The organism is Catenulispora sp. MAP12-49 (assembly GCF_041262705.1).
Taxonomy (GTDB): Bacteria; Actinomycetota; Actinomycetes; order Streptomycetales; family Catenulisporaceae; genus Catenulispora.
The window spans coordinates 1-56,187 of the sequence record NZ_JBGCCP010000007.1 but is presented as its reverse complement, the minus strand read 5'-3'; the positions used below and the strand labels follow the sequence as shown (position 1 = coordinate 56,187).

Here is a 56,187-nt window from a genome sequence, read left to right as displayed (position 1 = left end):
GATGTTGTCGCCGCCGTCGGTGAGGAACACGTCGCGGCCGGTGAACGCCATGATGGTGAGCGCGAAGCAGATCGAGGTGACGCGGGTGCGCCAGCCCAGCGCGAACAGCAGGCAGACCAGGATCGCGACGGTGTACCAGAACTCGAACCAGGTCTTGCCGCCGTGGCCGAGGAACGTGTACCACCAGCGGTCGACCGCGAACCAGTCCAGGCCGGGGTCGTTGGCGAACTGCTGGTTCAGCGCCGGCGTCCAGGGCGCGTTCGGGCCCCAGAGCGCGTCGTGCTTCGGGTACTCGTGCAGCAGGAAGATCAGGTAGAGCGAGCCGTATCCCATGCGCAGGACCGCGGTGCCGTAGAGCGCGATGGCGTGCGTCGTGAGGAACGTGAAGGCGTTGCGGGCCCTGGCGCCGATCCAGGTCAGCGGCTGGTGCCGGAACTGCGTGGGCCCGGCGGCGGCCACCGCGACGGCCATCTCGGCGGTGTCGAGGACGGTTCCGGTCGCGTCGACGGTGTCGTCGGCGGTGTTGTTCAGGTCCGGGGCGGTGTCGTTCAGGTCCGGCGCGGTGTTGTTCAGATCCGGGGCGGTGTCGTCCAGGTCCGGGCCGGTGTTGTTCAGGTCCGAGGCGGTGTCGTCCAGGTCCGAGGTCACGGCGCCACGCTCCCGTTCGGGCATCCGTAGGAGACCGCGTCGGGGGAGACCTGGCGCCACGGGATGATGTGCACCGACGGCGTCATCACCAGGTTCGGCGTCGCGGCCGGCGCGATGTCGGTGGTGGTCACCCGGAACTCGATGTTCATTATCTTGCCCGGGGGTACGCCGTCCTTGGCGCTGCGCGGGTCGATCCGCTGGAGTGCGATGTTCACCAGGTACTGCCGCATCATGTCGCCGCGGTCGGAGGTGGGGACGTCGGAGCCGTCGTGGGTCGCGGCGTAGCCGTCGGTCCAGGCCCGGCGCAGTTCGTTCTGCTCGGTGTGGCCCGGGAACGGGTTGTGCGCGATGGTGTCGTAGTCCATCTGCGAGAGGTTGTACCAGGGTGTGACGCTGCTGTAGCAGTCGGTGGAGACCCTGGCCTCGACGGTGAAGTTCTGCGACATCGGGTTCGGCGCGAACAGCCGCCAGTTCTGCTCGAACCACGGGTAGACCCATTTGGCGATGGGGGTGGCGAACTTCGTGCTGACCGTGTTCGTCGGCGAGTTCGTCAGGAACGTGATGCTCAGGTGGTAGAGCGCGAGCAGCGAGATGCCGAGGGTCGCGACGCCCAGGAGTGTCCGGGACCACCATGGCCGGGGTGTCTGACGGGGAGTCTGTCGAGGAGGGGTCGGCACGGGCGCGGGGGGTTCCTCGATCGGCTCGGACACGCAGCAAACCTAACGGATCGCCGGACGCTCGGTAACACCGTTTTCGCAAGTCGTGACGCCGGTGACCTAATGCGACTCCTGAGAAACCCCTGGAGCAGTCCTTACCCCTCGAGGCGCTCGGTGGCGCACACTTCGGTGAGCGGAAGTACCCGGTAGGGCACCGGGTTCGCCATCGCGATCACCGTCGAGGTCCGCTGGATCCCCTCGAAGGAGACCAGCTTGTCGATCACCCGCTGCATGTCCGCGTTCGACCGCGCGACGATGCGGCAGAGCATGTCGCCGATGCCGGTGATCGTGTGCATCTCCAACAGTTCCGGGATCGCCGCCAGGTGCTCGCGGACCTGCTGCCCGCGCCCCTGCCGGATCTCCAGCGTCGCGAACGCGGTCACCGTGTAGCCCAGCGCCGCCGGGTCGATCACCGGTCCGAAGCCGCGCACCACGCCCCGGGCCTGCAACCGGTCCAGGCGCGCCTGCACGGTCCCGCGCGCCACGCCGAGCCGCCGCGACGCCTCCAGGATGCCGATCCGCGGCTCCTCGGTCAGCAGGGCGAGCAGCCGGGCGTCGAGGCTGTCGATCGGCGCCGTGGACGGCGGCGGTTCAGTCATGGACATATCGGTTGCTTCCCTTTCATGTCGGGTATTGCCTGATGTGTCGCTGGTCACACTGTACAGAAGTGGTGCTGATGAGCCCTCTTGGCTGAGCAGATTGTATAGCTCTCAGAGCTCCCGTTGCGCACTTTGATCTGCGGATCGAAGCTTGGACCATGACCGAAACCGCTGCTGCCAGCACCGCCTCCGCCACCGCCGCCAAGGACCCGTTCCCGGTCAAGGGGATGGACGCCGTCGTGTTCGCCGTCGGCAACGCCAAGCAGGCCGCCCACTATTACTCCACCGCCTTCGGCATGAAGGTGGTCGCCTATTCCGGCCCCGAGACCGGCCGCACCGACCGCGTGTCGTACGTGCTGGAGTCCGGCAGCGCGCGCTTCGTGCTGAAGGGCTCGGTCCGTCCGGGCACCGACATCGCGCGGCACGTCGCCGAGCACGGCGACGGCGTCACGGACCTCGCGATCGCCGTCCCGGACGTCTACGCGGCCTACGAGTACGCGGTCGCGCACGGCGCCACCGGGCTGGAGAAGCCGCACGAGATCGAGGACGAGCACGGCGTCCTGGTCCGGGCCGCGATCGCCGCCTACGGCGACACCCGCCACTCGCTGGTGGACCGCTCGCGCTACACCGGCGTCTACGCCCCCGGCTACGTCGAGCGCGCGCCGCTGGTCGAGCCGAACGCCCGCATCTTCCAGGCGATCGACCACTGCGTGGGCAACGTCGAGCTGGGCAAGATGGACGAATGGGTGGAGTTCTACCACAAGGTCATGGGCTTCACGAACATGGCCGAGTTCGTCGGCGACGACATCGCCACCGACTACTCGGCGCTGATGTCGAAGGTCGTCGCCGACGGCACCCGCAAGGTGAAGTTCCCGCTGAACGAGCCGGCGATCGCGAAGAAGAAGTCGCAGATCGACGAGTACCTGGAGTTCTACGGCGGCCCCGGCGTGCAGCACATCGCGCTGAACACCGGCGACATCCTGGCCACCGTGGACGCGATGCGCGCCGCCGGCGTGGAGTTCCTGGACACCCCGGACTCCTACTACGAGGACGGGGAGCTGCGGGCCCGCATCGGCACCGTCCGCGTCCCGGTCGAGGAGCTGCAGAAGCGCAAGATCCTCGTCGACCGCGACGAGGAGGGCTACCTGCTCCAGATCTTCACCAAGCCGGTGCAGGACCGCCCGACCGTGTTCTTCGAGCTGATCGAGCGGCACGGCAGCCAGGGCTTCGGCAAGGGGAACTTCAAGGCCCTGTTCGAGGCCATCGAGCGCGAGCAGGAGCGCCGCGGCAACCTGTGAGCCCCGCCCGGGCGCGCGTCTACTGCAAAGGACGTAGTAGCTGGTCATCGTGCGGGTGTCGGCGATTCCTCAAGCTTGCGTAAGGAATCCCGGCACCCGTACAGGTTTGGGCGGCAGTGTTCTAGGCTCGGTGATCGTGGAGAGTTCACCGCGTCCCGGCTATTACCCCGACCCTTCAGTCCCCGGATACATCCGGTATTGGGACGGTTCGAAGTGGGTCCCGGGGACCAGCAAGCCGATGCCGAAGAAGGCCGGCGGAGGGGACGCGGAAGGGGCCGTCGGGGCCGAGGGCGCGTCCCCGGCACCGCGTCTGGCCAGCACGACGCTCGCCTTCCCGCCGATGGACGACGTGGGTGTCGGCGGCGCCGACATCGACACGCTGTCCGCGGCGTCGGACACCTCAACCGCCTCGCTGTCGAAGACCCCGGCCTTCGCGCCGCCGCGTCCGCTGTCCGAGGTGAGCTTCGACGACGCCAAGCCCACGGCGTCCCCGTTCTCCGCGTCGAGGCGGGAGCCGAGCTTCGACGACGTGATCCCCGAGCCCCCGCGCCAGGCGCCGCCGTCGATGTCGTCTATGCAGTCGATGCCGGGATTCCAGGTGGCGGCCGGCGGATCGACGTCCTCCCCGGCCGCACCACTGGCCAGCGCCTCCGGCATGGGCATCTCCATCACCGGCGGGCCGGGCATGGTGGCCCCGCCGAAGCAGACCCCGGCCCAGATGTCCGCGGCGAACCAGGCACTGCGCATCCGCCTGCTGCGCGCGGACGGCAAGCCCTTCGACGGCCCGGAGATCACCACCGGCCCCAAGCCGGGCGACAAGGTCCCCGGCGCCTCCCGCACCGAGTTCGACAAGCCGCGCGGCTCGAAGCAGAAGCAGGCCCCGAAGGTCGTGGTGAAGGCCGGTCCGATGGCGCGCGTCGGCCACACCCTGGCCGTGCTGCTGATCTCGGCGGTCGGCATCGTGCCGCTGGCGTACCTGCTGCGGCAGTCGGTCCACGACCGCGAGGGCAAGCTCGCCGCGCGGATCACCTCGCCGACGAAGATGAAGGTGCTGGACAGCACCTCCGAGGCCTACCTCGGCGGCATGGCCGCGGTGCTGCTCGTCGTGGCGGTGCTGTACGCGATGCGGCTGAAGCGGCGGCGGGCGCGGTAGCTACGCCGCCGGCACGATCTCAACACCCGCATCGCGCATCTCTGCCAGCGCCGAAGCGGTCGAAGCCTGGGCCACTCCGGCCACCAGGTCCGAGCGCAGCCGGGTCGTGAGGCCCAGCTTCACCGCGTCCAGCGCCGTGGCGCGCACGCAGTAGTCCGTGGCGATCCCGACCACGTCCACCGTGTCCACGCCGCGGGCGCGCAGCCAGTCGCCGAGCGTCGTGTCCGAGCCGTCCAGCATGCCCTCGAACCCGCTGTACGCCGCCTGGAACGCGCCCTTGGAGAAGACCTCGTCGACGTGCGTGCGGTCGAAGTCCGGGTGGAACTCCGCGCCCTCGGTGCCGGCCACGCAGTGCACCGGCCAGCTGGCGACGTAGTCCGGCTCGGCGGCGAAGTGCGCGCCCGGGTCGGTGTGCCAGTCGCGGGTCGCGACCACGTGCTCGAAGCCGCCGCGGTCCGGCGCGGCCAGCAGCGCGGTCACGCCGGCCGCGACGGCCGAGCCGCCGGAGACCGGCAGCGAGCCGCCTTCGCAAAAGTCGTTCTGGACGTCGACGACTATCAGTGCGCGCGTCATGGTCGGCTTCTTTCTTAGGGCTTCGTAGGGCGCTGCTAGCTCGGGTACACCGTAGGGATCGCCGGCTCGCCGCGCGAGAGCTGCGTGGACCACGGCGGCAGCTCGGCCCGTGAGGCCTCGTGGCGCTCCCGGATCTCGGCCAGGTTCGGGCGCGCGATGACCTCGCCCTTGGCCACGTACTGCATCAGCAGGTCGCGGCCCTCGGCGGCCAGCGCCTCGGGCACCGCGCCGGTGCCGACGACCTCCTCCTGCGCCACGCCGTCGGAGCCGATGCGGCGCCAGGCGTACTTGCGGCCGCCGCGGGTGGCCTTCTCCGAGGACTTCTTCGCCACCGGCACCATCGGCGCGTCCGCCTCCACGCTCGCGCCGCGCGCCACCAGCTTGTAGACCAGGCCCGCGGTCGGCGCGCCGGAGCCGGTCACCAGGTTGGTGCCCACGCCGTAGGAGTCCACCGGGGCCGCGGCCAGCGCGGCGATCTGGTACTCGTCCAGGTCCGAGGTGACCACGATCTTGGTGTGCTTGGCGCCGAGCTCGTCCAGCTGCTTGCGCACCCGGTGCGCCATCCACAGCAGGTCGCCGGAGTCCAGGCGGACCGCGCCGAGGTCGGGGCCGGCGACCTCGACCGCGGTCCGCACGGCCTCGGCCACGTCGTAGGTGTCGACCAGCAGTGTCGTGCCCCGGCCCAGCGCCTCGACCTGCACGCTGAACGCGTCGCGCTCGCTGTCGTGCAGCAGGACGAAGGCGTGCGCGGAGGTGCCGGTCGTGGGGACGCCGAAGCGGTAGCGGGCCTCCAGGTTCGAGGACGCCGCGAAGCCGGCCAGGTACGCCGCGCGGGCGGCGGCCACGGCGGCCTGCTCATGGGTGCGCCGCGAGCCCATCTCCAGACAGGGCCGCCCCATCGCGGCCGAGGTCATGCGGGAGGCCGCGGAGGCGATCGCGCTGTCGTGGTTCAGCACCGACAGCACGAGCGTCTCCAGCAGCACCGCCTCGGCGAACGTGGACTCCACGATCAGCAGGGGCGAGCCGGGGAAGTAGCACTCTCCCTCGGCGTAGCCGTGGACGTCGCCGGTGAAGCGGTAGCCGGCCAGCCAGTCCCGGGTGGGCTCGTCCACGACACCGGAGGAGTGCAGGAAGTCGCAGACGGCGGCGTCGAAGCGGAATTCCTCCAGGGCGTCCAGGAGGCGGCCGGTGCCCGCGGTGACGCCGTAGCGGCGGCCGTCGGGCAGCCGGCGGGCGAAGACCTCGAACACCGAGCGTCGGTGGGCGGCCCCGCTGCGCAGGGCGCCCTCCAGCATGGTGAGCTCATAGTGGTCCGTGAGGAGCGCGGTGCTGTTCACGATCTATCAGCGTAGTCTGGTGGGATGAGTGTCGCGCCGGTGGAGGTCGATCCGGAGGCCACGGAGGAGACCCGGGCGGCTCCCGTGCAGGACCCGGTGTGGGTCACCGTGGTCTGGAACGACCCTGTGAACCTGATGAGTTATGTCACCTATGTGTTCATGACCTACTTCGGATACAGCAAGGGCAAGGCCGAGCGGTTGATGCAGGAGGTGCACAACCTCGGCAAGGCGATAGTGTCCAGCGGCGGCCGCGAGCAGATGGAGAAGGACGTGGCCGCGATGCACGGCTACGGCCTGTGGGCGACCGTGCAGCGCCAGGACGGCTGAACGACCAGATCGGGGATCCCCACGTGCTCAAGCCTTTCAAGGCCCACCGGTCCGGGCAGATCGTCGGCGTGTTCACCGACGGCCAGGCCGGCGTGCTGCGGTTCCTGCTGACCGGCCAGCTCGCGCTGCTGGACGAGGAGGACCCGCTGGGCTCGGAGCCGGACCCGCTGGTCGCCGCCCTGGGCATCGCCGAGGGGCCGGTGAAGACGCCGGACAACCCGGCGCTGGCGCGGCTGTTCCCCGACGCCTACGGCGACGCCGACGAGGCCAGCGAGTTCCGCCGGCTCACCGAGCCGGACCTGCGCGAGGGCAAGCGCGCCATGGCCCGCCAGGTGCTGGAGACGCTCCAGGACTACCAGGGCGGCGACAAGCTGTCCCTGGACGGCGACCAGGCCCGGGCCTGGCTCGGCGCGGTCAACGACATCCGGCTGGTCCTCGCGGTCTGGCTGGAGATCGAGGACGACGACGACAACCCGTTCGAGCGCATCGACGAGAAGGACGACCGCTACGAGATAGTGGTCATGTACCACTGGCTCGGCGCGCTGGTGGAGTGGCTGGTCGAGGCCCTGATGGGCTGATCCGGCGGCCGGGCGTGTCGGCGGACCGGCGTGCCGTCCGCCGTCCCGGATGCCGGACTCCCCGTCTCGAACCGGGGCCGTCCTCCACCGCCCCGAGTGAAACCCGGCGCAGAGCATTGAGTCGTTTCCCGAGGTGTGCCAGCATCCTGGCTCATGACAGAGGCACTCGGTGGGGTCCCGTACACCCCCCGGAGGGTGCGGCCGCTCGGCCTGCTCCAGATCGACGACTGGCGGGTGAAGCTCCACGGGCTGTCCGCCTCGCCCGGGGGCGAGCTCGACGACGCCGCTCAGGAGGGCGCGCGCAAGGCCGCCGGGGAGGCGCTGCCCAAGCCCGGGACCGGCGGCGGGCGCTATGGGGTCGGGTTCGTGATCGCGCACCGGTCGACGAACGCTTATTCATACGTGGTCGGGTGGTGGGCGTACGGCTGTCTGCTGTCCACGGCCGCGTACTCGGCCCGGTTCTCCGAACCCGCGGAGATCGCCCGGTGCCCGGCCCGGCAGGCCGGCTGCGTGTGGGAGCTCGCGGTGATCGACCACGAGCGGCGCGCCTGGACCCGGACCATGCTGGGGGCCGAGGCCGACGGCGATGTCGAGGGATATCTGGGGGCGGTCTTATCGGGGAGGGTCTGATCTCGGTGAAGGATCTGAATCAGTTCTTGTAGCCACTCACTGCGGAAACGGCAGCGGGGCCCCTGGGATCCAGGGGCCCCGCTGCCGTTGTCGTGCCGGACTGGGCCGGTGTAGGCGTCGGTGTAGTCGCCGGTGTCGGTGTGCTTAGTTGGCCGAGCCGGACTTGCGACGGCCGGCGAACACCGCTCCGGCGCCGAGCACCAGGGCCCCGGCGGCGAGGCCCGCGTAGTCGAGGACGTCGGTGCCGGTGTGCGGCAGCCGGCCCATCTCCTCGTGGTGGTGCGGACCGCGGTGGTGGTGGCGGTGCAGGTGCTCTTCGTGGTGATGGTGGTGGTGGCTCGGCGGCGGCGGGGGCGGCGGGAAGTGCGGCGGCGGCGGGCACGGCGGCGGCGGGCAGTAGACCGGCGGCGGCGGGCACGGCGGGGGCGCGCAGTTGACCGGCGGCGGGGGCGGGCCGTTGAAGCAGCCGTTGCCCTCGGTGCCGCTGTTGGCGTAGCCCGCGCCGATGGTGGTGCCGCAGACCTCGATCGGGGCGTTCACGCTGCCCTGCGCGACGTTGCCGGTCACGATCCCGGTCTCGCCGGCGGTGTTCGCGCTCGACACGGTGCCGGTGGCGCCGGTGTTCACGCAGGTGTTGCCGGCGGCGGTGTCGTGGTATCCGCCGACCGCCGCCACGACCCCGCAGACCTCTGTCGGGATGTCGATCGGCAGCTGCGCGACGTTGCCGGCGGCCAGGCCGTTGTTGCCGGAGGCCCGGCCCAGCGCGCCCGCGCCGCCGGCGGTGTCGTTCACGCAGTGGTTGTCCAGCGCGGAGTTGAACACGCCGACGACGCTCACCGAGTCGCCGCAGGCGTTGAGCGGCGCCTCGATCGGCACCTGGACGATGTTGCCGGTGACCGCGCCGGAGGAGTTCGCGGTCGCGGCCTGCGCGCCGGCGCCCAGGGACTGGCCGTACGCGTCCGGGGCGTCCGTCGAGCGGTGCATCGGCTCGTGGCCGTATCCGTGGTCGTATTCGTGACCGTGTTCGTGGACGTGCCCGCCGTTGACGCAGGTGTTCCCGGCCGCGGTGTCGTAGACGCCGACCACGTTCGCGGTGATCCCGCACAGGTTCAGCGGCGCGTCGACCGGCACCTGGACGACGTTCCCGCTCGCCAGCCCCGGCGAGTCGGTCGCGACGGCCCTGGCGGTCGAGGAGGTCGGGGCGCCCTCGTTGGCGCACAGGACGTCCTCGGCCGAGTCGTCGCCGCCGACGGCGGTCACGGTGTCGCCGCAGATGTTCGCCGGCAGCGAGACCGGGACCTGCACGACGTTGTTCGACAGGGCCCCGGGCGAGCCGTGGGCCACGGCGGACGCCGAGCTGGTCGGGCCGCCGGCCGTGCCGGGGCCGTTGACGCAGTGGTTGCCCTCGGCGCTGTCGCCGCCGCCCAGGACGGTCACGACCAGGCCGCAGATGTTGACCGGCGCGTCGACCGGGACCTCGAAGCTGTTGCCGGTCAGCAGACCGGGGCTGCCGAAGTCCACGGACTGCGCCTGCGCGCCGTTGAGCTCGTCGTGGCCGTAGTCGCGCGCCGAGGTCGAGCCCGCGGCCGGCCACATGCCGGGGGCGGCGTGGGCCGGGGCGCCGTCGTGGCGTGCCGGGTGGTGGGGCGCGGCGGCGTGATGGGGGGCCGCGTGGTGTGCTGCCGCAGGGTTGTGCGGGGCCGTCGCGTGGTGCGGTGCGGCGTGGTGCGCTCCGGCGTGGTGCGCTGCCGTGGCGTGGTGCTGGGCTGCGGGGTGGTGCGGCGCGTCCGTGGGATGCGGCGTGCCGTCGTGGTGCGCGGCCGCGTGGTGCGGCGCGGCGGCGGCCTTGTCGGCCCTGTCGGCCTTGTCGGCCTTGTGCCGCCCGGTGTACTGCTTGACCTGCGGGGCGCTGACCGGGATGGCCGCGTGGTGTGAAGAGGCGCCCGTCGGCTGGCTCTTCTTCCCCGCGTGGTCCGGGTTCTCGGGGTGCGTGGACACCGCCGAGAGCGCCGGAGCGGCTCCAGTGATCAGCAGGCCGCCGGTCGCGACCGCTAGCGCGAGTCCGCGCTTGGTCACGTCGTGCATGCCAGTCCTCATTCTTCAGGTGGGGTTCGGGTGAATCGGTATTTCCGGTGACGCTGGGAGATGCGGCGGTAACGCCGACAAAGCCCGTCCACGCGAAAACGCGCGTCGCGGCACCGCGTCACGCCGCCGTGCTCCGTGCGGATGAATAGTCGTTAGGTGCGATCTATGCCGGGGACCTCGGACAACGCCCTGGTCAGAGCATCAGTGCGAGGCGGTTTGTAAGCTCGCGCGGCCGAAGGGGAGAATCGCTGTCCATGACGGCTGATCCGACAATCGATCCGGCACCGCTTTTTGGTCCGATACAGATCCGCGAGCTGGCCCTGAGCACCGCGGTCGAGGCCAAGGCCCCGCTGACGGCCCTCGGCGGCGACTACATGACCTCCCAGGCGGCCCGCACCGCGGCCAAGGATCTGGGGATGAAGGGCTGGCCGTTCTACTTCGGCGGCCGGGTCGGCGTCCTGGGACCGGTGGCCCCGGAAGTGGTGCACGCTGTCGCCGGCTTCTTCCCGGCCGAGCTGGCGGTCCCGAGCTGGACCACGGCCCGCGACCCGAAGCAGAGCCCCCCGCTGGACCGCCAGGTGGACCGCTACCGCGACGTACAGCGCATGTGGGCCGACGAGTACCTGGCGGCCTTCCCGGAGGACGAGGCCCACGAACTGGCCGACATCCTCCGCGAGATCGCCACCACCTCCGAGACCGGCCTGTCCCCGCTGGCCGCGGCCTGGGGCGCGATGCCCGAACCGGCCGCCGCCCGCCACCGCGTGGTCCACTGGTCGATGGTCATGCGCGAGCAGCGCGGCGGCCTGCACATAACGGCCGTCCAGATGGCCGGCCTGGAGCCGCTGGAAGCGATCATCACCGGCCCCCTCGGCGAAGGCGGCGCGAAGTTCTTCCGCTGGCCCCTGCCCTACCCCCACCCGGACGACGCCATGAGCCTGTTCCGCGAGCAGGCGGAGGAGATCACCGACGAACTCGCCTCCCGCGCCTACCGCGGCCTGACCCCCGAGCGCGCCGAGCGCCTGATCACGCTGCTGTCGCGCGCCGCCGGCCTGGCCGCCGGGGGCGGGACGGCGAGACTGGTCGCCGAGCAGGAGGCCAAGGACGCCGCCGAGCCGGCGGCTGTGCAGGCATAGGGCGAGGTCGGCGGCCGGCCGGGCCGGCGGCGGCCAGGGCAGAGCCGGCGGCTGTGCAGGCGTAGGGCGAGGTGGCGGTCGGCCGGGCCGGCGGCGGCTCGGGCCGGCTGCCGGGAGCAGGCTGGCTGCCCGGTCAGGCCGTCGGGCCGGGCCGGTGATCAGCGTCAGGCTGGTTGCGGGTCCGGCGGTCCGGCGGGTTGATGGTCATACCGCCGGTTTTCCGTCAAGGGGCCATGCAGGCGAGGCCACCTGATCGGTGTGGCAGCCCCCGACCTCAGCGCGGGTTCTGCCAGGGCCCGTCCGGGTGCAGCTCCGGCGGCAGCCACAGCTGCGGCTGCACCGTCCGGCACCGCAGCCCGCATCCGGGCTGCCACGGGAACAGCCCGTGGCTGTCCGGCCAGACCAGCTGCACGAACGGCGGAACCGCCCCGCGGTAGAACCCGACCGCGAACCCGAACAGCGTCGGGTACCAGCCCGGGTGCACGCGCTTGGCGACCACCGGCTGGGCGTCCAGGATCCCGTCGATCTCGATGTCGTAGCCGAAGGGCTTGTTGTCGCGGATCAGGCGTCCGGCGCGGTTCACGCGCTGCTGCATGTCCGGCAGCAGCAGGCCGAACAGGGACACCTCGGGGGCGCGGTAGCTGTGCCACAGCCCCACCGAGAAAGCCCATCCGGGGGTGCGGGTGCCGGGCATGATGCCGATCGAGGTCCAGCCGGTGCGCCGCACGTGCGCGGCCGCCTCGCCGAACCAGCCGGGGACCAGGGCGCGGACCGCGTCCTCCTCCTCGTCGGCCAGGCCGTCGTCGTCGGCGAAGTGCTCGTTCTCGGCCGCGGTGAGGGTCTGGGCCGCCGCGTTCTCGCTGTCGCAGATCACGCAGTGGCACGGCGGGATGTCGGCCGTCACGCGACGCCGCTCTTCGTGTTCGCCCGTCGGTTCCGCAGGACCGCCGTGGCCGGGACTCTCCGCCATGATGTTCACGATATGCGATGAGTGCATGAGAGTACCTATCCAGGACGCCCGGAGTTCACCTTTCGGACGAAAGGTTCTCGCACCGTGCTGAGCTGGTCACGCTGGGCTTATGATCTGGGCCCGGCGGCCGCCTCGATCTCGGCGAAACCCGGCCAGAACGCGTCGGCCAGCAGCACCGCCGTCTCGTGCGGTCCGATGCCCGAGCCGTCCCGCAGCCGCCATCGCGCGACCCGCTCGCCGGCGCCGACCAGCGCGTGCGCCATGATCGCCAGCCGGGTCGGGGACGCCGAGGGCAGCCAGTGGCCCAGCACCTCCTCCAGCAGCCGGGTCTGCTGGCCGCGGATCGCCTCGATCGCCTCCTCGGCGGGGCCGGCCACGATCACCGACTCGTTCAACAACACCGCCCAGGCCCGGCCGTGCCGGTCGGCGAAGTCGAAGTACGCCTCCAGCCCGGCCTCCAGCACCGCCCGCGGGCCCTTCGGCTCGGCGGCGGACACGGCGTTGAGCGTCAGGCTGTGCAGATCCGCGCGGATCCGCGCCACGCACGCCAGCAGCAGCCCCTCCTTGGAGGAGAAGTACTCGTACAACATCGGCTTGGACACCCCGACGCGCAGCGACACCTCGTCCATCGACGTGTTCTGGAACCCGCGTTCGGCGAAGACCTCCTCGGCGGCGGCCAGAATCTGCAGCTCGCGCTCGGCGCGGGGCACGCGCTTGCGGCGGGGGGCGTCGTTCATGGTCCCGGACTCTATCGACTTCCGAACCTACTCTCAGTAAGCTACCGGCCGGTAAGTACCGGCGAGCAGGGGCAGGGGAGCATGGCCGATCCGCGATTCCACACCGTCACCGCCTTCGACGGCGCCGAGCTGAACGTCCAGGAGGACGGCGCCCCCGACGCGCCGGTCACCCTCGTGCTGGCGCACGGCTGGACGCTGTCCACCCGCTCCTGGCGGGCCCAGGCCGAGTCCCTCGTGGAGGGTGGGGCCGGGGACGTCCGGATCCTGCGCTACGACCAGCGCGGGCACGGACGCTCGACGCCGGGCGGGGAATGGCTGTCCGGCGTCCCCGCCGCCGACGCCGAGCGCTTCGGCCCGGGACCGTCGGTCGACCAGCTCGGCCGCGACCTGGCCGCCGTCCTGGACCAGCTGGTCCCGGCCGGCCCGGTGGTCCTGGCCGGGCACTCGATGGGCGGCATGACCGTCATGGCGCTGGCCGACCAGCGGCCCGAGCTGTTCCGGCCCGGCGGCCGGGTGGCCGGCGTCCTGCTGACCAACACCTCCAGCGGCGGCCTGTCCCGGCTCACGCTCGGCTTCCCCGAGGTGGTCGCCAAGCCGGTGCGGAACACGATCATCAGCACCCTGCGGAAGATCGCCGCCAGGCCGGGCAAGGCGGACGCGTTCCGGGCGAAGCAGTCCACGACCTCGTTCCTGGCCGTGGCGCAGACCCGCTGGCTGCTGTTCGGGCGCAAGGCGCCGCGCGCGGCGGTCGTGGAGTGCAACGAGATCCTGAAGACCTGCCCGAGCGCCACCCTCGCCGGGTTCTTCCCCGCGCTGATGGTGCACGACAAGCGCGCCGCGCTGAAGAACCTTGCCGGGGCGCGGGTGGAGGTCGTCGCATCCTCGAAGGACAAGCTCACGCCGGTCTCGCACGCGCGCCGGCTCGCCGAGGCCATCCCCGGCGCGCGGCTGACCGTGGCCCCGGGGACCGGGCATATGCTGCCGATGGAGCGCCCGCAGGTGGTGAGCACGCTGCTGGCCCAGCTGGTCGCGGCGGCCCGGGCGCGGGAGGAGAGCGCGGCATGACACGCGTCGCCGAGGAAACGGACCCGATGGAGCTGTCCGAGGCGCTCATCACCGGCGGCCATCCGGCCCGGGAGGTGCCGGCCCGCGCGAAGTACGTGATCGTCGGCTCGGGCTTCGCCGGGCTGTGCATGGCGATCAAGCTCAAGCAGGCCGGGCGCGACGACTTCGTGATCCTGGAGAAGGGCGACGACGTCGGCGGGACCTGGCGGGAGAACAACTATCCGGGCGCCGCATGCGACATCCAGTCGCATCTCTACTCGTTCTCGTTCGAGCTGAACCCCAAGTGGAGCCGGATGTTCGCGCGGCAGCCGGAGATCCTGGACTACCTGCGGCACTGCGTGCGCGAGTACCGGCTTGAGGAGCACCTGTACTTCGGGGTGCGGTTCGACGGCGGGGAGTGGGACGAGGCGGCGAAGGAGTGGCGGGTCAAGCTCGGTGCTCCCGAAAGCGAATCCGGGGCGGGTACTGAGATCCGCGCCTCCTATGTAGCTCTGGGAATGGGACCGCTGCACCGTCCGCTGCTCCCGGACGTGCCCGGCGTCGGCGACTTCGAGGGCCCCGCTTGGCACTCCGCCGAGTGGCGCCACGACGTGGACCTGACCGGCAAGCGCGTGGCCGTGATCGGCACCGGCGCCTCGGCGATCCAGTTCCTGCCGCGGGTCGCGCGCCAAGCGGCCTCGGTGGTGCTGTTCCAGCGCACCCCGGCCTGGATCATGCCCAAGCGCGACCGGCACATCTCCGGCGTGACCAAGGCGCTGTACCGGGGCGTGCCCGGTTTCCAGCGCGCCCATCGCACCCTGATCTACCTGACCGCCGAATCCCGGGCGATGGGCTTCGTGAACCCGAAGCTCATGAAGGCCGCCGAGGGCATAGCCAACGTGCACCGCAAGCGCCAGCTCCGCGACCCCGAGCTCGCGCGCCGCCTCAAGCCCGACTACACGATGGGCTGCAAGCGCGTCCTGATCTCCAACGACTTCTACCCGGCGCTCGCCCGCGACCACGTCGCCCTCGTCGACCAGGGCGTCCGCGAGATCCGCCGGAACGCGGTGGTCGCCGCCGACGGCACCGAGCACGAGGTCGACGCCATCATCTACGGCACCGGCTTCCACGTCACCGACGCCTTCGACACGATCGACATGCGCGGCCCCGCAGGCCGAAGCCTGAAGCAGGACTGGGCCGGGGGCATGGCGGCGTACTACGGCATGACCGTCGCCGGCTTCCCCAACATGTTCATCCTCGTCGGCCCCAACACGGGCCTGGGCCACAACTCGATCGTCTTCATGATCGAAGCCCAGACCGAGTACCTGATGAAGCTCCTGGCCCTGGCCGACGAAAACGGCGCGGCCACCATCGCCCCGACCCCGCAGGCCCAGAACCGCTTCAACGCGGGCGTGCAGCGCGCCCTGGCCACCCAGGTGTGGAGCGCCGGCGGCTGCCAGAGCTGGTACCTCGACGAGCACGGCCGCAACACGACGATCTGGCCGGGCTTCACGTGGCGCTACTGGCTGCGGACGCGGAAGCCGAACGCGGGGGCCTACGAGTTCGGGCGGTGAGCCGCGGCGCCACCGCCAGCCCGGAAGCAGCGCAAGACCGAAAGCCCGCGGGCGGAAAACGCCCGTGCCCGCAAACCCAGAACGCCTCCCGGCCCGGTGCGCGATCCGTACCGACGCGCACCGTGCCAGAAGGCGTTCATCATCTCGAAGCCGCCGCCCGCACCGCCTCTCGGCGGCCCTTCTGCGGCCCCGGGATCAGGCTGCCGCGCGCTCTCCAGTCGTCACCAGCACCGCGAGCACCGTCCGGGACGGGATCGACAGCTTGGCGAAGATGCGCGACAGATGCGCCTCGACGGTCTTGGTGGACAGCCCCAGGGCGCGGGCGATCTGACGGTTGGTGCGTCCGTCCCGGACGAGCCGGGCGATCTCCATCTCGCGTGCCGTGAGGCGGTCGAGCGAGGCGGTGCGCTGGGTACCGACGGTCGTGGTGCTCATTGGTGTTTCCCCCCTGTTGCGATGGATGCTGCTCTGACGGCCCGGTCCAGGCGGCCGACCGGTTCGGGGCCGGTTGCCTGCAAAGGGCGTCGGTGTTCACCGTCCGCGTGGTGCGTGCGGGCGGCGTGGGGCGTGGTCCAGGGGGAGGAGGCCAACGCTGCCGATCTACGGCCGGGACGCGTCAGCGACCCCGGACGACCCCGTGCGCACGGAATCTTCCGGCTTGCTTCTCAGCGCCCGCACGTTGACCCCGACGGTGCGATCGGCCAACTCCGACACAAAGGTCAGAAGGCCAATCCCCCCATCCTGGCCCATGCACTGAACTATAGGGTGACGCTTCGAGGCGCGGTAGGGGTTCTCCCATAACGGCCCGATTTCAGCCTGATGATCAGCTTGATGATCAGCATGGTGAGCTGGCGTAAGCCACCGACGAGCTCGCTCCGGAGGCGCTGGCGACCGCGTCGATGTAAGGCTGTTCGCCCGACCCCGTGCACATACCGTGCACATCCAATTCCGGATCGATGTCGTACGACGTCTTGCCCGACAGCGTGAAGGACTGGCTCTGCGCCCCGGTGGACCCCGGCGAGCCGGACGACGACGTCCCGGCGAACGTCACGGTGACCGTCACCGACCCGGTCCCGCTCGTCGTGACGTGCACGTGCGCGACGTAGGTGAAGCTCCCGGTCGCGTCCGGCGCCAGCGACACGTTCAGGGCCCTGACGCCGCCGCCGGCCGGAGGCTGCTGACGGGTGCTCTGCGGCGGGGGCGGAGGGGCCGCCGAACTGTGCGGTGCGGAAGTGCTCTGCGGAGCCGTGCTCGGCGGCGTGCTCGGCTTCGGCGCCGAACTCGGCGGCGGCTTGGGAGCGCTCGAGGAGGCCGGGGGAGTGTCGGTCGCCGTCGGTGCCGTCACGGCGCCGGGGTTGGCCGAACTCGACGAACCGCTGCTGGACGCGCTCGCGGCCGGACTGCTCGAACTCGTCGAGGGCGTCGTGGTCGCGGCGGTCTTGGTGTTCGAGCTCTTCTGGGTGAGCGCGACGAAGGCCACCACGCACAAGGCCGCCAGCACCACGGCGGCCGCCGCGAACCGCACGATGCGCCCGCGGTCCACCGGCTCGACCGGCTCGGTCATCGGGAACACCGGCGGCGGCCGGTCGTCGCCGGGCTGGAAGTCCTCGAACTCGTCGTGGGAGTCGTCGCCGCCGAACAGCCCGAGCCCGACGCTGGAGCCGCGGCCGGAGCCGGCAGCGGTGCTCGCGCCCGCCGCACCGGCCGATGCCGAAGCCAGAGCGGCCGCCGCGGGGGCGGGAGCCGCGGAGACCGACGGCGGCGGCGTGGCCGGCCGCTCGGGCCGGAACAACGGCCGTGTCTGCTCCTCCGCGCCGGTCGCGAGCGCCGCCGGAGCGGTCGGCGTGGCTGGCGTGGTCGGCATGGCCGGCATGGCCGGCATGGCCCGCGCGGCCGGAGCCGCCGGGGTCTTGGCGGCCGGGGACGTTGCGCCTGGAGTCTTTGCGCCCGGAGTCTTTGCGTCCGGGTTCTTTGCAGCCTGGCTTTGAGCGACCGGGCCCATTGCGGCCGGACTCTTCGCGGCCGGGACCACCGGGGCCAGCGAGATGTGCGTCGCGTCGGCGTCGTCCTCGGCGACCGCCGGACCGGGGTTCGGCGGCGTCCGGGGGACGCGCGGCCCGTCGTCGTCGCCGACCAGGCTGACGATCGGCGCGCGCGGGGTGCGCGGCACATCGGCGCCGCCATCGGCGTCCGCCGGGCCGCTGTTGGGCGGCGTCCGGGGGATCTGCAGGATGTCCGCGCCGACGCCAATGCCGGCGTCCTGCGGGCCCTGGTTCGGCGGCGTCCGGGGCACCCGCGGCGGGGCGGCATCTGAGACTTCTGAGGCGCCGGAGGCCGCTGAGGCGAGATCGTCGAATCCGAGCGGCCTGCTGTCCGCCGGAGGCCGCTGGACATGCGTGGTGTCCGGGTCGTCGATGACCGGGCCCTGATTCGGCGGCGTCCTCGGTACCGGCGGCAGCTCCGGCTCGGCCGGGACACGCGTGTCAGGGGCCGAAGTCGGCGTCGCCCTCGCTATGTGTGTCTCGTCGGCCGACCGGTTCTGCTCGGCCATGTCCATGAAGGCCGCGTCCATGAGAGCCGCACCGGGCCCGCGCAACGGCGTGATCCGCGCAGAGCGCTCTTCGTCGCCGCCCGACGCGCCGCGGGCGTGGCGTGCGGGGGAGTGGGACTCTGTGCCGCTCTCGACGCCCGGAGCCGGGGGCGCCGGGGACTCCGGGTGTTCGGGGCGCTCCAGATTCCCCAGGCTTTCCAGGCTCTCCGGGGCCACCGCGGCCGCTGCGGCCTCCGTCTCGGCCTCCGCCGCCGCGTTCTTACCGCGCCGCAGCTGGGTGACCGACGCGATCCGTGTCACCGGGGCCGTTCCCTCGACCATCTCCAGGGTTCGCAGACGCTGCGCGTCGAGCCGCTTCACCCAGTCCGCGTATCCGTCGGCGGACCACGACGGCCAGGACTGTGCCGACTTGCCTTCCAGCCTCGGCAGCCACCACGAGGCGAAGTACTGCGCGTCCACGGCCAGCTGCTCGACGGCCGGCAGCCACTCCAGATCGCGGCGGCGTCCGCCGCGCGGGGCCTGCGCCAGCTTGGACAGCACCGGCCGCAGCCGCACCGCCAGGTCGCGGGCGTCGCGAGCGGTCTGCGTCGCCTCCTGCGGGTTGGTGGCGGGGAGCCATTCGGTGCCGGCCAGAATGCCGGTCACCAGTGTCCGTGTGCCGCCACGCCCCCGTTCGTCTCCCCTGTCAGGCATGGCTACGAACGTATCCGTTTTGGATGTTCGAGTACAGATACCTGATTAAGAACCTTAAGAAGCTTGCTGCCTCCTACCGGCCTTTCAGAAGTCCTTGATCAGCTTGGCCAGCGCCTCGGCGGTGAGTGCCGGAGTCAGCGCGGTGACGCTGATCCGCTCTATCACCTGCAGGTAGACGTCCACGTCATCGCGTTTGTCCAGGTAGAGCGCGCCGGCCAGGTGCTCCAGGTAGACCACGTCCGGCAGGTCCGGCTCGGCGAAGCGCAGGATGGTGAACGCTCCGGCCTCGGCGGCGTGCGCGCCGGACTGGAAGGGCAGCACCTGCACCGTGACGTTCGGCCGCTCCATCATCTCCAGCAGGTGGGACAACTGCTGGCGCATGATCTCCGGGCTGCCGACCGGGCGGCGCAGCGCGGCCTCGTCGACCACGGCCCACAGCCGCGGCGCGTCCGCGTCGCGCAGCAGCACGTTCTGGCGCTCCAGCCGGACCTGGACCCGGCGTTCGGAGTCGCTGTCGTAGACGCCGCGGCCGGCCATCACCGCGCGCATGTAATCAGCGGTCTGCAGCAGGCCCGGTATGTACTGCACCTCGTAGGTGCGGATCAGCGAGGCCGACTCCTCCAGGCCGATGTAGCCGGCGAACCAGCTCGGCAGGACGTCGTGGTAACCGTGCCACCAGGTGGTCGCGTTCGCGGCCTTGGCCATCGACAGGAACGGTTCGCGGGCGCCGGGATCGGTGACGCCGTAGAGCGTCAGCAGGTCCTCCACGTCGCGCATCTTGAAGCCGACCCGGCCCAGTTCCAGACGGCTGATCTTGGACTCCGACGAGCGGATCTCCCAGCCGGCGGTCTCCCGGGTGATCGCCGCGGCCTCGCGCAGGCGCCGCAGTTGCGAGCCGAGCATGATCCGGCGCACCGTCGCGCCGCCCGAGCGCGGCGGCTCGGACTCGGGATCAGCGGTGTGGGGCCCACTCATTGCTTCCTCGCTCCATCGCCAGGCCCGGAGCCTGCGATTCGCAGGTGCCGGGCGGTGGATCAGCTGCCGATTGTGCCACTCGGGCGTCCGCTTGTGAACACCGCAAGCCTAGGTCGTCCCCGCTGTCGGGGCTCCCGGCAGCGTGCCACAGGACCCTGAATCGATAAGGCGAAGTCTTTGCTCATCCGAGACCCTGCGCGCGCCGTCTACGCTGTAGCATGCACGTGCATCCGCCTTATGCATAGGAAAACGCTGCGATTGCATGTGCCGCCGCCGACACGGACGGCACCTGACGGGAGACCCGATGGTCGCGTCTGGTTACGCCTACTCCCTGCTCCATGCCGACCTGCCGGTCTGCATCGGGTACCAGGCCGTGGGGCGCAGCGTGTCGACGCGGCATTGCGTGCTCCCGGCGCGGGCCGAGTCGGTCTCGGCCGCCCGGCGCTTCGTGCGCGACGTCGCGGAGGACTGGCGCGGACAGCCCGAGAGATTCGCCACACTGCTGGAGAATCTGGGCATCGTGGTCTCCGAACTCGTGACCAACGCTCTCGTGCACGCCTATGAAGCGGTGCTCCCGGGACGGATGCGGGACGAGTCCGACCTGATATCCCTGTGTCTGGTCCACGAGCCCTGCGACACCGGGGCCGGCGAAGCGGGTGTGGAGCGAGTGCTCTTCGCCGTCGCCGATCCCTCGGCCGCCTCGCCGGTGGCACCCACGCCGGCCCGCGCGGCCGACGGCTTATGGGGCCTGGACGAGTCCGGGCGGGGCATGTACCTCGTCGAGGCGCTGGCCGACGACTGGGGCTGGCGCCGTTTCCGTGCGCCCGGGGCGGCCGAGCCGTCCGGGAAAGTCGTGTGGGCGCTGTTCGAGCTCGCCTGCTGAGGCGCGAGCCGTTTTTCGCCCCTGTGGCCCGCTGTCGGGCGTCCATTACTTCAGACGAACATTTCCATCGGCTTTACAACCGCGTAGCTGACTGCTGACCCCCGGTGTCGGGAGGCGTGAGGCAGTAACCGCTTTCCGTGTTCGTACTCACTTTCGGTCCGCCCCTGATCGCGGGCGGTGCCCGGGTCGTTTGGTTGGCGGTCGCAGGGCTCGAATGTATATCGATCTGGTATCGAAGCCACTCCGAACGCATGCCTTGAACCTGCGGGGAGAACCTTTACCCGCTCTTTGAACGTTTCACACTCGAAACCTCTGCGCGTGCGCCAGCACTACCGCTAGCATCCGTTTACTGCCATGCATCAGCGAATGCTGATTCCCGCGCGGATGCACGTGCAGTGGATCAACCCTTCCCACCGTACATGTAAGGGGAAACACGAGATGAGCGAGTTCGAGGCCTACAACGGCATGCCGGCCACCAAGGTCGCCGCCGCTTGGCGCAAGAGCAGCTACTCCAACTCGCAGGGCAACTGCGTGGAGTTCGCGGGCATGGGGGACGGCTCGGTCGCGGTGCGCAACTCCCGCGACCCGCACGGGCCGGCTCTGCTGTACACCCGGGCCGAGATCGAGGCCATGATCAACGGGATCAAGGACGGCGAGTTCGACGACCTGCTCGGCTGAGACCGACGGGAGCTGCGCGATAGGCGCGATAAATAGTGCGACCCGCTTCCGGCAACTGTGGACGGCCCTCTTTGCCTCGCTCGTGGACAGCGCGATGATGCAGGGATGGCTGGCTGGACCGGAAGCGGTGTGGAACCGCGGACGGCCGCCGAGATCGCGGCGGCCGTCCGACAGGGAAAGAGCAGTGTGCGCGGTGCCGTCCAGGAGGCCCTGGACCGCATAGCCGCCGCGGACCCCCGGATCGGGGCGTTCCGCAAAGTCCGGCATGACGCCGCGCTGTCCGAGGCCGACGAGGTGGCCGCGCGCCCCGACTTGGCAGACCTCCCGCTGGCCGGAGTACCGGTCGCGGTGAAGGACAACGTCGCGGTCGCCGACGAGCAGTGCCGGCACGGCACCGCCGCGACCGCGGACCGCCCCCCGGAGCCCGAGGACCATCCCGTGGTGGCCCGGCTCCGAGCCGCCGGCGCGGTCGTGGTCGGCCTCACCCACACCCCCGAGCTGTCGTTGGTCGCGATGACCGACAGCGCCCTGGGCATGGCGCGCAATCCCTGGGACCCGACCCGGACGCCGGGCGGCTCCTCCGGCGGCGCGGCCGCGGCGGTGGCCGCCGGGCTCGTGCCCGTCGCGCACGGCAACGACGGCCTGGGCTCGATCCGCGGCCCGGCGGCGTGCTGCGGCCTGTTCGGCTTCAAGCCGGGACTCGGCACCGTCCCCTCCGGACTCGGCCGCGACTCGTGGTGGGGCCTGGCCGAGAACGGCCCGCTGGCCACCACCGTCGAGGACGCGGCCCTGATGCTGTCGGTGATGGCCGGCGACCCCGCCCTGGCCGCCGCGCCGAACACGCGCCCCTCCGGGCTGAGGATCGCGGTGTCGACGGCGCCGACCTCGCGGGGCTACCGCGTCGACCAGGAGCACAAGGACACCGTCGAAAGCGTGGCCAAGGTGCTGGAGGAGGCCGGGCACACGGTCGTCGAGGCCCGGGGCTACCCGCAGTACCTCGGCTTCGGCGCGGTGCAGACCTGGTACGCGGCCGCCGCCATGGACGCCGGGGAGTACGACCGGAGGGCCCTGGACCGTGCGACGCGGCGGATGGCGTCGGCCGGCCGCACCTTGGCGAAGGCCGGGCTGAACGGGGCCCGGACCCGGCGCAAGTGGCGGGACCGCGATGCCGACCGGTTCCTCGGCGACGCGGACGTCGTCCTGACCCCGACCCTGCTCAGGCCGCCGCCGGAAGCGGTCCGATGGGGCCGGCGCGGGCTGCTGTCCACCTTCGTGGCGAACACCTCCTACGCCGGGCTGTGCCCGCCGTGGAACCTGGCCGGGTGGCCGGCGATGAACGTCCCGGCCGGGACGCACAGCTGCGGGATGCCGATCGGCGTGCAGTTCGCCGCGCGGCGGGGACAGGAGGCCCTGCTGCTCGGGCTCGCGGCGTACCTGGAGGCGGTGCGGCCCTGGCCGCGCACCGCGCCGATGGGAGTCGTGGGCGGCTGAGGCCGCCTCGCGCGCGATCACCGGCGTGACCTGAGCGGTCGTCTGATCCCGATAGACTTGGGCCATCATGGAGCAGCCTGCCGACACCGTTCTTGTCATCGACTTCGGGGCCCAGTACGCGCAGCTCATCGCGCGCCGGGTCCGCGAAGCCCACGTCTACAGCGAGATCGTGCCGCACACCGCGACGGTCGCCGAGATCCTGGCCAAGAAGCCCAAGGCGGTGATCCTCTCCGGCGGGCCGTCCTCGGTCTACGCCGAGGGCGCGCCGAACGTCGGCGCGGAGCTGTTCCGCGCCGGGGTGCCGACTCTGGGCATCTGCTACGGCTTCCAGGCGATGGCGCGCGCCCTGGGCGGCGTGGTCGAGCAGACCGGCGGCCGGGAGTACGGCCGTACCGCGCTGGAGGTCACCGAGATCGACTCCACGCTGTTCGCGGGCTCGCAGGCCGAGCAGCCGGTGTGGATGTCGCACGGCGACGCGGTCGTGGCCGCCCCCGAGGGCTTCCGCGTGACCGGCACCACGGCCAAGACCCCGGTCGCGGCGTTCGAGGACGACGAGAAGCGGCTTTACGGCGTCCAGCACCACCCCGAGGTCATGCACTCGCAGTTCGGGCAGCTGCTGTTGGAGAACTTCCTCTACAAGGGCGCCGGCATCGAGCCGGACTGGACCACCGGCAACATCGTCGAGGAGCAGGTCGCCTCGATCCGCGAGCAGGTCGGCAGCAAGCGCGCGATCTGCGGGCTGTCCGGCGGCGTGGACTCCGCGGTGGCCGCGGCCATCGTGCAGAAGGCCATCGGCGAGCAGCTGACCTGTGTGTTCGTCGACCACGGCCTGCTGCGCAAGGGCGAGGCCGAGCAGGTCGAGAAGGACTTCGTGGCGGCCACCGGTGTTCAGCTGAAGGTGGTCGACGCCGAGGAGCGCTTCCTGTCGGCGCTGGCCGGGGTCTCCGACCCCGAGGAGAAGCGCAAGATCATCGGCCGCGAGTTCATCCGGGTCTTCGAGCAGGCCGAGCGCGAGATCGTCGAGGCCTCGGCGGACGCCGGCGAGCCGGTGCGCTTCCTGGTGCAGGGCACGCTCTACCCGGACGTCGTGGAGTCCGGCGGCGGCACGGGCGCCGCCAACATCAAGAGCCACCACAACGTCGGCGGGCTGCCCGAGGACCTGCAGTTCGAGCTGATCGAGCCGCTGCGCAAGCTGTTCAAGGACGAGGTCCGCCAGGTCGGCCGCGAGCTCGGACTGCCCGAGGCGATCGTCGGCCGCCAGCCGTTCCCGGGCCCGGGCCTGGGCATCCGCATCGTCGGCGAGGTCACCAAGGAGCGCCTGGACCTGCTGCGCGAGGCCGACGCCATCGCCCGCGAGGAGCTGACCGCGGCCGGTCTGGACAACGAGATCTGGCAGTGCCCGGTGGTGCTGCTGGCCGACGTGCGCTCGGTGGGCGTGCAGGGCGACGGCCGGACCTACGGCCACCCGATCGTGCTGCGCCCGGTCTCCAGCGAGGACGCGATGACCGCCGACTGGTCGCGGCTGCCGTACGAGGTGCTGGCGCGGATCTCCACGCGGATCACCAACGAGGTCGCCGAGGTCAACCGGGTGGTGCTGGACGTGACCAGCAAGCCGCCGGGGACGATCGAGTGGGAGTAGGCGCCTGAGCGTGGCGCCGGGGGCCGGGTCTTCGGACCCGGCTCTCGCTTTTGTGCTCCGGTTGTGCGGCGGGCCTACGGAGCCTCGTCGTACTCCAGCGCTTCGCGCAGCTTGCGGTTCACATGCCGCAGCCGCTCGATGGTCCGCTGGGCCTCGCGCAGCTCATAGCGCAGTTTGATGATCTCCTCGATCGCCGCGAGGTCCGCCAGGTCGCTCAGGTCCGCCAGATCGGCCGAGGCGAGCGCGGGCTCGACCTCCTCGGCGTACTCCGGCTCCGGCGGCGCCGGGATCGCCAGCTCGGCCGGCTGCGTGAGCGCGGCCTGCACCTCGGCGGCCCACTGGAGCGCGTCCGGCTCCGGCACCCGGCGGACGAACTCGTGGATCACCGCGCCGACCGGTTCGGGCTCGCCGAGGTGGCTCCTGTGCGCCGGCATCTCCGGCATCTCCTGGAGCTCCGGGGTCTCGGGCATCTGCGGGATCTCGGGCGTCTGCGGGATCTCGGGCAGCTCCGGCTCCGCGGCGAGGTCCGCGGCAGCTTCAGCTTGCGCGGGAACCCGCTCCCGAGCGGAATCCTGCGCGGCGTCCGGCCGTGCCACCAGCTCGCTGGGTTCCTCGGCGTCCAGATCCTCGGCGTCCAGATCCTCGTCCGACTCGCGCATCATCGCGGCCGTCCAGCCCGCGGCCTCGCACGCGGCGTCCCGGAACTCCCGCAGCTGCCGCAGCATCCCCTCGCTCGACGGGAACAACCGCCGGGCCTGCGCCACGTTCGCCACCGCCAGCGGCGCGGCCTGCACCGAGTCGCCCAGCTCCGAATAGGCCTGTGCCAGCTTGATCCGCGCCATCAGCGCGTCGCGCGGCCCCGAGCCGATGCCCTGCTCGGCACGCTCCAGTTTCGCGACCAGGCCGCTGATCCACTCCTGCGGGTCGGCGTAGGGCTCGGCGTATTCCTCGACCGGCTCGTCGATCGGCTCGTCCGCCGGTTCGTCGGCTCCGTCGGCTCCGTCGGCTCCGTCGGCGGCTTGGGAGATGTCGGCGGCGTCGGACGATTCGGCGGCGTCCCGCGTCGGCTCCCCGGCGCTCACCGGCTCCTGGAACTCCTCGGCCTCCCGGCCGATTTCGTACTCTGACATTCCGTCCCCCTGACAACGTCGAAGGGCGCCGACGTGACGTCGGCGCCCCGCGGCTGGCTCGGCACGATACTACGGCCGCACGATCATCGCCACAGGCATCGAGTGGAGCGGGGCGTACTGGATCACCGTGCCCGGCATCGCGGCGTGGATGATCATGCCCCCGCCCACGTATATCCCGACGTGGTGCAGGCTGCCGTAGTAGATCACCAGGTCGCCGACGGCGATGTTGGCCTCGCTCACCTGGGGGAACTCATAGGCCTGCGCCGAGGAGGAGTGCGACATCGACACCCCGGCGGCGCCCCAGGCGGCCATCGTCAGGCCGGAGCAGTCGAAGCTGCTCGGGCCGTCGGCGCCGTAGACGTAGGGCTTGCCCAGCTGCGCCTTGGCGAAGGCGACGGCTATCGCCGCGCGGGCGTTCGGCGCCGGCGGCAGGTTGGCCGGCGTCTTGACGTTCTGCTGGTTGGCCTGGGTCTGCTGCTGGACGTACTGGGTGCGCTGGGTCGGCGTCAGCGAGTCCAGCAGGGCCTGCGCGGCCTTCTCCTTGGCGTCGATGTCGGCCTTGTTCTGGGCCATCTCGTCGCGGGTCTTCTGCAGCTGCTGCAGGTCCGAGGAGGCCTCGGACTTGTCCTGGTCCAGCTGGCGCTTGATCTCCTGCGCGGTCTGCATCGAGGCGGCCGAGCGGGTGGACACCTCGGAGTTCGCGGTGGCCTGCTGCAGGAAGTTGTCCGGGGAGGCCGACAGCATCAGCTGCAGGGAGTCGTCCACGCCGCCGGCGCGATACTGCGCGGCGGCCAGGCTGCCCAGCGAGGACTGCGCGTTGGTCAGCTGCGACTGCTCCGCGGTGATGCGGGCCTGGATCTGGTTGACCTTGTTCTGCAGCGTGGCCAGGTTGGTGGCCGCCTGGTCGTACGCCTCCGAGGCCTGCTCGGCCTGCTGGTGGAGGTTGTTGACCTGGTTCTTGACGTCGTTCAGGCCCGGCGTCGGGTCCGCGTGGGCCAGACCCGGGACCAGAGCGATGGAACCGACCGTGGCGGTCGCCAGCGTCACCGCGGTACGGGGGGCGGTGATCGTCTTCTTGGACGCGCGGTGAGTTGTCACGGTTTTGTGGGACGCCACTAGGGCGACTCTCCTTCTCTCCCTGCCGCCTACCGGGTTAGCTGTCGGGTTCGGGCTGAGAAGCGTGCCCTACAGGCCGCCGCGCGGGGGTACGCAGCGGACCGATTCACCCCTTGGCCCCAGTGGATGCGGGCCGGTGGGACTTGTGGGTCCCCGGTTCCAGATCGGCGCTTCGCCAGCGGGCTGTGTGGGTGCCCGTGGAAACGGCGGGTCGCGCTTCGCCGGATTCGGCGTGAACTCCCGCCACCGTCCAGGTTGGGCGGCGTGGATACGAGTGTCCGGCCGTAACCCTAGCGAGACCCCGAACGACAAAAGGGATCGGCCCAGGACGCTATACCAGGATTTTACTTTCCAGGGCGTTTAGTGGTCCTGATTCAGTCAGAGCTGTCCGGTTTCACGCAGGGGAGATCACGTGGTTCTTCCCGACGTGTTGTCGGCATCATCGACCTGGATCATGGGTTCAACGCGCGAAAGTACTGCAAGAGTGCCTGCTGGTCCGGCGTTTCGCCGACCCCGGCGTTCCGGCCCGGCGAGATCGCCGCGGCGCTGTGCGGCGAATGTCAGTGGCCTGTTTAGACGACAACGGCGGGCAGCCCGTGCTCCGGGTCGCCCGCCGTTCGTCTCCACACCTATGACCTATGCCACACCTGTGCCACACCTATAGTCGGTGTGTTCCGCGTCACGCCGAGGTGGCCAGCGGCCGGGTCGGCCACTCCGGCTCGGCGTACGACTTCTCCCCGCGCCGCTCGCGGAACGCCGCCCGGTCCGCCTCCTGCTCGGCCTTCCAGCGCGCCTGTGCCTCGTGCAGCCGCACCGCGTCCAGCGTCCCCACCGCCGGGTAGCTGGCGCCGATCACCTGCGCCAGGTTCATCGCGGCCAGCGCGTCGGCGGCCGCGTCGTGCGCGCGGGTGATGGTCACGCCGTAGAACTGGCACTGCGCCTCCAGCGTGCGCGCGCCCTTGCGGAACTTGTCCATCTGCCGGTCGATGACCAGCGGGTCGATCACCGGGGCCACCGGGGCGCGCGAGGCCAGCGGGGTCAGGCCGTTGCGGGCCAGCTCGGCCTCCAGCAGCGTCAGGTCGTAGGGGGCGTTGAACACCACCAGCGGCGTGCCCGCGCGCAGCTCGGCGGCCAGCGCGTCGGCGATCTCGTCCAGCGTCCGGCGCGGCGCGGTGCCGTGCTCGCGGGCGTGCGCGGTGGTGATGCCGTGGATCGCGGTGGCCTCGGCGGGGATCTCGACACCGGGGTCGATGAGGAAGGTCTTCTCGGTACCGTCGGAGGTGACGATGGCCGCCGAGACGATGCGCACGGTCCTGGGGTCGCGGCCGGTGGTCTCGGTGTCGAAGCCGGCCAGCCGGCGCCGGTGCCAGCCGTCGTGCGACCCGCGCTGCGGCGGGACGGCGGCCGGGGCCTCGGTCTGTGTTGGCTGACCGGTCTGTGTCGGCTGACCCTGTACCCGGGCCTGAGGCTCCCAGGCCGGGGCGCACTCATGGTGATAGGTCAGCCACGCACCGTCCACGTTGGCGCGCGTACCGGCCTCGGCTTCCACCCGACCCTTGCACGCGGCGCACGTCCCCGCGTACTTGTTGACCAGAGTCACTGTGTTGTTCTCCCTCACCTCGTGTTGCCACCATGGTGGCGCACCGTTCTGACAAAGACCGCCTTCACTCGGGTCCGGCGACGTCAGCGGCTACCCTGGTGGACTACGGCGGTTTTTTAATCCGCCCGATCTGTTGATTTCCGCGCGAAGGATGAATACGACGTGTTCGACACGCTGTCCGATCGTTTGGCCACGACGTTCAAGAACCTGCGCGGCAAGGGTCGGCTCTCGCAGCAGGACATCGACGAGACCCTGCGGGCCATCCGCCAGGCGCTGCTGGAGGCCGACGTCTCGCTGCAGGCCGTGCGGCCCTTCATCGCCGCGGTGCGCGAGCGCGCCGAGGGCGCCGAGGTCTCCAAGGCGCTGAACCCGGCCCAGCAGATCGTCAAGATCGTCAACGAGGAGCTCGTCGAGATCCTGGGCGGCGAGACCCGGCGGCTGCGGTTCGCCAAGAACCCGCCGACCGTGATCATGCTCGCCGGTCTGCAGGGCGCCGGTAAGACCACGCTGGCCGGCAAGCTGGCCCGCTGGCTGAAGTCCGAGGGCCACACCCCGATCCTGGTCGCCGCCGACCTGCAGCGGCCCAACGCGGTCACCCAGCTGCAGGTGGTCGGCGAGCGCGCCGGCGTGCCGGTGTTCGCCCCCGAGCCCGGCAACGGCGTCGGGAACCCGGTCAAGGTCGCCCAGGACTCGATCGAGTTCGCCAAGACCAAGCTGCACGACGTGGTCATCGTCGACACCGCCGGCCGCCTGGGCATCGACGCCGACCTGATGAAGCAGGCCGCCGACATCCGCGACGCGGTCCGGCCCGACGAGGTCCTGTTCGTCGTCGACGCGATGATCGGTCAGGACGCGGTGACCACCGCGCAGGCCTTCATGGACGGCGTCGGGTTCGACGGCGTGGTGCTGACCAAGCTCGACGGCGACGCCCGCGGTGGTGCCGCCCTGTCGGTGCGCCAGGTCACCGGCAAGCCGGTGATGTTCGCCTCCACCGGGGAGAAGCTGGAGGACTTCGACGTCTTCCACCCCGAGCGGATGGCCGGCCGCATCCTCGACATGGGCGACATGATGACCCTGATCGAGCGCGCCGAGCAGGCGTTCGACCAGGCCGAGTCCGAGAAGATGGCCATAAAGCTGGCCCGCAACGAGTTCACGCTCGACGACTTCCTGAAGCAGATGGAGCAGCTCAAGAAGCTCGGCTCCATGACCAAGCTGCTCGGCATGCTGCCCGGCGTCAGCGGGATCAAGGACCAGCTCAACAACATCGACGACAAGGACGTCGACCGCATCGCGGCCATCATCAAGTCGATGACCCCCGGCGAGCGCGACGACGTCAAGATCATCAACGGCTCCCGCCGGCAGCGCATCGCCCGCGGCTCGGGCACCACGGTGCAGGAGGTCAACAACCTCATCGACCGCTTCCTGGAGGCCAGGAAGATGATGTCGCAGATGGCCAAGGGCGGGATGCCCGGCATGCCGGGCCTGCCCGGCGCCGGGGGGCTGGGCGGCACCAAGCGCAAGTCGGCCAAGGCCAAGGCCGCCGACCAGCGGACCAAGTCCAAGGGCCGCTCGCGCTCGGGCAACCCGGCCAAGGCCAAGGCCGAGGAGGCGGCGCGGCAGGCGCGCAAGGACGGCAACGGCTCGATGTTCGGCGACGAGGCCGGCGGCGGTCAGTTCGAGCTGCCGGACGAGTTCAAGAACCTGCTCCCGCCCCAGTAACCGCTTCGCGGTGTCGCCGGCACGCTCGGCGACACCGGCCCGGGGCCGCCCTGGTGCCCCCCCGGTGCCCCCCCGGTGCCTTCCGGTTGCCTTGCCGGTGCCTTCGCGGTGCTGCTCGGCGCCGGGGGCGTCCCAACCAGCCGGAACGTTCTGGCACAATGGAAGCTTGTACCGGTCGCGCATGGCCCTCTCTCCTGCGCTCGCCGAGTCCATCCGGCTGCTGCCGATGCCATGTCCCCACGTGGCGGCGCGGCGGCACCACCCGCAGTCAACCAAGCAGGAGACACCACACCGTGGCAGTCAAGATCAAGCTCAAGCGCATGGGCAAGATCCGGAACCCGCAGTACCGGATCATCGTGGCCGACGCCCGCACCAAGCGCGACGGCCGGGCGATCGAGGAGATCGGGAAGTACCACCCGAAGGAGGACCCCTCGTACATCGAGGTCGTCTCCGAGCGTGCGCAGTACTGGCTGGGCGTCGGCGCGCAGCCGACCGAGGCCGTCGAGGCCATCCTGAAGGTCACCGGCGACTGGCAGCAGTTCAAGGGCCTGGACGCCCCGGCGCCGATGAAGGTCGCGGCCCCCAAGGCCGACCGCAAGGCCGTCTTCGAGGCCGCCGCCAAGGAGGCCGCCGACGAGCCCAAGGCCGGCGCCACCACGCCGAAGAAGAAGGCCGAGAAGAAGGCCGAGGAGACCCCGGCGACCGAGGCTCCGGTGGAGACCCCGGCCCCGGCCGTCGAGGCTGAGATCGCTTCCGAGGGCTGAGCATGCTGGAAGAGGCCCTGGAGCACCTGGTCAAGGGCATCGTCGAGCACCCCGATGAGGTCCGGGTCCGCGAGCGCGACCAGCGCCGCGGAAAGGTCCTGGAAGTCCGGGTGCACCCGGACGACCTGGGCAAGGTCATCGGCCGCGGCGGGCGCACCGCCCGGGCGCTGCGCACCGTGATGGCCGCCCTCGGCGGCCGCTCGCTGCGGGTCGACCTCGTCGAGGCGGCCGGCTACCGGTGAGCACTGACAGTGAGAACGGTTCCGGCCGGCCCGAGGCGCTGCGCCTCGTGGTCGGCCGGATCGGTCGTGCGCACGGCATCCGCGGCCAGGCCACGGTCGAGGTCCGCACCGACGACCCCGAGCTGCGCTTCGCGCCGGGCTCCCGGCTGCTGACCGAGCCGGCCGAGCGCGGCCCGCTCGTGGTGTCCGACATGCGCTTCCACAGCGGCACCCTCCTGCTGTCCTTCGAGGGCGTGGCCGACCGGAACGCCGTCGAGGCGCTGCGCAACACCATCCTGGTCGTCGAGGCCGACCCGCAGGAGTCCCCGCAGGACCCCGACGAGTACTACGACCACCAGCTGCTCGGCCTGGCCGTGGAGCTGGCCGACGGGTCCGTGCTCGGGGAGATCGCCGACCTGCTGCACCTGCCGGGGCAGGACGTGCTGGCGGTCAAGCGGCCGGACGCCCCCGAGGTGCTGATCCCGTTCATCAAGCAGTTCGTCCCCACTGTGGACGTCGCCGGGCGCCGGGTCGTGGTCGATCCGCCGGCCGGGCTGCTGGACCTGGACAGCCTCGAATAACCGCCGTTCGGAGCGGCCTTCTCCCCATGCGCATCGACATCGTCACCATCTTTCCCGAGTACCTGGCGCCGCTGGACGTCTCGCTGATCGGCAAGGCGGCGGCCGCCGGGATCCTCGACGTGCGCGTGCACGAGCTGCGCACCTGGACCCACGACCGACACAACACGGTGGACGACTCGCCGTGCGGCGGCGGCCCGGGCATGGTGATGAAGCCCGAGCCCTGGTCGGAGGCGCTGACCCAGATCGTGCCGCCGGGCGAGGAGGCCGGGGCCCGGCTGATCGTGCCGACGCCGTCGGGCCGGCCGTTCACCCAGCGGGTGGCCGAGGACCTCGCGACCGCCTCGCACCTGGTGTTCGCACCGGCCCGCTATGAGGGCATCGACCGGCGGTTCATCGAGGCCGCCGCGGAGCGGATGCCAGTGGAGGAGCTCTCCATCGGCGACTATGTGCTGGCCGGCGGCGAGGTCGCGGTGCTGGTGATGGTCGAGGCGGTGGGTCGGCTGCTGCCCGGAGTCCTGGGCAATGCCGGGTCCGCTAAGGACGATTCCTTCGGGCACTCCTCCGAGGGCGGTATGGCGGGGCTCCTGGAGGGGCCCGTATATACGAAGCCCGCAAGCTGGGACGACCGTGACGTCCCGCCTGTGCTGCTGTCCGGCAACCACGCGCTGATCGCGCGCTGGCGGCGGGACCAGGCCCTGCGGCGGACCTCGGAGATGCGCCCGGACCTGATCGCGGCCCTGGACCCGGCGGCGCTGGACAAGAAGGACCGGGCCCAGCTGGAGGCTTTGGGCTGGTCGTGGGGGCCGGACGGATTTCGTTTCGACGCCGACGCTGTGTCAGACTAGGCCGGTACTGCTTGAGCAGGTGGCTGCCACCTGTCCGCCGGACGCGCCCTGCCACAGGGGGACCCGCCCACGGCGTGTTCAAGCCGGAATCTGGTTACACCACCCAAGCCGTGGCCGACCTGTGGCGTCCACGAGGAGAGATCATGGACAAGCTGTCCACCATCGACGAGCTGTCGATGCGCATCGACGTCCCGGCGTTCCGTCCCGGTGACACCGTCAACGTGCACGTCAAGGTCGTCGAGGGCAACCGCTCCCGCATCCAGCAGTTCAAGGGCGTCGTCATCCGCCGCCAGGGCTCGGGCGTGCGTGAGACCTTCACCGTCCGCAAGGTCAGCTTCAGCGTCGGCGTGGAGCGCACCTTCCCGCTGCACACCCCGATCATCGAGAAGATCGAGGTCGTGACTCGCGGTGACGTCCGCCGGGCGAAGCTGTACTACCTGCGCGACCTGCGCGGCAAGAAGGCGAAGATCAAGGAGAAGCGCGAGGCGGTCGCGGGCCACTGAGCCCCGGCACCCGCACGGTCTTCAACGGCTCCGGGCCACGTCCTCACGTGAGGACGTGGCCCGGAGCCGTTTACACAATCCTCAGGCAAGTCCTATAACTTGTTCGACTGGGAACGGCTGTTCCTGTCTGTCCAAATGTGCTGACCCGGGTCCCGCGGACTCGACGACGAACAGGCTAGGGTGCGGCCGGTGGCCAAGGGGCAAAGGCGCCGGCTGAAACCGGTGAAGCTGTGGAAGGAACTGCCGATCCTGTTCGGGGTCGCGCTGTTGCTCGCCCTGGTGATCAAGTCCTTCTTCGTCCAGGCCTACTTCATCCCGTCGCAGTCCATGCAGCACACCATCGAACCCGGCGACCGCGTCCTGGTGAACAAGCTGACCCCGTGGTTCGGCTGGACTCCCCAGCGCGGCCAGATCGTGGTGTTCAAGGACCCCGGCGGCTGGCTGGACCCCTCGGAGATCAAGAAGGACAACGCCGTCGTCGGCGGGATCAAGAAGGTCTTCTCCTTCGTCGGCCTGCTGCCCGAGGGCAACGAGCAGGACCTCATCAAGCGCGTGGTCGGGGTGCCCGGCGACGTGGTGCAGTGCAAGGGCGTCGGGCAGCCGGTGACGGTGAACGGCGTGCCGCTGGACGAGCACTCCTATCTCTACCGCGGCGCCGACGGGCAGCTGGACGACCCCTCGCAGACCCCGTTCGGGCCGATCACCGTCCAGCCGCACACGGTGTTCGTGCTCGGCGACCACCGGAGCGACTCCGGGGACTCCCGGGTGCACCTGCAGGAGCCCTCGCAGGGGCTGGTGCCGTATTCGGACATGCAGGGTCACGCTTTCGTGCGGATATGGCCGCTGACTCGCGTCAGCGGCCTGGGCACTCCTTCTACGTTCTCTTTGAAGAACCCTGCGCAGGCCATCGCCATCCAGAATGCGCCCACTGAGTCGCCTCTGCTGTGGGGCTTCACGCTCGGGGTGCCCCTGCGGGCCGGCTGGCTGCGCCGCCGCCGTCGGCGCGGTGGTGCCCTCCTTCCGGCCCCTAAGGGCGTAACCAATCGGCTACGCAGGCGGTTGGGTACGGAGCGGCCGCTTGGCTGAACCGAGGTTTCGAGGGACTGCGAAGGAAACGGCGACATGGACCAGGCGGCAGCGAAGCGGAGCGTGCCTGGCAGGTCAGCGGAAGGGCAGACTGTGACAGTGGACGAGAGCTCCGAGACCGCCGACAACCCGGTCGGCCGCGGCGAGGCCGGGATCCCGCGCCCCGACCAGGCGGCGCACGACCAGGGGGCCGGCTACCCGGCGTCCTCCGGGTACGCGCCGTCGTCGGGCTACGACCAGTCCGGTGCGGCCGGCGGCTACGCGGGTCAGGGCGGGTACCCGGGGCAGAGCGGCTATGCCGGGCAGGGCGGCTACCCCGCGCAGGGCGGCTACGGCGCCGGCGACGGCGGCCAGGGCGGCTACGGCGGCCAGAGTGGTCAGGGCGGTCAAGGCGGCTACGGCGACTACGCCGGGCACAGCGGCCCCGGCGGCGGCTCCGAGGGCCCCAGCGGTCCCGGAGGCTTCGGCGGCCCGGGCGGTCCTTCCAGTCCCGGCGGCTTCGGCGGTTCCGAGGGCTCGGACCCCTATGGCGGCTCCGAGGGCGTCACGCCGTCCCCCGAGGACGAGCAGCCGGCCCCCGAGCCGGCCGCGCCGGCCGGGCCCCGCACGTGGTGGCAGTGGGTCCTGCTGCCGTTCGTGGCGGTGTGGCACTTCGCGTTCCCGAAGAAGCCGCGGCCGTTCATCGTCGAACTGCCGTTCCTGCTGGCCATCGCCCTGGTGCTGGCCTTCATCATCAAGACCTTCCTGGTCCAGGCCTTCGTCATCCCCTCCGGCTCGATGCAGAACACGCTGGAGATCAACGACCGGGTGCTGGTGAACCGGTTCACGAACTGGACGGGCCACGAACCCAACCGCGGCGACGTCGTGGTCTTCCAGGACCCGGGCGGCTGGCTGGACAGCGAGCCGGTGAAGCCGAAGAACGTCTTCAGCAAGGCCCTGACCGCGGTCGGCCTGCTGCCGGAGGACAACGGCGACCTGATCAAGCGGGTCATCGGCGTCGGCGGCGACGACGTCAAGTGCGCCGGCAACGGCGCGCCGGTGACCGTCAACGGCGTCCCGCTGCAGGAGTCGGGCTACCTGTACCCGGGCAACCTGCCGTCGATGGAGCCCTTCGAGGTGCACGTGCCGCAGGGCAAGATCTGGGTCATGGGCGACCACCGCGAGGTGTCGGTCGACTCCCGCGCCCACATCAACGGCCCGACCGGCGGCTTCGTGCCGCTGGGCAACGTGGTCGGCATCGCGGTGCTGAAGGTCTGGCCGCCGTCGCACTTCGGGACGCTGCCGGTGCCCTCGACGTTCAAGAAGAGCTTCCAGGCCCTGGAGGCGCCCGGCGCGGTGCCGGTGGCGGCCTTCGCCATGGCGGTTCCGATCACCGTGGTGCGGCGCCGCCGCAAGCTGAAGAAGCTGGACCTCCTCAACAACTAGAGCTGTAGTTTCACTACTTTTGTAGTGATTTGACCCCATGGGCAATGGCGGTCGCGGCACGGACTTCCCGCTGCGGCCGCCATTGTCGTCCCCGGGGCGCTGTACGTTATAGACGATGACCACTACGCCCACACTCTCGCTGCCGCGCGGCGTAGCCATCCGCTCCGATGCGGGGATCTACGGCTACGAGCGCGCTCTGGCGCGTGCCGGGTTCGCTCAGGTCGCCGGCGCGGACGAGGCCGGCCGGGGCGCCTGTGCCGGCCCGCTGGTGGCCGGGGCCGTGATCCTGCGCCCCGGGACCGGAGGCCGCATCCCCGGCCTGTCCGACTCCAAGCTGCTCACCGAGAAGGCCCGGGACCGGGTCCGCGTGGAGATCGAGAAGCGCGCGCTGTCCTATGCGTGGGTCGCCATACCGGCCGCGGAGGTGGACCGCCTGGGCCTGCACCAGGCGAACATCGAGGCCCTACGGCGCGCCGTGGCCCGCCTGGACACCGCCCCGTCCTATGTGCTCTCCGACGGATTCCGCGTCGACGGACTCCCCTGCCCCAGCCTGGCCATGTGGAAGGGGGACCAGGTGGCCGCCTGCGTGGCCGCCGCCTCGGTGCTGGCCAAGACTGTGCGGGACGCCATGATGACCGAGTTGGCCCAGAGCTATCCGGCGTATGGTTTCGAGGTCCACAAGGGCTACTCCACGCCCGCCCACCAGGCAGCATTGACGGAGCGCGGGCCCTGTCCGGAGCACCGGTTCACATATGCCAACGTGGCGAACGTTTCCCCGCGTTGTGGGTGACAATGACTGTGATTGAAGACCGACCAAGGGGAGCGTGGGCATGAGCGCTGAGGACCTCGAGAAGTACGAGACCGAGATGGAGCTCCAGCTCTATCGCGAGTACCGCGACGTGGTCGGCCTGTTCAAGTACGTGGTCGAGACCGAGCGCCGCTTCTACCTGACCAACCAGGTCGACCTGGCCGTGCGCTCCGCCGACGGCGAGGTGTACTTCGAGGTGACCATGGCCGACGCCTGGGTGTGGGACATGTACCGGCCGGCCCGCTTCGTGAAGAACGTGAAGGTGGTCACCTTCAAGGACGTGAACGTCGAGGAACTGGCCAAGAGCGACCTGGAAGTCCCGACCGACTGACAAGCCTCCAGGGCCGCACATCCAATTGAATAAGCAACAAGAACGCCCGTCACGCGGCCCCGATAGGCCACACGAGTGACGGGCGTCCCTTTTTCCCCGCACTTATCCACAGCCCCCCGACCCCGCACTGGCCCCCCACCCCCACCCCGGGCGACCCTCGATCACGAGCGGCCCGACAGCGGGCCGGCCAACGACCGGGAGGAGCGCAGCCGTGGCCGGGACAACCCCATTCCTGGAGGTCGAGCACTACCAGACGGACTTCCCGTCACCAACCGACCACAGCACCCTGTCACCGGGCCAACTCGGCCGGGAAGGCGAGGACATCGCCGCCGCCTACCTCTCCGCCTGCGGCTACCGAGTCCTGGACCGCAACTGGCGCTGGCGAGGCCCCGACGTCCGCGGCGAACTCGACATCATCGCCCTGGCCTCCGACCTCCTGATCACCATCGAGGTCAAAGCCCGCCGCGCCGGCACCGGCGGCCGCCCCTTCGACGCCGTCACCGACGCCAAACGAGCCCGCCTGTGGAAACTGACGAACCGCTGGCTGGCCGAACACCGCCTCGACCCCGCCGTCCGCCACCACCTCCCCCGAGGCGTCCGCGGCATCCGCCTGGACGTCATCGGCCTCCTCTTCCCCGCCGACGGCCGCACCGAGCCCCTCATCGACCACCTGCAGGGGGTGTGAGATGCGCGCCCCCGGCCTCGCCGACCTGCCCCTCGCCGCTTGCGTCGGCATCACTGGCACCGGCACTGCCGCTGCCACCGCGACCGCCGCTGGCCTTACCAACTTGCCCCTTGCCGCCTGTGCCGGCCCCGCAGACCTGGCCACCGCCAGCGTCGCAGCCGCCAACCTGCCCCTTGCCGCCTGCACCGACACCGCCAACATGGCCACCGCCAGCGCGATCGCCGCCGGTGTCCACCTCGCGGTGCCGCCGCTCGCCTGCCCCAGCACCGCCGCCGCTTCGTGCGAGACCGGCACCACCCCGGCCCTCGCCTCCGCCACCAGCACCGCGATCGGCACCGGAATCGCCATCGCCATCGCCGCGTCGACCGCCGGCGGCACCACCGCCACCGCCTCTACCGCCACCGGCCTCGCGATCGCCGCCTGCATCGCCGCCCCGGCCCCGCCGACATGCCTGTCCGCCACCTCCGACCAGCACCGGGTCGCCCAAGCCTTCATCTCCGCCGCGATCCGCCTGGCGCCCGCCCTGCCCCAGCCCGCTTACCGCGGCCGCCACCGCCGCACTATCGCCGCCTGCCCCGGCGCCCGCCTCCAGGCGGTCCGGCCATGAGCGTCGCGCGCACCCACGCGGTGGCCCTCAACGGCACCCAGGGCATCGTCGTCGAGGTCGAGGTGAACGTCACCCGCGGCTCCACCAAGACCCAGATCCTCGGCCTGCGCGACACGGTCCTGTCCGAAACCCGCGACCGGGCCCGCGCCGCCACCTACAACTCCGGGCACCGCTGGCCCGACGGCAACGTCGTGGTCGGCCTGTCCCCGGCCTGGGTCCGCAAGCAGGGCTCGGCCTTCGACCTGGCCGTCGCGGCCGCCGCCCTGGCCACCGAGAGCACCTACAGCCATCTGGCCATCAAAGACGCCATGTTCCTGGCCGAGCTCTGCCTCGACGGGCGCCTGCGTCCGGTCCGCGGCGTCCTGCCCGCCGCGCTCGCAGCCCGGGACCACGGCCTGACCAGCGTCTTCGTCGCCGAGCCCAACGCGCTGGAGGCCTCCCAGATATCCGGCCTCGAAGTCCACGGCATGCGCTCCCTGGCCCAGGTCGTCGCGTTCCTCCAGGGCACCGAGATCCCGGACGCCGAACCCCTGCCGCTGGACACCGGCCCGCGCACCGGCCCCCTGCGCCCGCAGCAACCCCTGCCCGACATGGCCGACGTCCTGGGCCAGTACGACGCCCGCCGCGCCCTCGAAGTCACCGCGGCCGGCGGCCACCACCTGCTCCTGGCCGGTGCTCCGGGAGCCGGCAAGACCCTGCTGGCCGAACGCCTGCCCTCGATCCTGCCCCCGCTGGCCGAGGCCGAGGCCCTGGAGGTGTCCTCGCTCCACTCGATCTCCGGCACGCTGCCCTATGACAAGCCCCTGATCACCGACCCGCCCTACCAGAGTGTCCACCACACCTGCACCGTCGCCGGCATGGTCGGCGGAGGCAGCGGCCGCATCACCCCCGGCGCCATCAGCCGGGCCCACCGCGGCGTCCTGTTCGCCGACGAGATCGCCGAAATGCAGCGCGCCGTCCTGGAGGCCCTGCGCGAACCCCTGGAAGCCGGCGAGATCGTGATCGCCCGCGCCTCCGGCACCGTCGTCTTCCCCGCCCGATTCCTGCTGGTCGCGGCCATGAACCCGTGCCCCTGCGGCCGCGCCGGCACCGCGGGCGGCCAGTGCACCTGCACCCCCGAAGCCCGCCGCCGCTACACCCAGAAGCTCTCCGGCCCGTTCCTCGACCGCATCGACCTGCGCCTGGCCATCCACCCCGTCGGACGCGCCGAACTGTTCGGCGCCCTCCCCGGCGAATCCAGCTCGGACGTCCGCGACCGCGTCCTCGAAGCCCGCGACCGGGCCATCCACCGCTTCGCCGACCGCTCCTGGACCACCAACGCCCAAATCCCCGGCAGCGCCCTACGCGCCGACTACGCCCCGGCCCCCGCGAGCCTCACCGAGATCGAAGCCCGCTACCAAGCAGGCACCCTCACCGCCCGCGGCTACGACCGCCTCCTCCGCGTGGCCTGGACCGTCGCCGACCTCACCGGCCGCCCCCGCCCGGGCCCCGACGAGGTGGCCACCGCCCTCGCCTTCCGCCAAGGCCTTCCCGGCCAACTCGCCGCCTGATCCCATCCGCCCAATCCGACCAATCCGTCCCCTCGTCCCCGTCCCCGACCCATCCGTCCCCGACCCTCCGGAGCCCACCATGACCTCTCTCCTGGCCTCGCCCGACGCCGCCCCGAACCCCAACCAGCTGGCGAACCCCGACCTCACGGCCACCGCCACCCTGCCCCGCTGGCCCGCATCCGAGCCGGCAGCTCCACCCGAACCCGCCCCGCCGCCCTCGCCCTCAGCACCGCCCTCGCCGTCAGCACCGACATCGCAGTTCCATGCGAACACCCCACCGTCGACCGGCTCAGCACCCTCAGACGTCTCGGAGTCTCCACTCCTGTCTCCGACCTCGCTCTACTACGCGCCCGCCGCCCCGCCATCTCCTGACCCCTCCACCAGCAAGCCCCTGCTCTCGCCGACGTCGCTCGTCTACACAGCCACCAACCGCTCGCCAAGCACGGCCCCGGAAGCTGCCCACGTTCCCTCAGAGCAACCCAGCCCCCTGTCGGTCGCCGAGCCGCCACCACCTCAGCCCACACCCACACCCGCCCCCACCCCCGCCGTCCGCTGTGCGCCCGAGCCCGTCCTGGTGACGTCCGAGCCCCACGACCCCACCGCCGCCGACCGCCGTGCCCGCCTCGTCCTCCATCACGCCTCCGAGCCCGGCGACGCGCTGCTCTGCCGCCTCGTCGCGCGCTTCGGCGCCCCTACCGTCGCCTCGGCGATTCTCGCCGGGAACGCCGCCGACCTCCTCCCGCCCCACGACGAGGAGTCGGCCGCCGACCGCGCGGCGCTCATCAGCCGCGCCCACACCCTCCAGACCCGCTGCTACCGCGCCGATCCCGACGCTGATCTGGCTGTCGGCGAGAAGACCGGCGCCCGCTACGTCATCCCCGCCGACGACCAGTGGCCCGAGGCGCTCGACGACCTCGGCGACGCCGTCCCGCTCGGCATGTGGTTCCTGGGCACCGCCGACCTGGTCGCCGCCTCGAAACGCGGGGTGGCCATCGTCGGGGCCCGCATCGCCACCGGCTACGGCATGCACGTCGCCGGCGAGATCGCGGCCGGCCTGGCCGACCGCGGGTGGGCCGTCATCTCCGGCGCCGCGCGTGGCATCGACGGAGCCGCGCACCGCGGCGCGCTGGCAGCCCGCGGCGTGACAGTGGCGGCGCTCGCCTGTGGCATCGACCTGGTTTATCCCGCAGGTCACGAGGCGCTGATCGGCGCGATCGCCTCCGACGGCCTCGTGCTCTCCGAGCTGCCGCCGGGCACCGCCGTCAGCCGCTTCCGCTTCTTGGACCGCAACCGCGTGATCGCCGCGCTGGGGCTCGGAACGGTCGTGGTGGAAGCGGCGGCGCGCAGCGGTTCGCTCGTCACCGCCCGCCTCGCCGACGGACTCGGCCGTCCCGTGCTCGCCGTGCCGGGTCCGGTCACCTCGGAGGCGTCCGAAGGCACCCACCAGCTGATCCGTGACGGCGCCCTGCTCGTCACCCGGGCCGCCGAAGTCGTCGAACACCTGGGTGATCTCGGGGCCGACCTGGCCGAGCCCACCAAGACCGCCCGCGCCAGCCGCCGCCGTCCCCGGGACTCGCTCGACCCGATCGCGGCGCGTGCGCTGGACGCCCTGCCGATCGCCGGCCGCGGCACGCTCGACACGGTCGAGGTGGCCCTGGCCGCCGGCCTCGAGCCACGCGCCGTCCACGCGGCCCTGGGCCGGCTCGCCGCGGCCGGCTGGGTGGACCGCGACGAGAAGGGGTGGTGCGCCCGTCCGCTTCACTGACCCGAACTCCCGCGCGCCACCAGCCGGCGTGCCGCCAGAAACCGCCGCAGCCCACGAATCCCGCCACTGACGCGGTGTATCCCACCGCCGCCTCAGCGCATCCCACCGCCGCCTGAGCACGGCCCACCTCCGACTCAGCACTCGAACCCGATCCCGCATCGAGAAGGGAGCCGCGATCGACCGCACCCCGACCCCGTCACCTCGGCACCGCGCACGTCCGCGCCGCGCCCGGGGACGGAACCGCCGCGGCGGAGCCGTCACCTGGCGCGGGCCGGATCCCGCAGCGATTGCCCGGGCTGCCGACCTGCTCCTGGAGCGTCATCCGACGTAGGCTGGTGACGTGGACGACGCGTACCGGGCGGCCCTGGACCGCTTCGAGGAGGATCTGCGGGCGCGCAGGTTGTCCCCGCACACGGTGCGCGGCTACGTCGCCGACCTCGTGGACCTGTTCGGATTCGCCGAGCGCGCCGGCGTCCCCGAACCGGGGGCGATCGGCCTGGACGTCGCAAGGTCCTGGCTCGCCCGGACAGCGGAATCAGGAGCCGCCCGCGCGACGCTCGCCCGCCGCACGGCGGCCGCCCGAGCCTGGGGCCGCCACGCCTCAGCGCCCGGCCTGCTCCGCCTGGTGACGCCGAAACCGCGCTCCCCGCTGCCGGCCGTGCTCTCGCAGCGCCAGATGTCCGACGCCCTGACGACGGCCGCCGCCGACGCCGCGACGCACCCGCAGGACCCGCTGGCGCTCCGCGACGTGGCCATCCTGGAGTTCCTGTACGCCACGGCGGCCCGCGTCTCCGAGGTGTGCGCCCTGAACCTGGACGACGTGGACTTCGCCCGGCGCACCGCCCGCCTGTCGGGCAAGGGCGGCCGCGACCGCACGGTGCCCTTCGGGGTGCCCGCGGAGCGTGCGCTGCGTGCGTGGCTGGCCGACGGCGCTCGCAGTGCTGTGCTGGCTGCAGCAGTTGGGTGGGTGGGTGGGGGAGGGGGAAAGCAGAAAACTGCCACCACCGCCCCAGCCGCCGCCGCCACCACTACTACCACCACAACCGAAGCGGTCTTCCTCGGCGCCCGCGGCTCCCGCATCGACCCCGCCGTGGTCCGCCGCCTCGTCCACGCACGCCTGCGCGCAACCCCCAACACCCCGGACACCGGTCCCCACGGCTTCCGCCACACCGCCGCGACTCACCTGATCGAGGGGGGCGCGGATCTTCGTGACGTTCAAGAGCTCCTCGGTCACGCTACGCTCGCAACAACCCAGATCTACACCCACGTGACGGCAGAGCGGATCAAGGCACGGTATGCCCAGTCCCACCCGCGGGCGTGAGGACAGCGTCCTCGACCAGGCGCAGCCCGCAGCGGCCCCCGGCGCCGCCGCCGACGCGGCGTCGCAGGTCGCGGCTGCCCCGCGGCCCCGCGCCGGTCACCCGCCGGGCGAACGGGCCATGGGCATGACCGTCCCGCCGCCGAGCGACGGCAACCGACCCCTCGGCGAGCGGACGGACCGCGCCGACCAGGACGGTCACGCCGCGCCTGCCGACCGCGCCGATCGGGCTGGCCAGGTTGAGCCTGCCGACCGGGTCGATCGGGCTGGCCAGGTTGAGCCTGCCGACCGGGTCGATCGGGCTGGTCACGCCGACCGCGCCGACCCAGCCGCCGGCGCCACCGAACCGGACCGTCCCGTGTCCCAGCAACGCGCCGAGGACAAGCCCACCGACCAGCCCACCGACAAGCCGACCGACAAACCAGCTGCCGGTCCCACCGACAAGCCGACCGACAAACCAGCCGCCGGCCCCACCGCCAAGCCCTCCGACAAACCCGCGCCCGACTCCGCCCTCGACACCCTCTGGGACGACTTCAAACGTACCGGCGACCCGGCCCTGCGTGAGCGCCTCATCCTCCACTACTCCCCGCTGGTGAAGTACGTCGCCGGCCGTGTCCGGGTCGGGCTGCCGGGGGCGCTGGATTCGGCCGACTTCGTCTCGTCCGGCATCTTCGGGCTCATCGATGCGATTGAGCGCTTCGAGCCGCATCGGCACGTCAAGTTCGAGACGTACGCCATCGCGCGTATTCGCGGGGCCATCATCGACGAGTTGCGTGCGCTCGACTGGATTCCGCGGTCGTTGCGGCAGAAGGCTCGGGAGATCGAGCAGGCTTCGGTGCGGTTGGAGCAGGAGTTCGGGCGGACGCCGAGTGAGGTCGAGATCGCGCGGGAGTTGGGGATCGGGCTGGGGGAGTTGCGGCAGATCTTCAGCAAGCTGTCTTTGGTGAACGTCGCGGCGCTCGACGAGTTGCTGGCGCTGCCGACGCAGTCCGGGGACCGGATTCCGCTGATGGAGACGCTGGAGGACGGCGACGCGCCCGATCCGGTGGCGCTGTTCGAGGTGCAGGAGACGCGGGCTTTGCTGGCGCGGGCGGTGAACTCGCTGCCGGACCGGGACAAGACCGTCGTGACGCTCTACTACTTCGAGGGAATGACGCTCGCGCAGATCGGTGAGGTGCTCGGGGTCAGTGAGAGCCGGGTGTGCCAGATCCACACCAAGGCGGTGCTGACGTTGCGCGGCAAGTTGTCGGCCAAGGAGTAGGGCCGGGCGGGGAGTCAAGCCCAGCGGCAGAGCGGCAAGCGCAGAGGCAGAGCGGCAAGCCGAGCGGCAGAGCGACAAGCCCAGCGCCAAGCCCAGCATCAGAGCGGGAAGCGCAGAGGCGGGCGCCGGGGCCGGAGCAGGACCTTCATCGGACCGTGCTCAACGCCGGGTTGTGTACATGTGTGTGGACGCGGCACCTTAGTTCGCATGCCCAGGATCCGTGCCGCCACCGTTGTCGAGCACCGGGAGATGCAGCGCCGCGCCCTGCTGGAGGCGGCACGCGACCTGGTGGCCGAGGGCGGGGTGGCGGCGTTGACGTTCCCGGCGCTGGCCAAGGCGACCGGGTTGGCGCGCTCGAGTGTGTACGAGTACTTCAAATCGCGGGCCGATGTGATCGAGGCGCTGGTCGCGCACGAGTTCCCGGCGTGGATCGGCGAGGTGCGGGCGGCGATGGCGGCCGAGACGACGGCCGAACGGCAGCTCGCCGCCTACGTGCGCCGCCAGCTGGGCCTGGTCTCCGAGCCGGGGCATCGGGCGCTGTTGGCGCTGTCGGGCCAGGAGCTCGACGGCGACGCCCGCGACCGCATCCGGGCCGCCCACGGCTGGCTGCTCGATCTGGGCATCGGCGTGCTGCGTGCGCTGGGCCATCCCGAGCCGCGCCTGGCCGCCTCGCTGGTGCAGGGCACGGTCGACGCCGCCGCCAAGCGCATCAGCCTCGGCGCGGACCCCGGCGAGGTCACGGAGACCGCCGTGTCGATGGTCCTGTTCGGCGGGCTGGGCTCGGCACGGCGGCACACCCAGGCGATGAACGCGCAGGCCGGCCAGACGCGGCCGCAGCCCGGGGGGACCACGCGGCGACGCACGACATCGGCGACCTGATATCGAGCTCGAAGGCAAGTGCCAGAGAGCAGAGAAGAGAGGGCAGCGGGCACGGAGAGCGGAGAGCGGAGAGCGGAGAGCGGAGAGCGGAGTGTCGAGGGCTAACCGCTGACCGCTAACCGTGAGTGCTGAGTGCTGAGAGCCGAGGGGCAACCGCTGAGCGCCGGGAGCCAGGAGCCGAGAGCCGAGAGCCGAGAGCCGAGGGCGAGCGCCTCATCCCAGTTCTCTGATTGTCTACCGAATCCCTCAAAAGCACCCAAACTCCGTGACACCGTCCCCGCCCCGCACCATCCTGGCCGCATGCGCCTCCGCAGAACCCTGGCGCTCGCCGCCGTCGCCACCGCGCTCTGCGTCGGGCTGCCGGCGCTGGCCTACTCCGGTCCGCAGATCGCCAAAGCCGCGCAGCCCTCGCTCGCCCCGGCCCGGCCTCCCCGAACCAGCGCCACCCACGACCCCGGCGGCGATCTCAGCCACGACCCCACCCACAACCCCGCCCACACCTGGACCTGGCCGCTCGCCCCACCCCTTGGTGCACGCCGCCCGATCGTCGTCCACCCCTTCCAGCCGCCCGCGAAGCGCTGGCAGGCGGGCCATCGCGGGGTCGACCTTCTCGGCGGCCCCGGGCAGGAGGTGCTGGCTGCCGGTGAGGGCACCGTCAGCTACGCCGGTTCGCTCTTCGGCCGTCCCGTTGTGGCCATCGACCACGCCGCGCCGGGCCGCGATGCGCTGCGGACCACCTACGAGCCTGTCGATCCCGCGGTGAAGGTCGGGGACAGGGTGCGGGCCGGTCAGCTCATCGGTCATCTCGTCGATTCCTCCGCCAGTCACTGTGCGCCCCGGACGTGTCTGCACTGGGGGCTGGTTCGGGGGTTCGGGCATGGCGAGCGGTATCTCGATCCGTTGGGGTTGGTGGGGCGGGGGCCGGTGCGGTTGTTGCCGGTGTGGGGTGTGAGGTAGGCGCAGACTCACAAGGCGCAATTCGGGTGAGCGCTCCTCAATCGCCCCACCTAGCGTCGATCGCGGGTCGGAATGCCGGCCCGCCGATTCCGTCAGCTGGTGAGTGAGAAGTGAGGCTGAGCCGATGAGCCTGGGCAAGAAGCTGGGGAAGATGGACGCCGCGGTCGACGAGGTGCTGATGCGCCCGGACTCGCCCGCCTTCCCGAATGCCGACCGGCTGGAGATCACCTATCCCGGTGACGACGCGGTGTGGGTGCCCGCCGAGGAGATCGATGTGACGTGGGACCTGCGTGGTGATGTGCGGGAGCCGCTGGATGTGGCGTTGGTGCGCCAGACCGGGGACCAGTCGGGGCCGAACTTCGGGCAGCTGGCCTTCTTCACCCTCGCCAGCGGTGTGGACCCGGCCAAGAAGAGGGTCACCATAGAGGTGCCGGAAGTGCCGCCTGGGGCCGACTACGCCATCAGCATCTCCAGTGCCGACCCGCTGACGGTCTACAGCCACGCGCTCACTATCGCCGAGCCCGCCTAGAGCGCACCTAGGACTCGCCGGGGACTTGCTGAGGGCCCGCCCAGAGCCCGCCCAGGAACCCCACCTCGGCCCCACCGCCGCCCCCGGGACCCCGAAAACCCCACCGACCTCACCCTCCCCACCCCCATCTGAAGACGCACCGTGTCCGATCGGCTCCGGGCCGCGTGGGAAAACTCCTCCCCGCGGCCCGGTAGACTGCTCCCAGCAGCCGGAGTCCCTCTGGCTGACTTCGCGTGTCCGGCAGCCGTCCAACCGCAAGGCGAGACGGCCCCGAGGCGCCTCGGTCCGCCCTCCCAGCGCAAGCCCGGCGAGCGGTACAGCGCCGCGGGTCTGCTCGGCGACAGGTCATCGCACTTGCCGCCGCGAATGCCGGTCACCAGGGACAACCGAGACCGACCAAGGAGGACACGGCATGGCCGTCGTCACGATGCGCCAGCTCTTGGAGAGCGGCGTGCACTTCGGGCACCAGACCCGGCGCTGGAACCCGAAGATGAAGCGTTTCATCCTCACCGAGCGCAACAGCATCTACATCATCGACCTGCAGCAGTCGCTGTCGTACATCGACCGCGCCTACGAGTTCGTCAAGCAGACCGTCGCGCACGGCGGCACGGTGATGTTCATCGGCACCAAGAAGCAGGCCCAGGAAGCCATCGCCGAGCAGGCGACGCGCGTGGGCATGCCGTACGTGAACCACCGCTGGCTGGGCGGCATGCTGACCAACTTCAGCACCGTCTACAAGCGGATCCAGCGCCTGCGGGAGCTGGAGGAGGTCGACTTCGACGACGTCGCGTCCTCCGGTATGACCAAGAAGGAACTGCTGGTCATGCGCCGTGAGAAGGAGAAGCTCGAGCGCACGCTGGGCGGCATCCGGGACATGTCCCGCGTCCCGTCCGCGGTGTGGATCGTGGACACCAAGAAGGAGCACATCGCGGTCGGCGAGGCGCGCAAGCTGCGCATCCCGGTCGTGGCGATCCTGGACACCAACTGTGACCCGGACGAGGTCGACTACAAGATCCCGGGCAACGACGACGCGATCCGCTCCGTCGCCCTGCTGACCCGCGTGGTCGCCGACGCCGTCGCCGACGGTCTGATGTCCCGCGCCGGCAACAAGGCCGCCGAGGGCGAGCAGGCCGGCACCGTGGCCGTCGACGAGCCGCTGGCCGACTGGGAGCGCGACCTGCTGGCTGTGGACGACGCCAAGGCTGCCGACGCCGTCGCCGCCGAGGTCCCGGCCGTCGCCGAGACTCCGGCTGCCGAGGCCCCCGCCGCCGAGGCCGTCACCGAGGCTCCGGCTGCCGAGGCCGCCACCGAGGCTCCGGCCGCCGAGGCTCCGGCTGTTGAGACCGCCGCCGACGCCCCGGCCGCTGAGGCCGCCGCCGAGGAGGCCCCGGCCGAGACCCCGGCCGCCCCGGCCGAGGACGCCCAGGCCTGAGCCGGTCCGACTGGTTGATTTCCGTGGTGCGCCGGGCGGTGACCCCGCCCGGCGCCCTCGAAAAGCCGATCCACGCCGATCCACTTAAGGACGACTAACAATGGCGAACTACACCGCCGCCGACGTCAAGAAGCTCCGCGAGCTGACGGCCGCCGGCATGATGGACTGCAAGAAGGCCCTGGAGGAGACCGACGGCGACCTCGACAAGGCTGTCGAGTTCCTGCGCGTCAAGGGCCTGAAGGGCGTCACCAAGCGCGAGGGCCGCTCGGCCTCCAACGGCCTGGTCGCCAGTGCCGTGGACGGTGTGGCCGGCACCCTGATCGAGCTGAACTGCGAGACCGACTTCGTCGCCAAGGGCGAGGCCTTCCAGACCGTCGCGGCCACCGTGCTCGCGCACGTCGTGAACGCCAAGCCGGCCGACGTCGCCGCGCTGCTGGCCTCCGAGCTGGAGCCGGGCAAGACCGTCCAGTCCTACCTGGACGAGGCGAACGCCACCCTGGGTGAGAAGATCGAGCTGCGCCGCTTCGCGCAGTTCCACGACGGCTACGTCGCCTCCTACCTGCACAAGACCTCCCCGGACATCCCGGCCCAGATCGGCGTCCTGGTCGAGCTCGACACTGTGAACAATGTCGGCGGAGCCGAACGGAACGCCGAGGTCGCCAAGGACGTCGCGCAGCACATCGCCGCGTTCTCGCCGTCCTACCTGACCCGCGACGAGGTCCCGGCCGACGTGGTCGAGAACGAGCGCCGTCTGGCCGAGGAGACCTCCCGCGAGGAGGGCAAGCCGGAGGCCGCGCTGCCGAAGATCGTCGAGGGTCGCGTCAACGGCTTCTTCAAGGAGAACGTCGTCCTGGAGCAGGCCTTCGCCAAGGACCCGAAGAAGACCGTCGCCAAGGTTCTGGACGAGGCCGGCGTTTCGCTTAAGCGTTTCGCGCGGTTCCGTGTCGGTAGCTGACGGAATCTGAAAAACTAAAGAGCACCGAATAGCTACGTCGAAGGAGCCGCTGCTGTGAAGGAAACCAATAAGGAAACCGACACGGCGGCGGTTCCTTCGCGTTCTGAAAAGAACCGCAGGGTTCTGCTCAAGCTTTCCGGCGAGGTGTTCGGCGGCGGGCAGATCGGCGTGGACCCGGAAGTCGTCAAGAGCATCGCCAAGGAGATCGCGGACGTCGTCTCCGAGGGCGGCGTCGAGGTCGCGGTCGTGGTCGGCGGCGGCAACTTCTTCCGCGGCGCGGAGCTGTCCCAGCACGGCATGGAGCGCTCCCGCGCGGACTACATGGGCATGCTGGGCACGGTCATGAACTGCCTGGCGCTTCAGGACTTCCTGGAGAAGCTGGGCATCCCCACCCGGGTGCAGAGCGCGATCACCATGAGCCAGGTCGCCGAGCCCTACATCCCGCGCCGCGCGATCCGGCACCTGGAGAAGGGCCGCGTGGTGATCTTCGGCGCGGGCGCCGGCATGCCGTACTTCTCCACCGACACCACCGCCGCGCAGCGCGCGCTGGAGATCCACGCCGAGTCCATCCTGATGGCCAAGCAGGGGACCGACGGCGTGTACGACTCCGACCCGAACAAGAACCCGGACGCGGTCAAGTACGACACGCTGTCCTACGACGAGTTCCTGGCGCGCAATCTGAAGATCGCGGACGCCACCTCGGTCTCCCTGTGCCGGGACAACGGCATGCCGATCGTGGTGTTCGGCCTGCAGTTGGGCAACATCGCGCGGGCCATCCGCGGGGAGAAGCTCGGGACCGTCATCGGACCGGCGCACTGAGCCCGACCGCGCACCGTTTCGGTACGGCCGACCGCGAACGCACTAAGCTGCGCTTGAGCTTTGTCGTGGACACAGCAGAGCGCGAAGACTTCTAGGGAGCCCCCAAGTGATCGATGAGACCCTCCTCGACGCCGAGGAGAAGATGGACAAGGCCGTCGAGGTCGCCAAGGAGGATCTGTCGGGGGTCCGCACCGGCCGAGCCAACCCGGCGATGTTCAGCAAGCTGACCGCCGAGTACTACGGCGCCGCCACTCCGCTGAGCCAGATGGCCTCCTTCCAGGTCCAGGACGCGCGCATGGTGGTCATCTCCCCGTATGACAAGACGGCGCTGGCCGCGATCGAGCGCTCGATCCGCGACAGCGACCTGGGTGTGAACCCGACCAACGACGGCCAGATCATCCGCGTGGTGTTCCCGCAGCTCACCGAGGAGCGCCGCAAGGAGTACATCAAGGTGGCCCGCGCCAAGGGCGAGGACGCCAAGATCTCCATCCGCAACATCCGCCGGCATGCCAAGGAGACCCTGGACAAGCTGGCCAAGGACGGCGAGGCCGGCGAGGACGACGTGCGCCGCGCCGAGAAGCACCTGGACGAGCTGACGCAGAAGCACACCGCGCAGATCGACGAGATGCTCAAGCACAAGGAATCCGAGCTGCTGGAGGTCTGAGCCCTCAGGGGCTCGGGGCTTCCACCCGGCGGCCAGGCAGGCACTCCGACGTAGAGCACGGACCGGCGGCTATGATCGCTGCCGGTCCGTCGCGTTTTCTCACCGAGTTCACGCGGTGAGGGCGGCGGAGTTCACGAGGGGCGAGTAGGGGCGAGTAGGGGATGGTGCGGGCGCATGGCATCCACGCAGACCAGGCGCGGTGAGGCCCAGGCCCCCGGCGAGGGGCCGGGAGGCGGCGGCGCCGGGCGCTCCGGCGCCGGTGCGCGGGGCTCCGGCGGACCTGGTGGCCCCGGTGGCCCTGGCGGACCTGCCGGACCTGCCGGCCCGGGCGGCTACGGCGGGCCCAGCGGCCCAAGCGGCCCCAACGGTCCCGGTTCCGGCGCGGGCGGTTACGGCGGCCCTGGCGGCCCCAACGGTCCCGGTCCCGGTTCCGGCGCACGCGGCGCGGGCGGCGGCAACCCCGGCAACGCGGGCGCGGCCCCGGGCAAGCCCTCCGGCCGGGCCGGGCGCAACCTGCCGGCCGCCATCGGCGTCGGCGTGGGCCTGGGCGCCGTGCTGCTCGGCACGCTCTTCCTGCGAGGCGCGTTCGCGGTGGTCGTCGCGATCGCGGTGGTGATAGGCGTCCGCGAACTGGCGCAGGCGATGGGCACCCGGGACATCCGAGTGCCATGGCCGCCGATCGCCGTCGGCGGGCTGGGCATGATCGCCGGCTCCTGGTTCGGCGGCCCGACCGCGATGGTCGCGGTGCTGGCCATGACCGCGCTGGCGGTGCTGGTCTGGCGGATGGCCGAGGGCGCGGACGGCTTCCTGCGCGACGCCACCGCGGGCCTGTTCACCCTGGTCTACGTCCCGATGCTGGCCTCGTTCGCGGTGCTGATGCTGGCCCAGGACAACGGCTACAAGCGCGTCATCCTGTTCCTGTTGCTCCCGATCGCCAACGACACAGGCGGGTACGCCACCGGCGTCTTCTTCGGCAAGCACAAGCTGGCGCCGAAGATCTCGCCCGGCAAGACCTGGGAGGGCCTGGCCGGCTCGCTGATCGTGACCGCCGCGGTGGGCGCCGTGGGCATCACGCAGATGCTCGACGGCAAGGTCTGGCAGGGCGTCCTGCTCGGCATCGCGGGGGTGGCCGCGGCCACGCTCGGCGACCTCGTCGAGTCCGTGATCAAGCGCGACCTCGGGATCAAGGACATGGGGAACCTGCTCCCCGGCCACGGCGGCATCATGGACCGGCTGGACTCGATGCTGGCCACCGTTCCGGTGGCGTGGCTGCTGCTGAGCTTGTTCCTCGGCTGGAAGTAGCGGCTCTGATACGGAGCTATATAGAACGGCATAGCGCGGCGGCCCTGCGCGATATCCCTATAGGGAATCGCACAGGGCCGCCGCGCTATTAGAGAAGAACTCCATTAAGCGGCGAGCACCGCGGCGACCGCTGTAGCGGCTTCGACTGCCAGAACCGCTTCGACAAAGCCCGCCGGATTGTCCAGCGTGATGTTGTGGCCGCAATCCGGCACCGCCATGACATGGACGCCTGCGGCGGCCAGCTCATCGGCCCCCGCCAGGTCGCCGTCGGCGTGCGGGTAGAGGTAGGCCCGGGGGATGTCCAGGGTCTTCAGGATCGCGCGTCCCTCGAACTTCACCAGGTCCGCCGCGCTGCGATACAGGGCCACCGCGCCGGCCAGCCGCATCGTCGCGCGCCACCCCGGGTTCACGCGCTCCAGCGTCTCCTCGTAGCCGCCCCCGAGCAGGAACACGGTCTCGCCGTACCGTGCGATCTGCGAGGAACCGGGGCGCGGGATCTCCGGCGCCGGATCCAGGTTCGAGTCGATCAGCACCAGGCTCGCGACCAGGTCTGGATGTCTGAGTGCCAGCACGATCGCGACGGAGCCGCCCATGCTGTGCGCGAGCACCTGCGCGCCGGACACGCCGGCTTCCCGCAGCGCGGTCGCGACCCAGTCGGCGTGCTCCACCAGCGCGTAGTCGGCGTCGACGGGGCGGTCGCTGATCCCGAAGCCGAGCAGGTCCAGCAGCAGCGAGCGCCGCCCGCGCAGGCCGTCGCTCGCGGCGACCTCGGCGAAGCAGTGGCTGGAGCTGCCGCCGAGGCCGTGGAGGAAGACGCGGGCCGGCTCGGCCCCGGGCAGCTCGGTCCAGCGGATCGCGGAGCCGTCGGCGCGGACTTCGGCAGTGTGCAGCGTCATGGTGGATGCCCTCTCGTGTGGATACCTCCACGCCGAGATATATCGGCACCGAGGTATAGCGGCAGGGAGAAGATACCTCGGCGCCGAGGTATCCTCAACCCGTGTTGGAGTTCGCGATCCTCGGCTTCCTGTTCGAGTCCCGGCTGCACGGCTATGAGCTGCGCAAGCGCCTGGCCGCGCTCACCGGCCACGTCCGGCCGATCGCCGACGGCACGCTCTACCCCGCGATCAAGCGCCTGCTGGAAGGCGGCCTGCTGATCAAGGAGCTGGAATCGGGGGTCGCCGCGCCCCGGCACATGCTGGAGCTGACCGAGGCCGGCCGGGTCAAACTGCTGCGCCTGCTGGCCGTGCCCGAAGACGTCTTCATCACCGACGAGAACCACTGGTTCTGCCTGCTGGCGTTCCTGCGCCACCTCGACGACCCGGCGGCGCAGGCCGCGGTACTGCGGCGCCGCCTGGAGTTCCTGAGCGCCCCGGCGAGCTTCTTCTATGAGGGCGACCGCGCGTTGAGCGCCGAGGACGTCGACGATCCGTTCCGTCAGGGCATGCTGCGCATCGCGCGTGTGACCAGTAGCACCGAACTGGAGTGGCTGAACGCGACCATCGGGGAGCTCGATGAACAGAGCGGGTACGGCGGCGTGGGAAACTGGTAACACTATGTCTTCCCAAGCTCCCGAAACGCCCGCCGTCGACGTCACCATCGCGCCGAAGCCGCCGCGCCCCGGCGAGCTGACCTTCACCTCCCCGCGCCGGGCCAAGCCGCCGCGCCACCTGGCCGACCTCACCTCGGCCGAGCGCAAGAAGGCGCTGGCCGAGCTCGGCCACCAGGGCTTCCGCGCGGCGCAGATCTCCAAGCACTACTTCGGCCACCTCGCCGACGACCCGGCCGAGTGGACCGACGTCCCGGCCGCCAAGCGCGAGGAGCTGGCCGGAATCCTCACCCCGAAGCTGCTCACCCCGATCCGCGAGCAGACGGCCGACAGCGGCACCACCCGCAAGACCCTGTGGCGCCTGTTCGACGGCGCGACGGTCGAGTCGGTGCTGATGCGCTACCGCGACCGCACCACGATGTGTGTGTCCTCACAGGCCGGCTGCGGCATGAACTGCCCGTTCTGCGCCACCGGCCAGGCCGGCCTGACCCGGAACATGTCCACCGGCGAGATCGTCGAGCAGGTCGTGGCCGGTGCCCGGGCGATGGCCCGCGGCGAGGTCCCCGGCGGCCCGGGCCGGGTCTCCAACGTCGTGTTCATGGGCATGGGCGAGCCGATGGCCAACTACAAGGCGGTGATCGGCGCTGTGCGGAGGCTGACCGAGCCGGTGCCGGACGGCTTGGGCCTGTCCGCGCGCCACATCACGGTCTCCACCGTCGGCCTGGTCCCGGCGATCGAGAAGCTGACCGCCGAGGCGATCCCGGTGACGCTGGCCGTCTCCCTGCACGCCCCGGACGACGAGCTGCGCGACACCCTGGTCCCGGTGAACACCCGCTGGAACGTCTCCGAGGTGCTCGACGCCGCCTGGCGCTACGCCTCGGTCACCAAGCGCCGGGTCTCCATCGAGTACGCGCTCATCAAGGACATCAACGACCAGGCCTGGCGCGCCGACCGCCTGGGGCGCATGCTCCGCAACAAGCTGGCGCACGTGAACCTGATCCCGCTGAACCCGACCCCGGGCTCGAAGTGGACCGCCTCGCGGCCGCAGGACGAGGCCGAGTTCGTCCGCAGGCTGACGGAGTGGGGTGTGCCGGTGACGGTGCGCGATACCCGCGGCCGCGACATCGACGGGGCTTGCGGCCAGCTCGCGGCAGCGGTGAAGTAGGGCCCTACACCGCGCCAACGGGGGAGGACCCATGCCGCCGATCGGATTCCACCATGTCGAGATCTGGGTGGAGGACCTGCAGGCGGTCGAGGCCTCCTGGTCCTGGCTGCTCGGCGAGCTCGGCTGGGAGCTCTACCAGAACTGGCCCGAGGGCCGGAGCTGGCGGATCGGCGACGCGTACCTGGTCGTCGAGCAGTCCTCGGCGGTCCGGCCGGGGCTGCCGTACGACCGGATGCGGCCCGGCCTGAACCACCTGGCGGTGCACGCGCCGGACGAGACCACCGTGGACCGGATCCAGGCCTTGGGCCCGGCGCACGGCTGGCAGCACCTGTTCGCCGACGTGTACCCGCACGCCGGGGGACCGGAGCACTACGCGGCCTACCTCACCGACGCCGCCGGCTTCGAGGTCGAGGTGGTGGCGCCGGAGGCGGCCGCGGGATAGCGTCCGCCGCATGGCCAGCGAGCGGAAGAAGATCATTGTTTTCGGTGCCGGAGGCCGCGCCGGCAAGGCCGTCGTGGAGGAGTCGCTGCGCCGGGGGCACGGCGTGGTCGGCGTCGTCCGGGATCCGGCCCGGTATCCGGGATTGGCAGAGCTCGGCGACGACGTCAGCGTCGTCGCCGGCGATCTGACCGACGCGGCCGGCGTCGCCTCGGTGTGCGACGGTGTGTCCGGCGAGGTCGCGGCGGTGGTCAACGCCGTGACCCCGTTCACCGCCCCGCCGGAGTCGTTCGACGATTTCGACCCCGACTACTACGTGGGCCTGGTGCGGAACCTCAGTCAGGTGGCCGCGGACCGGGCCTGCAGGGCGGTCGACATCGGCCTGTTCGCGTTGCTGAGAACGGGTGACGTGCGCCTGTTCCAGGACGAGGTGGTCTTCCCCGCCTTCCTGCGACCCTTCGCCGTGGCCCGGCTGCGCGGGCTGAACGCGTGGGGGGACCAGGCCGAATGCGTGGACTGGCTCGTCCTCACGCCGCCGCCCCGCCTGTCGCCGGACACCCCGCCGACCGGTCGCTACCGTCTCGCGGACGACGCCTTCGACTCCGAGGCCACGGCGCCTCTGTCCTACAACGACCTGGCGCTCGCGGTGCTGGACCAGATCCAGACGCCGACCGTCCACCGGTGCCAGGCCGCCGTTTACGGCGTCGCCTAGATCTGTCACCGCGGCAGCGCACGTCAATGCCCTGAATGAAGATTCCTTAAAGAAGATCTTGTCAAAGTCATTGCGCTCCCGGCCTCAGGGTGCTTCGATTCTCGTTAGGAAAGTTTACTGACGAAAGATGGAGGCCCCCACCCCATGCCATCGATCCGTATGCGCGTAGCTCTGGGATCCGTCGGAGCTCTCGCACTCGCCACCCAGTTCGCCGTCGCGAACGCGCACGCCGCGGTGCCGCACGCCGCCGCGGCCCCGCACTCCGTGACCGCGGACGCCGCCTCGCCGGCGACCACGTACACGGCCGCCGAGGTCCTGGCCGACATCAAGAAGAACTCCACGACCTCGACCAAGGTCAACAGCAAGCCCCACATCAACACCATGACGCGGGCGATGAACGTCAACGTGTACCAGCCCACGGCGGGCGTCTTCACGTACACCTCGAGCATGGCCATCGACGACGACGGCAGCGACCCGGATCCGGATCCGGACCACCAGGGCGACACGACCTTCCAGGACAGCTCGGGCAAGCAACTGGCCGCGCACCACGTGCCGTACTTCGTCCTCGGCGACGACTGCTGGGACAAGAAGACCCCGTGCCCGCACTTCTTCTACAAGGAGCACGGCATCTCGGGCCGCCAGTTCGCGCTGGTCTTCTACAAGAGCAAGGTCATCGGCGCCATCTTCGGCGACACCCAGACCGGGAACGACCAGACCACCTCGGACAACGACTCCCGTGAGCTCGGCGAGGCGTCGGTGAAGGCGGCCTCCCTGCTCGGCATCCCGAGCAGCGGCACCACCGGCGGCGTGGACAACGGCGTGACCGTGGTGATCCTGTCCGGCAAGAGCTGGGTCGTGAACGGCACCAACGCCCAGCTGAACAACAACGCCCAGGCCCTGGTCCAGAAGGCTCTGAACCAGCTCGGCACGGCGATGGCGGGCAGCTGACGGTCCCGGACGGCTGATCGTCCCGGACGACCCCCACAGTCCGAAGACATCGCGGCGCCGGGGGGGGGGGGGCCCCCCCCCCCCCCCCCCCCCGGGGGGGGGGGGGGGGGGGGGGGGGGGGGGGGGGGGGGGGGGGGGGTTTGGGAGCTCGGGGGCGGGCGGCGCAGGCGAGCAGGCAGGCACCGAGCTGCCCGGCAGGCACCGCGCGGCGCG

55 protein-coding genes, 1 pseudogene and 1 riboswitch (1 of these 57 only partly in view) are annotated in these 56,187 nt (G+C 71.1%); of the genes and pseudogenes, 41 read left to right on the top strand and 15 right to left on the bottom strand.

All coding sequences use genetic code 11. From position 1 onward, the window contains the following. The 3 genes from ABIA35_RS15735 to ABIA35_RS15725 form a co-directional block, all read right to left on the bottom strand. Positions 1-648 carry the start of an HTTM domain-containing protein gene (locus ABIA35_RS15735; RefSeq protein WP_370339555.1) on the bottom strand. The gene continues 729 nt to the left of window position 1, outside the view, so only the first 648 of its 1,377 coding nucleotides appear in the window; its start codon is at positions 646-648; its stop codon lies beyond the left edge, outside the window. Further along, a complete protein-coding gene (locus tag ABIA35_RS15730) occupies positions 645-1,358 on the bottom strand; it encodes a DUF5819 family protein (RefSeq protein ID WP_370339557.1) in 714 nt (237 codons plus the stop codon). The genes ABIA35_RS15735 and ABIA35_RS15730 overlap by 4 nt, the downstream gene beginning before the upstream one ends. Positions 1,359-1,459: 101 nt before the next feature. Beyond that, complete coding sequence (locus ABIA35_RS15725; protein ID WP_370339559.1) at positions 1,460-1,969, bottom strand: Lrp/AsnC family transcriptional regulator; 510 nt, start codon at positions 1,967-1,969, stop codon at positions 1,460-1,462. 152 nt (positions 1,970-2,121) lie between these two features. Here ABIA35_RS15725 and hppD point away from each other — a divergent pair, with 152 nt between their 5' ends. Both hppD and ABIA35_RS15715 read left to right on the top strand, forming a co-directional pair. Next, positions 2,122-3,261, top strand: coding sequence for a 4-hydroxyphenylpyruvate dioxygenase (hppD, locus tag ABIA35_RS15720; RefSeq protein WP_370358348.1), 1,140 nt, complete (start codon positions 2,122-2,124; stop codon positions 3,259-3,261). Positions 3,262-3,397: 136 nt separating this feature from the next. Next, on the top strand, positions 3,398-4,414 hold the full coding sequence (locus ABIA35_RS15715; protein ID WP_370358347.1) for a DUF2510 domain-containing protein: 1,017 nt from the start codon (positions 3,398-3,400) through the stop codon (positions 4,412-4,414). Here ABIA35_RS15715 and ABIA35_RS15710 read toward each other — a convergent pair whose 3' ends face one another. Continuing rightward, positions 4,415-4,987, bottom strand: coding sequence for a nicotinamidase (locus tag ABIA35_RS15710; RefSeq protein WP_370339564.1), 573 nt, complete (start codon positions 4,985-4,987; stop codon positions 4,415-4,417). 35 nt (positions 4,988-5,022) lie between these two features. Continuing rightward, positions 5,023-6,324: a nicotinate phosphoribosyltransferase gene (locus ABIA35_RS15705; protein ID WP_370339566.1), complete on the bottom strand. Its 1,302-nt coding sequence runs from the start codon at positions 6,322-6,324 to the stop codon at positions 5,023-5,025. Between the two features lie 24 nt (positions 6,325-6,348). Between ABIA35_RS15705 and clpS the strand changes: the two genes are divergently transcribed. The 3 genes from clpS to ABIA35_RS15690 all read left to right on the top strand — a co-directional run bounded on the left by clpS (position 6,349) and on the right by ABIA35_RS15690 (position 7,859). Continuing rightward, positions 6,349-6,651, top strand: a complete 303-nt coding sequence (gene clpS, locus ABIA35_RS15700) for an ATP-dependent Clp protease adapter ClpS (RefSeq protein ID WP_370339568.1) — start codon at positions 6,349-6,351, stop codon at positions 6,649-6,651. A gap of 23 nt (positions 6,652-6,674) precedes the next feature. Further along, positions 6,675-7,229, top strand: a complete 555-nt coding sequence (locus tag ABIA35_RS15695; RefSeq protein ID WP_370339570.1) for a DUF2017 domain-containing protein — start codon at positions 6,675-6,677, stop codon at positions 7,227-7,229. Positions 7,230-7,382: 153 nt separating this feature from the next. Then, on the top strand, positions 7,383-7,859 hold the full coding sequence (locus ABIA35_RS15690; protein WP_370339572.1) for a hypothetical protein: 477 nt from the start codon (positions 7,383-7,385) through the stop codon (positions 7,857-7,859). Between the two features lie 144 nt (positions 7,860-8,003). Here ABIA35_RS15690 and ABIA35_RS15685 read toward each other — a convergent pair whose 3' ends face one another. After that, positions 8,004-9,944, bottom strand: coding sequence for a chaplin family protein (locus tag ABIA35_RS15685; RefSeq protein ID WP_370358346.1), 1,941 nt, complete (start codon positions 9,942-9,944; stop codon positions 8,004-8,006). A gap of 254 nt (positions 9,945-10,198) precedes the next feature. Here ABIA35_RS15685 and ABIA35_RS15680 point away from each other — a divergent pair, with 254 nt between their 5' ends. After that, entirely contained in the window at positions 10,199-11,077 is an 879-nt protein-coding gene (locus tag ABIA35_RS15680) for a hypothetical protein (RefSeq protein ID WP_370358345.1), read from the top strand. Positions 11,078-11,351: 274 nt separating this feature from the next. Here the strand turns inward: ABIA35_RS15680 and ABIA35_RS15675 are convergent, their stop codons facing one another. Continuing rightward, complete coding sequence (locus tag ABIA35_RS15675) at positions 11,352-12,047, bottom strand: DUF4262 domain-containing protein (RefSeq protein WP_370339578.1); 696 nt, start codon at positions 12,045-12,047, stop codon at positions 11,352-11,354. Positions 12,048-12,154: 107 nt separating this feature from the next. Further along, complete coding sequence (locus ABIA35_RS15670; protein WP_370339580.1) at positions 12,155-12,784, bottom strand: TetR/AcrR family transcriptional regulator; 630 nt, start codon at positions 12,782-12,784, stop codon at positions 12,155-12,157. 81 nt (positions 12,785-12,865) lie between these two features. Between ABIA35_RS15670 and ABIA35_RS15665 the strand changes: the two genes are divergently transcribed. Both ABIA35_RS15665 and ABIA35_RS15660 read left to right on the top strand, forming a co-directional pair. Further along, positions 12,866-13,849 (top strand): alpha/beta fold hydrolase, encoded by a 984-nt coding sequence (locus ABIA35_RS15665; RefSeq protein WP_370339582.1) that lies wholly within the window; start codon positions 12,866-12,868, stop codon positions 13,847-13,849. Beyond that, positions 13,846-15,402 carry a flavin-containing monooxygenase gene (locus ABIA35_RS15660; RefSeq protein WP_370358344.1) on the top strand — a complete coding sequence of 519 codons (1,557 nt, stop codon included), beginning with the start codon at positions 13,846-13,848 and terminating at the stop codon, positions 15,400-15,402. Before ABIA35_RS15665 ends, ABIA35_RS15660 begins: the two co-directional genes overlap by 4 nt. Positions 15,403-15,597: 195 nt before the next feature. On the opposite strand, the gene ABIA35_RS15655 is transcribed toward ABIA35_RS15660, so the two are convergent. The 3 genes from ABIA35_RS15655 to ABIA35_RS15645 all read right to left on the bottom strand — a co-directional run bounded on the left by ABIA35_RS15655 (position 15,598) and on the right by ABIA35_RS15645 (position 19,621). Beyond that, the gene (locus tag ABIA35_RS15655) at positions 15,598-15,837 is read right to left on the bottom strand and encodes a helix-turn-helix transcriptional regulator (protein ID WP_370339588.1); all 240 of its coding nucleotides are present in this window, start codon (positions 15,835-15,837) and stop codon (positions 15,598-15,600) included. A 400-nt stretch (positions 15,838-16,237) separates the two neighbouring features. After that, positions 16,238-18,646, bottom strand: coding sequence for a hypothetical protein (locus ABIA35_RS15650; RefSeq protein WP_370358343.1), 2,409 nt, complete (start codon positions 18,644-18,646; stop codon positions 16,238-16,240). A gap of 84 nt (positions 18,647-18,730) precedes the next feature. Then, on the bottom strand, positions 18,731-19,621 hold the full coding sequence (locus ABIA35_RS15645; RefSeq protein ID WP_370339592.1) for a helix-turn-helix domain-containing protein: 891 nt from the start codon (positions 19,619-19,621) through the stop codon (positions 18,731-18,733). Between the two features lie 304 nt (positions 19,622-19,925). On the opposite strand from ABIA35_RS15645, the gene ABIA35_RS15640 reads away from it, so the two are divergent. From ABIA35_RS15640 to guaA, 4 genes are all read left to right on the top strand, one after another. After that, a complete protein-coding gene (locus ABIA35_RS15640) occupies positions 19,926-20,504 on the top strand; it encodes an ATP-binding protein (RefSeq protein ID WP_370339594.1) in 579 nt (192 codons plus the stop codon). Positions 20,505-20,942: 438 nt separating this feature from the next. Continuing rightward, the gene (locus tag ABIA35_RS15635) at positions 20,943-21,182 is read left to right on the top strand and encodes a DUF397 domain-containing protein (RefSeq protein ID WP_194915417.1); all 240 of its coding nucleotides are present in this window, start codon (positions 20,943-20,945) and stop codon (positions 21,180-21,182) included. A gap of 105 nt (positions 21,183-21,287) precedes the next feature. Continuing rightward, a complete protein-coding gene (locus tag ABIA35_RS15630; RefSeq protein WP_370358342.1) occupies positions 21,288-22,673 on the top strand; it encodes an amidase in 1,386 nt (461 codons plus the stop codon). Between the two features lie 67 nt (positions 22,674-22,740). Beyond that, the gene (gene guaA / locus ABIA35_RS15625) at positions 22,741-24,312 is read left to right on the top strand and encodes a glutamine-hydrolyzing GMP synthase (RefSeq protein WP_370339598.1); all 1,572 of its coding nucleotides are present in this window, start codon (positions 22,741-22,743) and stop codon (positions 24,310-24,312) included. A 74-nt stretch (positions 24,313-24,386) separates the two neighbouring features. Here the strand turns inward: guaA and ABIA35_RS15620 are convergent, their stop codons facing one another. From ABIA35_RS15620 to ABIA35_RS15610, 3 genes are all read right to left on the bottom strand, one after another. Beyond that, positions 24,387-25,442, bottom strand: coding sequence for a hypothetical protein (locus ABIA35_RS15620; RefSeq protein ID WP_370358341.1), 1,056 nt, complete (start codon positions 25,440-25,442; stop codon positions 24,387-24,389). Between the two features lie 69 nt (positions 25,443-25,511). Further along, entirely contained in the window at positions 25,512-26,540 is a 1,029-nt protein-coding gene (locus ABIA35_RS15615) for an NlpC/P60 family protein (protein ID WP_370339602.1), read from the bottom strand. Between the two features lie 29 nt (positions 26,541-26,569). Beyond that, positions 26,570-26,738: riboswitch (cyclic di-AMP (ydaO/yuaA leader) on the bottom strand. A 499-nt stretch (positions 26,739-27,237) separates the two neighbouring features. Continuing rightward, a complete protein-coding gene (locus ABIA35_RS15610; RefSeq protein WP_370358340.1) occupies positions 27,238-28,158 on the bottom strand; it encodes an exonuclease domain-containing protein in 921 nt (306 codons plus the stop codon). 162 nt (positions 28,159-28,320) lie between these two features. Between ABIA35_RS15610 and ffh the strand changes: the two genes are divergently transcribed. The 24 genes and pseudogenes from ffh to ABIA35_RS15490 all read left to right on the top strand — a co-directional run bounded on the left by ffh (position 28,321) and on the right by ABIA35_RS15490 (position 51,164). Next, a complete protein-coding gene (ffh, locus tag ABIA35_RS15605) occupies positions 28,321-29,877 on the top strand; it encodes a signal recognition particle protein (protein WP_370358339.1) in 1,557 nt (518 codons plus the stop codon). A 293-nt stretch (positions 29,878-30,170) separates the two neighbouring features. Beyond that, positions 30,171-30,641 (top strand): 30S ribosomal protein S16, encoded by a 471-nt coding sequence (gene rpsP, locus ABIA35_RS15600; protein WP_370339608.1) that lies wholly within the window; start codon positions 30,171-30,173, stop codon positions 30,639-30,641. 2 nt (positions 30,642-30,643) lie between these two features. Continuing rightward, the gene (locus tag ABIA35_RS15595; protein WP_012785728.1) at positions 30,644-30,883 is read left to right on the top strand and encodes an RNA-binding protein; all 240 of its coding nucleotides are present in this window, start codon (positions 30,644-30,646) and stop codon (positions 30,881-30,883) included. Next, the gene (gene rimM, locus ABIA35_RS15590) at positions 30,880-31,443 is read left to right on the top strand and encodes a ribosome maturation factor RimM (RefSeq protein ID WP_370339610.1); all 564 of its coding nucleotides are present in this window, start codon (positions 30,880-30,882) and stop codon (positions 31,441-31,443) included. Before ABIA35_RS15595 ends, rimM begins: the two co-directional genes overlap by 4 nt. Positions 31,444-31,469: 26 nt before the next feature. Beyond that, entirely contained in the window at positions 31,470-32,288 is an 819-nt protein-coding gene (gene trmD / locus ABIA35_RS15585) for a tRNA (guanosine(37)-N1)-methyltransferase TrmD (protein WP_370358338.1), read from the top strand. Between the two features lie 143 nt (positions 32,289-32,431). Further along, the gene (rplS, locus tag ABIA35_RS15580) at positions 32,432-32,791 is read left to right on the top strand and encodes a 50S ribosomal protein L19 (protein ID WP_370339614.1); all 360 of its coding nucleotides are present in this window, start codon (positions 32,432-32,434) and stop codon (positions 32,789-32,791) included. Positions 32,792-32,980: 189 nt separating this feature from the next. Further along, on the top strand, positions 32,981-33,877 hold the full coding sequence (gene lepB, locus ABIA35_RS15575; protein WP_370339616.1) for a signal peptidase I: 897 nt from the start codon (positions 32,981-32,983) through the stop codon (positions 33,875-33,877). A 99-nt stretch (positions 33,878-33,976) separates the two neighbouring features. Further along, positions 33,977-35,302, top strand: coding sequence for a signal peptidase I (lepB, locus tag ABIA35_RS15570; RefSeq protein WP_370358337.1), 1,326 nt, complete (start codon positions 33,977-33,979; stop codon positions 35,300-35,302). Between the two features lie 115 nt (positions 35,303-35,417). Further along, complete coding sequence (locus ABIA35_RS15565) at positions 35,418-36,092, top strand: ribonuclease HII (RefSeq protein ID WP_370358336.1); 675 nt, start codon at positions 35,418-35,420, stop codon at positions 36,090-36,092. Positions 36,093-36,132: 40 nt separating this feature from the next. Continuing rightward, a complete protein-coding gene (locus tag ABIA35_RS15560) occupies positions 36,133-36,441 on the top strand; it encodes a DUF2469 domain-containing protein (RefSeq protein WP_012785735.1) in 309 nt (102 codons plus the stop codon). A gap of 211 nt (positions 36,442-36,652) precedes the next feature. Then, the gene (locus tag ABIA35_RS15555; RefSeq protein WP_370339622.1) at positions 36,653-37,126 is read left to right on the top strand and encodes a YraN family protein; all 474 of its coding nucleotides are present in this window, start codon (positions 36,653-36,655) and stop codon (positions 37,124-37,126) included. A gap of 103 nt (positions 37,127-37,229) precedes the next feature. Further along, positions 37,230-37,733 (top strand): hypothetical protein, encoded by a 504-nt coding sequence (locus ABIA35_RS15550; protein ID WP_370358335.1) that lies wholly within the window; start codon positions 37,230-37,232, stop codon positions 37,731-37,733. Beyond that, positions 37,730-39,283 (top strand): YifB family Mg chelatase-like AAA ATPase, encoded by a 1,554-nt coding sequence (locus ABIA35_RS15545; RefSeq protein WP_370339626.1) that lies wholly within the window; start codon positions 37,730-37,732, stop codon positions 39,281-39,283. The genes ABIA35_RS15550 and ABIA35_RS15545 overlap by 4 nt, the downstream gene beginning before the upstream one ends. A gap of 574 nt (positions 39,284-39,857) precedes the next feature. Continuing rightward, on the top strand, positions 39,858-41,048 hold the full coding sequence (gene dprA, locus ABIA35_RS15540; protein ID WP_370358334.1) for a DNA-processing protein DprA: 1,191 nt from the start codon (positions 39,858-39,860) through the stop codon (positions 41,046-41,048). Between the two features lie 340 nt (positions 41,049-41,388). Next, on the top strand, positions 41,389-42,369 hold the full coding sequence (locus tag ABIA35_RS15535) for a tyrosine-type recombinase/integrase (RefSeq protein WP_370358333.1): 981 nt from the start codon (positions 41,389-41,391) through the stop codon (positions 42,367-42,369). 355 nt (positions 42,370-42,724) lie between these two features. Further along, complete coding sequence (gene whiG / locus ABIA35_RS15530) at positions 42,725-43,627, top strand: RNA polymerase sigma factor WhiG (protein WP_370358465.1); 903 nt, start codon at positions 42,725-42,727, stop codon at positions 43,625-43,627. A 207-nt stretch (positions 43,628-43,834) separates the two neighbouring features. Next, positions 43,835-44,407: pseudogene (locus ABIA35_RS15525) on the top strand (TetR/AcrR family transcriptional regulator); the annotation flags it as partial. Between the two features lie 399 nt (positions 44,408-44,806). Further along, a complete protein-coding gene (locus ABIA35_RS15520) occupies positions 44,807-45,463 on the top strand; it encodes a M23 family metallopeptidase (RefSeq protein WP_370358332.1) in 657 nt (218 codons plus the stop codon). Between the two features lie 124 nt (positions 45,464-45,587). After that, positions 45,588-45,992: a Ser-Thr-rich GPI-anchored membrane family protein gene (locus tag ABIA35_RS15515; protein WP_370358331.1), complete on the top strand. Its 405-nt coding sequence runs from the start codon at positions 45,588-45,590 to the stop codon at positions 45,990-45,992. A 412-nt stretch (positions 45,993-46,404) separates the two neighbouring features. After that, positions 46,405-47,424 carry a 30S ribosomal protein S2 gene (gene rpsB / locus ABIA35_RS15510; protein WP_370358330.1) on the top strand — a complete coding sequence of 340 codons (1,020 nt, stop codon included), beginning with the start codon at positions 46,405-46,407 and terminating at the stop codon, positions 47,422-47,424. A 100-nt stretch (positions 47,425-47,524) separates the two neighbouring features. Next, positions 47,525-48,379 carry a translation elongation factor Ts gene (gene tsf / locus ABIA35_RS15505; RefSeq protein WP_370339637.1) on the top strand — a complete coding sequence of 285 codons (855 nt, stop codon included), beginning with the start codon at positions 47,525-47,527 and terminating at the stop codon, positions 48,377-48,379. Positions 48,380-48,433: 54 nt separating this feature from the next. Continuing rightward, positions 48,434-49,198, top strand: a complete 765-nt coding sequence (pyrH, locus tag ABIA35_RS15500) for a UMP kinase (protein ID WP_370339639.1) — start codon at positions 48,434-48,436, stop codon at positions 49,196-49,198. Positions 49,199-49,340: 142 nt separating this feature from the next. Continuing rightward, positions 49,341-49,862, top strand: coding sequence for a ribosome recycling factor (gene frr, locus ABIA35_RS15495; protein ID WP_370339853.1), 522 nt, complete (start codon positions 49,341-49,343; stop codon positions 49,860-49,862). A 174-nt stretch (positions 49,863-50,036) separates the two neighbouring features. Next, positions 50,037-51,164: a phosphatidate cytidylyltransferase gene (locus tag ABIA35_RS15490; RefSeq protein WP_370358329.1), complete on the top strand. Its 1,128-nt coding sequence runs from the start codon at positions 50,037-50,039 to the stop codon at positions 51,162-51,164. Between the two features lie 104 nt (positions 51,165-51,268). Here ABIA35_RS15490 and ABIA35_RS15485 read toward each other — a convergent pair whose 3' ends face one another. Then, positions 51,269-52,060, bottom strand: a complete 792-nt coding sequence (locus ABIA35_RS15485) for an alpha/beta fold hydrolase (protein ID WP_370339643.1) — start codon at positions 52,058-52,060, stop codon at positions 51,269-51,271. A 101-nt stretch (positions 52,061-52,161) separates the two neighbouring features. Between ABIA35_RS15485 and ABIA35_RS15480 the strand changes: the two genes are divergently transcribed. From ABIA35_RS15480 to ABIA35_RS15460, 5 genes are all read left to right on the top strand, one after another. Next, on the top strand, positions 52,162-52,713 hold the full coding sequence (locus ABIA35_RS15480) for a PadR family transcriptional regulator (RefSeq protein WP_370358328.1): 552 nt from the start codon (positions 52,162-52,164) through the stop codon (positions 52,711-52,713). 4 nt (positions 52,714-52,717) lie between these two features. After that, on the top strand, positions 52,718-53,875 hold the full coding sequence (gene rlmN / locus ABIA35_RS15475; RefSeq protein ID WP_370358327.1) for a 23S rRNA (adenine(2503)-C(2))-methyltransferase RlmN: 1,158 nt from the start codon (positions 52,718-52,720) through the stop codon (positions 53,873-53,875). A gap of 31 nt (positions 53,876-53,906) precedes the next feature. After that, positions 53,907-54,317: a VOC family protein gene (locus ABIA35_RS15470; protein WP_370358326.1), complete on the top strand. Its 411-nt coding sequence runs from the start codon at positions 53,907-53,909 to the stop codon at positions 54,315-54,317. 10 nt (positions 54,318-54,327) lie between these two features. Beyond that, positions 54,328-55,026 carry an NAD(P)-dependent oxidoreductase gene (locus ABIA35_RS15465; RefSeq protein WP_370339651.1) on the top strand — a complete coding sequence of 233 codons (699 nt, stop codon included), beginning with the start codon at positions 54,328-54,330 and terminating at the stop codon, positions 55,024-55,026. 144 nt (positions 55,027-55,170) lie between these two features. Then, positions 55,171-55,974, top strand: a complete 804-nt coding sequence (locus ABIA35_RS15460) for a glycoside hydrolase family 75 protein (protein WP_370339653.1) — start codon at positions 55,171-55,173, stop codon at positions 55,972-55,974. The last annotated feature ends 213 nt before the right edge of the window (positions 55,975-56,187 follow it).

Excerpts from the sequence above, each read along its gene's own strand:
- ABIA35_RS15725 (WP_370339559.1), bottom strand. The coding sequence starts at position 1,969 with ATGTCCATGACTGAACCGCCGCCGTCCACGGCGCCGATCGACAGCCTC.
- hppD (WP_370358348.1), top strand. The coding sequence starts at position 2,122 with ATGACCGAAACCGCTGCTGCCAGCACCGCCTCCGCCACCGCCGCCAAG.
- ABIA35_RS15710 (WP_370339564.1), bottom strand. The coding sequence starts at position 4,987 with ATGACGCGCGCACTGATAGTCGTCGACGTCCAGAACGACTTTTGCGAA.
- clpS (WP_370339568.1), top strand. The coding sequence starts at position 6,349 with ATGAGTGTCGCGCCGGTGGAGGTCGATCCGGAGGCCACGGAGGAGACC.
- ABIA35_RS15690 (WP_370339572.1), top strand. The coding sequence starts at position 7,383 with ATGACAGAGGCACTCGGTGGGGTCCCGTACACCCCCCGGAGGGTGCGG.
- ABIA35_RS15685 (WP_370358346.1), bottom strand. The coding sequence starts at position 9,944 with ATGCACGACGTGACCAAGCGCGGACTCGCGCTAGCGGTCGCGACCGGC.
- ABIA35_RS15680 (WP_370358345.1), top strand. The coding sequence starts at position 10,199 with ATGACGGCTGATCCGACAATCGATCCGGCACCGCTTTTTGGTCCGATA.
- ABIA35_RS15675 (WP_370339578.1), bottom strand. The coding sequence starts at position 12,047 with ATGGCGGAGAGTCCCGGCCACGGCGGTCCTGCGGAACCGACGGGCGAA.
- ABIA35_RS15670 (WP_370339580.1), bottom strand. The coding sequence starts at position 12,784 with ATGAACGACGCCCCCCGCCGCAAGCGCGTGCCCCGCGCCGAGCGCGAG.
- ABIA35_RS15665 (WP_370339582.1), top strand. The coding sequence starts at position 12,866 with ATGGCCGATCCGCGATTCCACACCGTCACCGCCTTCGACGGCGCCGAG.
- ABIA35_RS15660 (WP_370358344.1), top strand. The coding sequence starts at position 13,846 with ATGACACGCGTCGCCGAGGAAACGGACCCGATGGAGCTGTCCGAGGCG.
- ABIA35_RS15655 (WP_370339588.1), bottom strand. The coding sequence starts at position 15,837 with ATGAGCACCACGACCGTCGGTACCCAGCGCACCGCCTCGCTCGACCGC.
- ABIA35_RS15650 (WP_370358343.1), bottom strand. The coding sequence starts at position 18,646 with ATGCCTGACAGGGGAGACGAACGGGGGCGTGGCGGCACACGGACACTG.
- ABIA35_RS15645 (WP_370339592.1), bottom strand. The coding sequence starts at position 19,621 with ATGAGTGGGCCCCACACCGCTGATCCCGAGTCCGAGCCGCCGCGCTCG.
- ABIA35_RS15640 (WP_370339594.1), top strand. The coding sequence starts at position 19,926 with ATGGTCGCGTCTGGTTACGCCTACTCCCTGCTCCATGCCGACCTGCCG.
- ABIA35_RS15635 (WP_194915417.1), top strand. The coding sequence starts at position 20,943 with ATGAGCGAGTTCGAGGCCTACAACGGCATGCCGGCCACCAAGGTCGCC.
- ABIA35_RS15630 (WP_370358342.1), top strand. The coding sequence starts at position 21,288 with ATGGCTGGCTGGACCGGAAGCGGTGTGGAACCGCGGACGGCCGCCGAG.
- guaA (WP_370339598.1), top strand. The coding sequence starts at position 22,741 with ATGGAGCAGCCTGCCGACACCGTTCTTGTCATCGACTTCGGGGCCCAG.
- ABIA35_RS15620 (WP_370358341.1), bottom strand. The coding sequence starts at position 25,442 with ATGTCAGAGTACGAAATCGGCCGGGAGGCCGAGGAGTTCCAGGAGCCG.
- ABIA35_RS15595 (WP_012785728.1), top strand. The coding sequence starts at position 30,644 with ATGCTGGAAGAGGCCCTGGAGCACCTGGTCAAGGGCATCGTCGAGCAC.
- trmD (WP_370358338.1), top strand. The coding sequence starts at position 31,470 with ATGCGCATCGACATCGTCACCATCTTTCCCGAGTACCTGGCGCCGCTG.
- rplS (WP_370339614.1), top strand. The coding sequence starts at position 32,432 with ATGGACAAGCTGTCCACCATCGACGAGCTGTCGATGCGCATCGACGTC.
- ABIA35_RS15565 (WP_370358336.1), top strand. The coding sequence starts at position 35,418 with ATGACCACTACGCCCACACTCTCGCTGCCGCGCGGCGTAGCCATCCGC.
- ABIA35_RS15560 (WP_012785735.1), top strand. The coding sequence starts at position 36,133 with ATGAGCGCTGAGGACCTCGAGAAGTACGAGACCGAGATGGAGCTCCAG.
- ABIA35_RS15545 (WP_370339626.1), top strand. The coding sequence starts at position 37,730 with ATGAGCGTCGCGCGCACCCACGCGGTGGCCCTCAACGGCACCCAGGGC.
- ABIA35_RS15520 (WP_370358332.1), top strand. The coding sequence starts at position 44,807 with ATGCGCCTCCGCAGAACCCTGGCGCTCGCCGCCGTCGCCACCGCGCTC.
- ABIA35_RS15515 (WP_370358331.1), top strand. The coding sequence starts at position 45,588 with ATGAGCCTGGGCAAGAAGCTGGGGAAGATGGACGCCGCGGTCGACGAG.
- rpsB (WP_370358330.1), top strand. The coding sequence starts at position 46,405 with ATGGCCGTCGTCACGATGCGCCAGCTCTTGGAGAGCGGCGTGCACTTC.
- tsf (WP_370339637.1), top strand. The coding sequence starts at position 47,525 with ATGGCGAACTACACCGCCGCCGACGTCAAGAAGCTCCGCGAGCTGACG.
- frr (WP_370339853.1), top strand. The coding sequence starts at position 49,341 with ATGGACAAGGCCGTCGAGGTCGCCAAGGAGGATCTGTCGGGGGTCCGC.
- ABIA35_RS15490 (WP_370358329.1), top strand. The coding sequence starts at position 50,037 with ATGGCATCCACGCAGACCAGGCGCGGTGAGGCCCAGGCCCCCGGCGAG.
- ABIA35_RS15485 (WP_370339643.1), bottom strand. The coding sequence starts at position 52,060 with ATGACGCTGCACACTGCCGAAGTCCGCGCCGACGGCTCCGCGATCCGC.
- rlmN (WP_370358327.1), top strand. The coding sequence starts at position 52,718 with ATGTCTTCCCAAGCTCCCGAAACGCCCGCCGTCGACGTCACCATCGCG.
- ABIA35_RS15470 (WP_370358326.1), top strand. The coding sequence starts at position 53,907 with ATGCCGCCGATCGGATTCCACCATGTCGAGATCTGGGTGGAGGACCTG.
- ABIA35_RS15465 (WP_370339651.1), top strand. The coding sequence starts at position 54,328 with ATGGCCAGCGAGCGGAAGAAGATCATTGTTTTCGGTGCCGGAGGCCGC.
- ABIA35_RS15460 (WP_370339653.1), top strand. The coding sequence starts at position 55,171 with ATGCCATCGATCCGTATGCGCGTAGCTCTGGGATCCGTCGGAGCTCTC.